The organism is Streptomyces sp. NPDC004610 (assembly GCF_040609715.1).
In the GTDB taxonomy this organism is placed as follows: Bacteria; Actinomycetota; Actinomycetes; order Streptomycetales; family Streptomycetaceae; genus Streptomyces.
Genome location: NZ_JBEXLA010000021.1, coordinates 54,040 through 111,710, shown reverse-complemented (window position 1 = coordinate 111,710; position 57,671 = coordinate 54,040). Strand labels below are relative to the sequence as shown.

Here is a 57,671-nt window from a genome sequence, read left to right as displayed (position 1 = left end):
CCGCCGGTAGGGGCCGGGCGCGGTGTGTCGCGGGGGTCGGCCGCGGGGCCGGTCGCGGGACCGGCCCCGGGGCCTGAGGTCGGCGGCGATCAGGGTGTCGGCGGTGACGGCGGGGGCGACGCCCGCTCGGGCGGGCGGCCGGTGACGTGCGTACGGGGGCTGCGGCATGGGGCCACGGTCGCCCGTGCGTGATCGTCCGGTCCAACACCTTCTGACCCTCTATTCACGCACCTGGGTTGTGAATCATGCGGTACGTTGCCGGGATGCCGGCCGACCTCGATCCCCGACTGCTCCGCTCCTTCGTCGCCGTGGCGGAGGAACTGCACTTCACCCGGGCCGCCGCCCGGCGCTATGTCTCCCAGCAGGCGCTCAGCCGGGACGTCCGGCGGCTGGAGCGGGAACTGGGGGCGGAGCTGTTCCTGCGCACCACCCGCCAGGTGACGCTCACCGCGGACGGGGAGCGGCTGCTGCCGTACGCGCGGCGGGTGCTGCGGGCGCAGGACGAACTGCTCGCGGAGTTCGGCCCGGCCCGCCCGCTGCTGGTCGATGTCAACTCACCGGGACTCGGCACCGCCCGCCGGGTCCTGCTGCGGGCCCGTGAACTCGCCCCCGACCTGGAGCTGATGGCCCGCTACGAGAGCGGGCTGACCTGGGCGGCGGGGGAGTTGCTGGCCGGGCGGCTGGACGCCTCCTTCGGCCGGTTCGCCGGACTGGACCCGGCACTGCGGGCCGGTCTCGAACAGCAGCCCGTACGTTTCGAGCCAATGGCGGTGCTGCTGCCGCTGGCCCATCCACTGGCCGAAACCGATACGGTGCCGCTCGCCGCCCTGGCGGGGGAGTCGGTGTACGCCGGGGACGGCAATCCACGGACGCCGGAGTGGACCGACCTGGCACGTCACCTGTTCGAGGGACGTGGCATCAAGGTCGCGTCACCCCATCCGCTGGCGATCGGCGAGGAGGAGTTCCAGCGGGTGATGGCGAAGACGGGCGCCCCGATCCTGGTCGTGCAGGAGTTTCCGGCCATGCCCGGGACCGTGCACCGGCCGCTGGTCGATCCGGTGCCGCTGTCGCCGGTGTCCCTGGTCTGGCGAAAAGGGCTGGTGCATCCCGGTCTCACCGCGCTCCGCCGGGCGGCGGCCCAGCTCGGAGCGGCCGAGGGATGGCTGCGGCGATCCCCGGGGGGATGGATTCCGGCCATCGACGCTCAGGTGATGAACGTCCACGATTGACACACGGCGAACACGATTCCCGCGCGTACGCTACATTCGTCGCGCGAGCACGGTGTGGTAATGGGGGCGCTGGAACCGGGAGGGGAACCGGTTCGGTCGACGAGTGCTCGGTGTCGTCCGCGCTTCCGGAACTGTCCCGTGGGGGGAAGTGCGTACGTGAACAAGTGGCGAGAAGACGCCCAACCGGAATGGCCCGCGCCCGCAACCGCGAGAGGTGATCTTTCGGCCACCGGGGGAGCGACCAGGGAGTCCGGGGGCCGCTACCAGGACCGGGACGGCGACGAGAGCGGCGATGCGGAGGCGGACTCAGGCCCCTCCACCGCCTCCCCTGCCCCCGACGGCCCCGGGAAGCCTACGGAGCCGTTCCGGGCGTTCGAGCCACGGCGCCCTAAGGGGGGACCGGGGGGCCGGGCGTTCGGCGAGCTGTCCGCCGAGGGCGGTGCCGGGGCTTTCGCCGGGGAGGGCGAGGGGCTGCCGCCCGTGGATGCCGCGCCGGAGTCTGCCTCTGCCGCCGGTCGGGCCGACGGGCCCTCTGTCGGTTCCTGGGGTGTGCCGCTTGCCGGGGAGACCGAGGTGCTGCCGATGGTGGATGCCGTCCCCGAGTCCGGGTCCGTTGCCGGTCGGGCTGACGGGCCGTCTGTTGGTTCCTGGGGTGTGCCGCTTGCCGGGGAGACCGAGATGCTGCCGACGATCGATGCCGCGCCGGAGCTCGCCTCCGCCGCCGGTCGGGCCGGTGTGACCGAGCCAGCCCCCGCGTCCGCCGCCCGTCCGGCAGAAGCGCCCGCCCCCACCCCCGGCCGGACCGGCGCACCCCCCGTCGGTTCCTGGGGCGTCCCCCTCACCGGTGCGACCGAGGTGCTGCCGCCCACCGCGGTGCGGCGGCCCGGCGTCGGGGACGGTACCGCCGTGCTCCCGCTGCGGGACCCCTGGGGGCAGCCGGATGAGGGGGAGGTCTCCGGAGCCGGTCGGGCCGCGCATGCCCATGATCCGCACGAGGTGACCGTCCAAATGGACGCGGTGCAGGTCGGGGAGAGCGGCGTGGTGCGCGCGGCGCCCGGGGACGGGCCCGACGGCGGCGGCGACGGACCCGTGTTCGTCGACGCGACCGGGCGGCGCAGCAGGCGGTACCGGCGGATCGGTATGGCGGTGGCGCTGGCCTGCGCGGTCTACGCGGTCGTCATCGTCGCCACCCTGATGTCCGGGAACTCCCACGCGCCCTGGCTGCCGGTGCCGGGACAGCAGGACGGGCAGCCCGCCGGACAGGTGGACACCACCCCCGAACCGCGGACCTCCGCCGAGTCCGCCGACCCGAGCGCGACCGCCACCGACCCGTCGCCGTCGGCGACCGAGGACACCACCCCCTCGCCCGGCGCGGACCCCACCGCGACCGACGAGGCCACCGCCTCCGCCGACCCCGGTACCTCCGAGGAACCCGAGCCCCCCGCCGGGACCGGCGGTACGGCCACCAAGCCCGGCACCGGCCCGACCGACCCCGGCACGGAGCCGTCGCCCCCGGTCACCACCTCGCCCGACCCGGGCACCCCCACCGACACGCCGTCCAGCCCGCAGAACCCCGACCCCTCCTCGACGCCTCCCGGCGAGGCGGGCGGCATCCAGGGGGACGGGGCGGCCGAGGTGCAGGGCGGTGCGGCCGACCCCGTGTCCCTGACCGCGCCCGGCACCGGGACCCGCGCGGCCCCCTCCCCGCTCCTCTCCCTCTCCCTCCCCCTTCCCCTCCCTCTCCCCGCATCCTCCCCGTCCCCGGAGTACCTCCTCTGATGGCAACCCGCTCCCGCCGCAGGGGCTCCGCCCCCTCCGGCCCACGGCGCCGCCGCGTGCCCATGCGGCTGCTGCTCCCCTCGCTCGTCCTGGTCGCCCTGATGGCGATGTTGATGCTGCGGGGATATGTGCACAGCGAGATCCTGGCCGATCACCGGGTCCAGGACCCGGTCTCCAAGAGCGAGGTCCCGCAGGACGTCCTCAAGGGCGGTCCGGTGATCGACTCCCGGGACGGCGGGCGCAGCAGTCTGCGCCTGCCCGACCATGAACTGGTCCTGACCTTCGACGACGGCCCGGACCCGGTCTGGACCCCGAGAGTGCTGGACGTCCTGAAGGAGCACGACGCGCATGCCGTCTTCTTCATCACCGGGACCATGGCCTCCCGCTATCCGAAGCTGGTGCAGCGGATCGTGGACGAGGGTCATGAGATCGGGCTGCACACCTTCAACCACCCCGATCTCTCCCTCCAGTCCAAGGGGCGCATCGACTGGGAGCTGTCCCAGAACCAGCTGGCGCTGGCGGGCGCGGCGGGGATCCGCACCTCGCTGTTCCGGCCGCCGTACTCGTCCTTCGCCTGGGCCATGGACAACGAGACCTGGCCGGTGACCGAGTACATCGGCAGCCGGGGTTACATCACCGTCGTCAACGACGCGGACAGCGAGGACTGGAAGCGGCCCGGCGTCGAGGAGATCATCCGGCGGGCGATGCCGAAGGAGGAGGACCGGGGCGCGATCGTGCTGATGCACGACTCGGGAGGCGATCGTTCGCAGACCGTGGCCGCGCTCGACCGGTACATACCGCGTCTCCAGGACAAGGGCTACCGCTTCAGCACCCTGACCAAGGCGCTGGACGCGCCCAGCGCGCACACCCGGGTCACCGGTCTGGAGGCGGCGAAGGGCGACGCCTGGGTGTTCCTGGTGCAGGCGTCCGAGCGGATCACGGATGTGCTGGTGGTCGGGCTCGCGGTGATCGGCGTCCTGGTGTTCGGGCGCTTCGGGATGATGCTGATCCTCTCCGTGGCGCATGCGCGCAAGGTCCGGCGCCACGACTTCCGCTGGGGACCGCCGATCACCGAACCGGTGACGGTGCTGGTACCGGCGTACAACGAGGCGAAGTGCATCGAACAGACTGTTCGTTCGCTGGCCGCAAGTGATCATCCGATCGAAGTGATCGTCGTGGACGATGGTTCGACCGATGGAACAGCGCGGATCGTCGAGGATCTGCGGCTGCCGGGTGTGCGGGTGGTGCGCCAGCTCAACGGCGGCAAGCCCGCCGCCCTGAACCGGGGCATCGCCAACGCGAGCCACGATCTGATCGTGATGATGGACGGCGACACGGTCTTCGAACCGGCCACCGTCCGCGAACTGGTCCAGCCGTTCGGCGACCCGCGCGTGGGCGCGGTCGCCGGCAACGCCAAGGTCGGCAACCGCGACTCGCTGATCGGCGCCTGGCAGCACATCGAGTATGTGATGGGCTTCAACCTGGACCGCCGGATGTACGACATCCTGCGCTGCATGCCGACCATCCCCGGCGCGGTCGGCGCGTTCCGCCGCTCGGCGCTGGAACGCGTCGGCGGGATGAGTGACGACACGCTCGCCGAGGACACCGACATCACCATGGCCCTGCACCGCGACGGCTGGCGGGTCGTCTACGCGGAGAACGCCCGCGCCTGGACCGAGGCCCCCGAGTCCGTCCAGCAGCTCTGGTCGCAGCGCTACCGGTGGTCGTACGGCACCATGCAGGCGATCTGGAAGCACCGCAGGGCGCTGGTGGACCGGGGCCCCTCCGGCCGTTTCGGGCGGGTCGGCCTTCCCCTGGTCTCGCTCTTCATGGTCCTCGCCCCGCTCCTCGCCCCCCTCATCGACGTCTTCCTCCTCTACGGCCTGGTGTTCGGCCCGACGGAGAAGACGGTCGGCGCGTGGGCGGGCGTCCTGCTCATCCAGGCGGTCTGCGCCGCGTACGCCTTCCGGCTGGACCGGGAGCGCATGACCCATCTGATCTCGCTGCCCCTCCAGCAGATCCTCTACCGCCAGCTCATGTACGTCGTACTGCTCCAGTCCTGGATCACGGCGCTGACCGGGGGGCGGCTGCGGTGGCAGAAGCTGCGGCGGACGGGGGCACTGGGGGCACCCGGCGGAACGGTTCCCGGGCAGCGCCCGGCGGGCAGTGGCGACCGGAGGCCGGTGTCATGACCGACCCGTATCCCTCGCCGTCCCCGTATCCCTCCTCGTCCCCGTATCCCTCCTCGTCCCCGTACTCCTCCCCGTCCCCATCTCCCGCCGTCCCGGGGGCGACGGTCCCGTCGCAGGGCGTTCCGGAGCGGCGGGACGCCGGGCCGGGACCGGCTGACGCGGCTGACGCGGTGGGCGCGCGGCCGGGCGGCCGGGACCGGTATCTGGATCTGCTGCGCTCGATCGCGCTGGTCCGGGTGGTCGTGTACCACCTCTTCGGCTGGGCCTGGCTGACCGTGCTGTTCCCGTCGATGGGCGTGATGTTCGCGCTGGCGGGCTCGCTGATGGCCCGGTCGCTGAAGCGTCCGGCCCGGGGTGTGATCCAGGGCCGGATCCGCAGGCTGCTGCCCCCGCTGTGGGCGTTCGCGGCGGTGGTGCTGGTGCTGATGTTCGCCGGTGGCTGGGATCCGGGGCGGGACGGGGACGGGGCGGTCTGGGGCTGGCTGAAGGTCCTGAACTATCTCTTCCCGTTCGGTGCGCCGCCCTTCCCCTGGCAGATCGGTTCCAAGTCCGGGCTGCTGGAGGACACCTGGGCGGTGCAGGCGGCGGGACCCCTGTGGTACCTGCGCGCCTACCTCTGGTTCGTGATCGCCTCGCCGCTGCTGCTGTGGGCCTTCCGCCGGGCGCCCTGGGCGACGCTGCTCGCCCCGCTCGCCCTCACGGCGATCCTCGGTACGGGCCTGGTGACCATCCCCGGCGAGACCGGCAACGCGGTGACCGACTTCACGGTCTACGGCGGCTGCTGGGTGCTGGGCTTCGCCCATCACGAGGGCCTGCTCAAGCGCGTCCCGCGCTACGCGGCCGTCTCCTGCGCCGCGCTGGTGATGGCGTTCGGACTGTGGTGGGCCTCGGGGCATCTCGGCCCGGACGGCTGGGACCTGAACGACATCCCCCTGGCCCAGGCCACCTGGTCCTTCGGTTTCGTGGTGCTCCTGCTCCTCTACTCGCCCTCCTGGCGGGAACTGCCGGGCCGACTGGCCCGATGGGACAAACTGGTCACCCTCTCCAACAACCGCGCGGTCACGATCTATCTGTGGCACAACATGCTGATCATGGCCACGGTCCCGCTCATCGACCTCGCCTACGACGTGCCCTTCATGCAGAACGAGGGCGCGGTCGCCGCGCTCGACTCCACCTACACGCTCTGGATGTTCGTACTGGTCTGGCCCCTGATCGGACTGGCGATCCTGGCCGTCGGCTGGGTCGAGGACATCGCCGCGAAGCGCCGGCCCCGGCTGTGGCCGAACGGGGCGCCGGGCGGGAAGCGGGGGCGGGGCGGGGGTGGTGGCGGGAGCCGAGGGGGCGGCCGAGGGGGCAGCCGGGGCGGGAGCCGGAAGCGGCTGAGGTGACCGCCGATCACGCTGATCACGTCGATCAGGACGGTTTGGTTGATCACGCCGATCACGTCGATCACGCCGGTTTGGTCGATCACGCCGATTACGCCAATCACTCCGATCACACTCCGATCGCGTTGATATCGTTGAAAGTTGACGTACATCGCCAGCCGAGGTCGGGGGAGGCCCGCGGATGCGCAAGCGCCTGGTCAGGAAGATGTTCCGGGGTATGGCCGAGGGCGGGCCCGTCCGGCTCACCGTGCGGTTCGCCGGGCTGAGGACGATGGCCCGGCTCGCCCTCCTCGCCGAGCAGTTCGGGTATCGGTACGTGGACGCCTCACAGGGGCGGGAGGAGATGTTCCTGTTCCTCCAGCCCGACCCCAGCCCGGAGGGCCTGGCGCGGGCCGCCGAGAACCGGGCGCGGTATCCGGACGCGGCCACCGGCGGTCCCCGGCCTCCGCTGGTCGACAAGGACGTGGCGCTGTTCCGGATGAGGATCGAATGGGACCTCCAGACGGGGCTGAGCGACAGGGTGCGGCTGCTGCTCTGGTGTCTGTTGATCGTCCCGACCTCCGCCGCGATCATGTTCCGGTTCCAGGACCACCCCACCGTCGTCGCCGTCACCGGGATCTCCTGCGGGGTGCTGTTCGTCGTCCCGGTGCTGTTCGGGGTGTATGTCCTGCCGGGGATGCGGGCCCGGCAGGAGGCGCGGATGGTGGCCGCCGGGTTTGTCCGGGTCACCGATCCGGACGGTCGGCCGCGGTACGTCCCGGCCGACCCGCATCTCCAGGCGCCCGGCAACCCCTTCGCCGTCGGCCGCTAGGAGGCCGCCGCCCCATCTCTCACCCACCTCCCCCCCCCCGCGTGAGAGCAACGTTCCTCCCCGGTCACCCGCCGCCACAGGGCCGAAACGACGCCTCTCTACCTTCGGATCAGCCGCTCGCAGAACCCCGAGCAGAGCCCAGGAAGAGCCAGGCAGACCCCGAGCCCCGGAGCACCGTGGAGGCGTCATGACAGCCCCGAGTACGGCAGACACCGAGCCCTCGTCCCCCACCGCCCCCGGGCGCGGCAGCCGCTGGATCCAGCGCTGGGACCCCGAGGACGAGACCTTCTGGCGGGAGGGCGGGGAGAAGGTCGCCCGGCGGAATCTGCTCTTCTCGATCCTCTCCGAGCACATCGGGTTCTCCATCTGGACCGTGTGGTCGGTGCTCGTGCTGTTCATGGGCCCCGAGTACGGGCTCACCCCCGCCGACAAGTTCTTCCTCGTCTCCATGGCCACCCTCGTCGGCGCCGTCGTCCGCGTCCCCTACACCTTCGCCGTCGCCCTCTTCGGCGGCCGGAACTGGACCATCGTCTCGGCCGCCGCGCTGCTCGTGCCGACCGTCGTCGCCTTCGCGGTGATGGAGCCGGGGACCTCGTACACCACCTTCCTGCTCTGCGCGATGCTCGCCGGGGTCGGGGGCGGGAACTTCGCCTCCTCCATGACCAACATCAACGCCTTCTTCCCGCTGCGGAGGAAGGGGTGGGCGCTCGGGCTGAACGCCGGGGGCGGGAACATCGGCGTGCCGGTGATGCAGTTGGTCGGGCTCGCCGTGATCGGGGCGGGGGGCGGGCCGCGCGTCCTGCTCGGGATCTACATCCCCTTCATCGTGCTGGCCGCCGTCCTCGCCGCGCTCCGCATGGACAATCTCGCCAGTCTGCGCAACGACACCGGCGCCGCGCGGGACGCCGTACGCGAACCGCACACCTGGATCATGTCCGTCCTCTACATCGGGACGTTCGGGTCGTTCATCGGGTACAGCTTCGCGTTCGGGCTGGTGCTCCAGACCCAGTTCGGCCGGACGCCGCTCCAGGCCGCCTACGTCACCTTCATCGGGCCGCTGCTCGGGTCCCTCATCCGGCCCCTGGGCGGGGCCCTCGCCGACAAGTACGGCGGCGCCCGGATCACCCTGTGGAACTACGTCGGCATGGCCGCCGCCACCGGGTTCGTGATCCTCGCCAGCGTCCAGGAGTCGCTGCCGCTGTTCACCGTCGCCTTCATCCTGCTGTTCGTGCTCAGCGGGCTCGGCAACGGGTCCACGTACAAGATGATCCCGGGGATCTTCCAGCGCCAGGCGCTGGGCAGGGGGCTCACCGGGGAGGCCGCCGCCGCGTACGGGCGGCGGCTGTCCGGGGCGTCCATGGGGCTCATCGGAGCCGTCGGCGCGCTCGGCGGACTCGGGATCAACCTCGCCTTCCGGCAGTCCTTCCAGAGCACCGGCACCGGCACCGGGGCGTTCGTCGCCTTCCTCGCCGTCTACGGTCTCTGCTCCGTCCTGACCTGGGCCGTATACCTTCGCCGCCCCGCCGAACGGACCGCGGACCGGACCACCGCCGAGCCGAGGACCGCGCCCCGGTACGCCGAGGTCTGACACCCCCGGTGCACCCGTAACACCGGTGACATCACCCCGATCCGAGCCTGTCACGCGCCGTTGACAGGCTCGATCGGCATGTGAACGACCGGCAGACACCACCGCGTCCCACCGAGGAGACGAGAGCAGGCCCCCCACCCGCGCCCCCGCCGGCCTTTCCCGAACAGCCCCGAGCAGCCGCTAGCCGTTCTGAGCCGTTCTGAGACGCCACGAGCCGCCCCGAGACGAACGAGAGTCGACGAGAGCCATGGACGACGACGCCCAGCGACCATCCGCAGCCCCCGGCCCCCTGTCGGGGTTCACCGTCGGCGTCACCGCCGCCCGGCGTGCCGACGAACTGGGCGCGCTGCTGCGCCGCCGCGGGGCCGCCGTCCTGCACGCCCCCGCCCTGCGGATCGTGCCGCTCGCCGACGACGGTGAACTCCTCGTCGCCACCGGGGAACTGATCCGGCGTGCCCCGGACGTCGTCGTCGCCACCACCGCCATCGGCTTCCGGGGCTGGGTCGAGGCCGCCGACGGCTGGGGGCTCGGCGAGGCGCTGCTCGACCGGCTGCGCGGGGTGGAACTCCTCGCCCGCGGCCCCAAGGTCAAGGGCGCGATCCGGGCCGCCGGGCTCACCGAGAAGTGGTCGCCGTCCAGCGAGTCCATGGCCGAGGTGCTCGACCGGCTCCTGGAGGAGGGCGTCGAGGGGCGGCTCGTCGCCGTCCAGTTGCACGGCGAGCCGCTGCCCGGGTTCGTCGAGGCGCTGCGCGCGAGCGGCGCCGAGGTCATCGGCGTCCCCGTCTACCGGTGGATGCCGCCGGAGGACATCGGACCCGTCGACCGGCTCCTGGACGCCACCCTCACCCGCGGCGTCGACGCCCTCACCTTCACCAGCGCGCCCGCCGCCGCCTCCCTGCTGTCCCGCGCCGGGGAGCGCGGCCAGCTGCCGGAGCTGCTCGCCGCCTTTCACCACGATGTCCTGCCGGTCTGCGTCGGACCGGTCACCGCGCTGCCGCTCCAGGCCCATGGCGTCGGCACCCTCCAGCCCGAACGGTTCCGGCTCGGCCCCCTCGTCCAACTGCTGTGCCAGGAACTGCCCGGCCGGGCCCGCACCCTGCCGCTGGCCGGGCACCGGGTCGAGATCCGGGGCCACGCCGTCCTGGTCGACGGCGCCCTCAAACCCGTACCGCCCGCCGGGATGTCCCTGCTGCGGGCACTGTCCCGGCGGCCCGGGTGGGTGGTCGCCCGCGCCGAACTGCTGCGCGCGCTGCCCGGCTCCGGCCGCGACGAGCACGCCGTCGAGACCGCCATGGCCCGGCTCCGCACCGCCCTCGGCGCCCCCAGGCTGATCCAGACCGTCGTCAAGCGCGGCTACCGGCTGGCCCTGGACCCGGCCGCGGACAGCAAGTACGCGGAGGCGCCGACTGCGGGGTCCTAGGGTCTGCCCTCCGGTGTTCCTGGGTTCCGTCTGCCGGTGTTCCCCGGGCTCCGCCCTCCGGTGTTCCTGGGTTCCCGTCTGCGGGTGTTCCGGGGCTCCGTCCGGTGTTCCCGGGCTCCGCCCTCCGCTGTTCCTAGGCCCCGCCCTCCGCCCTCGGGTGTTCCCGGGCCTCGCCCTCCCGTTCCCGGGTTCCAGGCGGGCGCCGTCGGTTCCCAGGACTTCCGGTCGCCGGAGCGGGCAGGCACTGTAAGAGGAACGGTTCCCCCTCTCCCGCGGCCTCCTCGCGCCGCGCTCCCCAGGGCAACCCTTAGGCGGTGACAGGCACATGGCACTCGGCACGGCCACGGCCCCGTACGAGCCGCGGTTCGACACTGGACGTCTCTCCCTCGACCTGCTCGCGACCACCCACCCCGCCGAACGGCTCGGCTCCCTCGCCGACCTGCGCGCCTGGATCACCGGCTCCGGACTGGTCCCGTCCGGCACCCCCCTCACCCATGCCGACGCCGCCTGGCCGGCGGCCTTCCGTGAACTCCGCGCCCATCTCGACGCGCTGATCCGCTCCCGCCTCACCCCCGGACCCCGGACCGCCGCCGCCTCCCTGATCAGGGTCAACGCCCTCGCCCGCGCCGCCGCGCCCCCGGCCCCGCGCGCCGTACGCGCCGCCGACGGGGATCTCGTACGGGAGCTGGCCGGGCCGCCCGAGTGCGCGGAACTGCTCGCGGCGCTGGCCCGGGACGCGGTGGAGCTGCTCACCGACCCGGTGGCGTGCGCCGGGCTGCGGCAGTGCGCGGGGGACAACTGCCCCGTCGTCTATCTGGACACCTCCCGGGGCCGCCGGCGCCGCTGGTGCTCCAGCGAGGTGTGCGGGAACCGGGAGCGGGTGGCCCGGCACCGGCGCCGGGTCGCGGCGCTGGCTCGGGCGTGAGGGTGAGGGTGAGGGTGCGGTTCTGGGACCGCCACCGGCACCGGTACCGGCACCGGCATCGGCACCGCCATGGGCACCGCCATGGGCACCGGCATTGGCACCGGGACCGGCACACCGGGGCTGAGGCGCGCGCAGGGCACCCCAACACCCCACCCACCCCTGTGAGATACGCAACACCCCGTTTCCCCACCGGAGTTCACGGGTAGTGGTGCCCCTCTTGTCACTGTGGGGGAAATGTAAAGGTCACGCGGTGAGAATGTGCGGTCATGTCCCGGTCGTCACAGCGGCGTGCGGAAACCGTGACCCCCCTTTGAACACCGGGCCCCCGGTGTCCGTACCCGGTGTCGAGCGACCGACTCGGGGGAACCCCCGGACACCGGAGGTGGGCGTGCGCAAGGATGCGGCCGTGGCCAATGAACGTGGATCGAGGGCCCGACATCGCATGTCCCAGCCCTCGGAACCGGACGAGGAGCTGATGCGCGCGCTGTACCGCGAGCACGCCGGACCGCTGCTCGCCTATGTGCTGCGGCTGGTCGCGGGCGACCGGCAGCGTGCCGAGGACGTGGTGCAGGAGACGCTCATCCGTGCCTGGAAGAACGCCGGTCAGCTCAACCGAGCGACCGGATCGGTACGCCCCTGGCTGGTGACGGTCGCGCGCCGCATCGTCATCGACGGCCACCGCAGCCGGCAGGCCCGGCCGCAGGAGGTCGATCCGTCGCCGCTGGAGGTCATCCCCGCGGAGGACGAGATCGACAAGGCGCTGTGGCTGATGACGCTGTCCGACGCCCTCGACGACCTGACCCCGGCCCACCGGGAGGTGCTTGTCGAGACGTACTTCAAGGGGCGTACCGTCAATGAGGCGGCCGAGACCCTGGGGATACCCAGCGGCACGGTGCGGTCCAGGGTGTTCTACGCCCTGCGCTCGATGAAGCTGGCACTGGAGGAGCGGGGGGTGACGGCGTGATGAACACTTACGGGGGATACGGATCAGGGGGCCCGGGTATGTCTGGCTCCATGCAGCAGGGAACAGCGGGCCCGAACGAGCACGAGACCGTCGGCGCCTACGCCCTCGGCATCCTCGACGACGCGGAGGCGACCGCGTTCGAGGCGCACCTGGCCGGCTGCGAATGGTGTGCGCAGCAACTGGACGAGCTGGCCGGGATGGAGCCCATGCTGGCCGCCCTCGCCGATCTGCCCGGCACCGGCACCCCCGCGATCGGCGAGTCGCTGTCCGCCAGGCCCTCCCCGAGGCTCGCGGAGAAGCTGGTCGACGAGGTCGCCGAACGCCGGGCGCAGAAGCGGCGCCGCTCCTTCTACATGGTGGCCGCCGCCGCCGCGCTGATCGTGGGCGGACCTTTCGTGGCCGTGGCCACCAACGGCGGGAGCGAGGGCGGCGGCTCCCCGAGCCCCACCGTCGAGGCGGCGGCGAGCCCCGCGAAGACCGCGTTCGACGCCATGCCCGACCGGGCCTCCGCGACCGACCCCACCACCGAGGTCAGCGCCACGGTCGCGATGCAGGAGAAGGCGTGGGGCACCGACGGCGTCCTGGAGCTGAAGAACGTCAAGGGCCCGCTCAAGTGCTCCCTCATCGCCGTCGGCGAGAACGGCGAGCGCGAGTCGATGAGCACCTGGTCCGTCCCCGAGTGGGGCTACGGCATCGAGGGCGCTCAGACCGAGCAGGCCAGGAATCCGCTCTACATCCAGAGCGGCGCCGCCTTCAAGCCGGGCGAGATCGACCGCTTCGAGGTCGTCACCATCGACGGCGAGAAGCTGGTGGAGATCGACGTCTGAGCAGGGGCGCTTTGAGCTGGGGCGCCCTGAGCCGGGGCACCCGGTGCGGCGCCCTGACCGGCGACCGAACCGACGTTCGAACAGACGTCCGGGCCGGTGTCCGGGCGGCGCCCGAACAGGTGCCCGGCCATCCCCTCGGAGCGCCCCTCGGAACGCCCCACGGTCCGGCCTCCGGACCGGCGCCCGCACCGCCCTCCCAACCGCCCCCGACCCGCCCCCGCCCCGCCCCCGACCCGCCCTCCGAACAGGTGACGTGGCCCCCTCCGGCCCGTCCGGTGTGATCACCCGGGCGGGCCCGTAGCCTTTCCCCGCTCGCGTCGCGTACGGTTAACGGCTGCCCAGCACGTCAGAAGGGGGCCCGGTGGCCGCTCAGGCGCAACAGGATTCCGCGCTCGACTCCCTCAGGGACCGGGAGATCGGTGTCGAACAGATCCACCTGGACCGGGTGTACCGGCGTCTGGAGGAGAAGATCCACGAGGCCGAGCTGCTGATGCGGGACGCGGGCCGCGGCGGCCAGGTCGGCACCCCCGGCGCGCTCGCCGAGCGGGACGCCCAGGTCTACCGCGCCGGAGTGCATCTGAGCAGGCTGAACAACGAGTTCGAGGACTTCCTCTTCGGCCGGATCGACCTGCTGTCCGGCAAGGACGGCAAGAAGGGCCCGGACGGTGCCTACACCGCCGTCGAGCCCGCCGAGGGCGCCATCCGCGAGGACCGCACCGCCGATATCGCCGAGACCCTGCACATCGGCCGGATCGGGGTGCTCGACGAGGACTACGCCCCGCTGGTCATCGACTGGCGGGCGCCCGCCGCCGCGCCCTTCTACCGCTCCACGCCGGTCGACCCCGGCCGGGTGGTCCGGCGCCGGGTGATCCGCTCCAAGGGCCGCAAGGTGATCGGCGTCGAGGACGATCTGATGCGCCCCGAGCTGACCGCCTTCCTGGACGGCCGGGAACTCGCGGTGATCGGCGACGGCGCCCTGATGGCCGCCCTCGGCCAGGCCCGCGGCCACACCATGCGGGACATCGTCGCCTCCATCCAGGCCGAGCAGGACCTGGTCATCCGGGCCCCCGCCGCCTCCGTGACCTATGTCGAGGGCGGCCCCGGCACCGGCAAGACCGCCGTCGCCCTGCACCGCGCGGCCTACCTCCTCTACCAGGACCGGCGCCGGTACGCGGGCGGCATCCTGATCGTCTCCCCGACCCCGCTGCTGGTGGCGTACACCGAAGGCGTGCTGCCCTCCCTCGGCGAGGAGGGCCAGGTCGCCGTCCGCGCCATCGGCTCCCTGGTCGACGGCGCCGAGGCCACCCTCTACGACTCCCCGGCCGTCGCCCGCGCCAAGGGCTCGTACCGGATGCTGAAGGTGCTGCGGAAGGCGGCCCGGGGCGCCCTGGAACAGGGCCGCGCCACAGGTCCCGCCGCCCCCGCCGAACAGCTCGCCTTCGGCGCCGACGACGACACCCCCGCCCCCTCCCGCCCCTCCGCGCCCCCCACCCGCCTGCGCGTCGTCGCCTTCGGGCGCCGGCTGGAGCTGGAGGCGGCGGCGCTGGAGCGCATCCGCCACACCGCTCTCAGCGGCACCGCCCCCGTGAACCTCCTCCGCCCCCGCGCCCGCAAACTGCTGCTGGACGCCCTCTGGGAGCGCTCCGGCGCCGGAACCCGGCACTCCGACCCGGAACTGGCCGCCGAGCTGCGCGCCTCCTTCGACGAGGACCTCCTCTCCGAGGACGCCTTCATCGCCTTCCTGGACGCCTGGTGGCCGGAGCTGACCCCGCGCGGGGTGCTCACCGCGATGGCCGACGAGCGGCGGCTCGGCCGCTGGGCCCGGCGGATCCTCAACCCCGGCGAGGTCCGCCGGGTCGCCCGCTCGCTCCAGCGCGACGGCCTGACCGTGCACGACATCGCCCTGCTGGACGAGCTCCAGGCCATCCTGGGCGCCCCGGCCCGCCCCCGGAAGCAGCGCGAGCTGGATCCGCTGGACCAGCTCACCGGCCTGGAGGAGCTGATGCCGGTGCGCGAGGAGTCCCGGCGCGAGCGCGCCGAGCGGCTCGCCCAGGAACGCACCGAGTACGCGCATGTCATCGTGGACGAGGCCCAGGACGTCACCCCGATGCAGTGGCGGATGCTGGGCCGCCGCGGCCGTACCGCCACCTGGACCGTGGTCGGCGATCCGGCCCAGTCCTCCTGGTCCGACCCGGACGAGGCCGCGCACGCCCGGGACGAGGCACTTCCCTCCACCGGCGGCACCGGCCGCTTCTCCCGGGGCCGCCGTTTCCAGCTCACCGTGAACTACCGCAACCCGGCCGAGATCGCCGAGCTGGCCGCCCGGATCCTGGCCCTGGCGATGCCCGGCGCCGAGTCCCCGACCGCGGTCCGCTCCACCGGTGTCGTCCCCCGCTTCACCGTCGTCCGCGACGGACTGGGCCGTACGGTCCGGGCGGCGGCCGAGTCGCTGCTGGAGCAGGTCGACGGCACGGTCGGGGTGGTCGTCGCGATGAACCGGCGCGAGGAGGCCCGCCGCTGGCTCGCCGGTCTCGGCGACCGGGTGGTCGCCCTCGGCAGCCTGGAGGCCAAGGGCCTGGAGTACGACGCCACGGTGGTGGTCTCCCCGGCCGAGATCGCCGACGAGTCCCCGGCCGGGCTCCGGGTGCTCTACGTGGCTCTGACCCGGGCGACCCAGCAGCTCACGATCGTTTCCCAGGACCGCGACGAGCCCGACGCCTCGGGCGTCCCGGATCTGCTGCGGGACTGACCGCGCGGCCTGCCGGTGCCGGCCTGCCCGTGCCCGACGGCCCGAGCCGGACTGCCTGTGCCGGACGGCCCGCGCCGCCCCGATCGGGACCGGCCGCCGCGCGGCCGATCGGGGCGGCGCGCGAAGGAACGCGCGGTGCGGGAATGGCCGTACGGGATCGGTTTGTTAGCCTGGACGTGACACCGGCCCGATCCAAGCCCCCGGGCCCAACCTTCGTCGCTACGAGCGACCACTTGCCGCGAGGCGAGCATGGCGGGTCGGTGTCACTGACTTGACAGAGAGGTCCACGTCCTGATGTGACGTGGACCTCCTTTGTTGTGACCGGCTCATCGGGTCACGTAGGCTTTCCCCTCTCTTCTCGTATTGTGGAAAGCATTTTCCGTTCCACTCTTCGAGGGCCCTTAGAATCGGGTCTGTCGTTCGGCCGTCCGGGTCTGATCCGGGTCTGCTGTGAACTCAATGAGCGCAACCCGGGGCGGCTGGCACGTACTCGGCGGTAGGTGCGACGATCGGACGGCACGAATCGGCGAGACCGTGAAAGCAGAGGAAGTCGGCCATGGCTACGGCGCCCAGCGTCTCCTACTCGATGACCATCCGGCTGGAGGTGCCCGCGAGCGGAACGGCCGTCTCGCAGCTCACCACCGCCGTGGAGTCCTCCGGAGGCTCGGTCACCGGCCTCGACGTCACCGCCTCCGGGCACGAGAAGCTGCGGATCGACGTCACGATCGCGGCCACCTCCACCGCGCACGCCGACCAGATCGTCCAGCAGCTGCGCGGTATCGAGGGCGTCACGCTGGGCAAGGTCTCCGACCGTACGTTCCTGATGCACCTCGGCGGCAAGATCGAGATGCAGTCCAAGCACCCCATCCGCAACCGTGACGATCTGTCGATGATCTACACCCCGGGTGTGGCCCGGGTGTGCATGGCCATCGCCGAGAACCCCGAGGACGCCCGCCGCCTCACCATCAAGCGCAACTCCGTTGCGGTCGTGACGGACGGTTCGGCGGTGCTGGGCCTCGGCAACATCGGCCCCAAGGCCGCGCTGCCGGTGATGGAGGGCAAGGCGGCCCTGTTCAAGCGGTTCGCCGGGATCGACGCCTGGCCGCTGTGCCTGGACACCCAGGACACCGACGCCATCGTGGAGATCGTCAAGGCCATCGCCCCGGGCTTCGCCGGCATCAATCTGGAGGACATCTCCGCGCCGCGCTGCTTCGAGATCGAGGCCCGGCTGCGCGAGGCCCTCGACATCCCCGTCTTCCACGACGACCAGCACGGCACCGCCATCGTCGTCCTCGCCGCGCTCACCAACGCGCTGCGCGTGGTCGGCAAGGGGATCGAGAACGTACGGGTCGTCATGTCCGGCGCGGGCGCGGCCGGTACGGCCATCCTGAAGCTGCTGCTGGCCGCCGGGGTGAAGAACGCGGTGGTCGCCGACATCCACGGCGTGGTGCACGCCGACCGCGAGGACCTGGCCGGGGCCGCCTCCGACTCCACGCTCCGCTGGATCGCCGAGAACACCAACCCCGAGCACCTCTCCGGCACCCTCAAGGAGGCCGTGCGGGGCGCGGACGTCTTCATCGGCGTCTCCGCCCCCAACGTGCTGGACGGGGACGACGTGGCGGCCATGGCGGACAACGCGATCGTGTTCGCGCTCGCGAACCCGGACCCCGAGATCGAGCCCTCGGTGGCCCGTGAGACGGCCGCGGTGGTGGCCACCGGGCGCTCGGACTTCCCCAACCAGATCAACAATGTGCTGGTCTTCCCGGGTGTCTTCCGCGGACTGCTGGACGCGCAGTCCCGGACGGTGAACACCGACATGATGCTCGCGGCGGCGAAGGCCCTCGCGGATGTCGTCACCGAGGACGAGCTGAATCCGAACTACATCGTCCCCAGCGTCTTCAACGACAAGGTCGCCTCGTCGGTGGCCGGTGCCGTACGGGAGGCCGCGAAGGCGGCTGCCGGAGCGGCGTCGTAGGCTGGCGGTGCGGAGCGGGGGCCGCGGGTGGTGCCGGACGGGCTGTGAAGGGCCTGTGCGCATCGCCGTGCGGGCCCCGGCCCCGGCGCGTCGCGGAACCGACCGGCGTCGAGGGGCATCTAGGGTGTCGCCAGGCTCAGGCCCTCTTTTCGTGTGACTCCCCAGGGTGTTCTCACGACGCGAGCGGGTGCCGGATTGGCATTCCCGCCGCAGGTAGGGGCAGGATGCGTCTCTAGGCGCGAGCGTCTGAGGGCGGACCCCGGGTCCGGGGATCGTCCGAGGGACCTGGCAGCATCGGCTTCGCTGTGCCCAATATGCGGCTCCGCCGTATGGCACGCCTCAACGGCAAGATGAACACGGGAGTAACAACATGAACCGCAGTGAGCTGGTGGCCGCCCTGGCCGACCGCGCCGAGGTGACCCGCAAGGACGCCGACGCCGTGCTGGCCGCGTTCGCCGAGGTGGTGGGCGACATCGTCTCCAAGGGCGACGAAAAGGTCACCATTCCCGGCTTCCTGACCTTCGAGCGCACCCACCGTGCGGCTCGTACCGCCCGCAACCCGCAGACCGGTGACCCGATCCAGATCCCGGCCGGGTACAGCGTGAAGGTTTCGGCGGGCTCCAAGCTCAAGGAAGCGGCCAAGGGCAAGTAGGGGCGCGCATCGCTGTGGGGGCTCGGTGCCGCTGGCGTCCGCCGACCCGTTGTGGCCGGTCGCGCCCACGCGGCGGAGCCGCCGCACATTGATACAGCCCCGCGCCCCTTCGTAGGGACGTCGCAGTAGCCGCCGATGGGCGGTCACCCCCAGCCGGGTGACCGCCCATCGGCGTACCGGGGGTCAGCCGAGTGGCTTGCCTGGGAGTTCCACTTTCGCGCCGAGTTCCATGAGCTGCTGTGTCTGCCCGGGGGATGACCCCCGGACCCCCGGCCGGGGGGTGTTGGGTCCGGCCGGGGTGCCGCGGCCGGGGGTCAGCCGAGTGGCTTGCCCGGGAGTTCCACCTTCGCGCCGAGTTCCATCAGCTTCTCCATGCTGTGTCTGCCCGGGGGATGACCCCCGGACCCCCAGCCGGGGGGGTGTTGGGTCCGGCCGGGGTGCGGCGGCCGGGGGTCAGCCGAGTGGCTTGCCCGGGAGTTCCACCTTCGCGCCGAGTTCCATCAGCTTCTCCATGAAGTTCTCGTAGCCGCGGTTGATGAGGTCGATGCCGTGGACGCGGGACGTGCCCTGGGCGGCCAGCGCGGCGATGAGATATGAGAAGCCGCCGCGCAGGTCGGGGATGACCAGGTCGCCGCCCTGGAGGGCGGTGGGGCCGGAGACGACCGCCGAGTGGAGGAAGTTGCGCTGGCCGAAGCGGCAGTCGGAGCCGCCGAGGCACTCGCGGTAGAGCTGGATGTGCGCGCCCATCTGGTTCAGCGCGGAGGTGAAGCCGAGCCGGGACTCGTAGACCGTCTCGTGGATGATGGACAGGCCGGTCGCCTGGGTCAGCGCGACCACCAGCGGCTGCTGCCAGTCGGTCTGGAAGCCGGGGTGGACATCGGTCTCCAGCGCGATGGACTTCAGCCGGCCGCCGGGGTGCCAGAAGCGGATGCCCTCGTCGTCGATCTCGAAGGCGCCGCCCACCTTCCGATAGGTGTTCAGGAACGTCATCATCGAACGCTGCTGCGCGCCGCGGACATAGATGTCGCCCTCGGTGGCCAGCGCCGCCGACGCCCAGGACGCGGCCTCCAGGCGGTCCGGGAGGGCCCGGTGGGTGTAGCCGCCGAGCTTGTCGACACCGGTGATGCGGATCGTGCGGTCGGTGTCGACGCCGATGATGGCGCCCATCTTCTGGAGGACGCAGATCAGGTCCTCGATCTCCGGTTCCACGGCCGCGTTGGAGAGTTCGGTCACGCCCTCCGCCAGCACGGCGGTGAGCAGCACCTGTTCGGTCGTGCCGACGGACGGGTACGGCAGCCGGATCTTCGTACCGCGCAGGCCCTTGGGGGCCTCCAGGTACTGGCCGTCCGCCCGCTTCTCGATCGTCGCGCCGAACTGCCGCAGCACGTCGAAGTGGAAGTCGATGGGCCGGCCGCCGATGTCGCAGCCGCCGAGGCCCGGGATGAAGGCGTGGCCGAGGCGGTGCAGCAGCGGACCGCAGAACAGGATCGGGATGCGCGAGGAACCGGCGTGGGCGTCGATGTCGGCGACATTCGCGCTCTCGACGTACGTCGGGTCGAGGACCAGCTCACCGGGCTCCTCGCCGGGCCGGACCGTCACCCCGTGCAGCTGCAACAGGCCCCGGACGACCCGGACATCACGGATGTCCGGGACATTGCGCAGCCGGCTCGGCTCACCGCCCAGCAGCGCGGCCACCATGGCCTTCGGCACGAGGTTCTTCGCACCGCGGACCCGGATCTCGCCCTGCAGCGGGGTTCCGCCGTGGACCAGCAGGACATCGTCGTTGACGGTCATGAATCTCGCGTTCCGTGGAGTGCGGGTGGGGCCGGAGACACAGACTAATCGCCGTCGGCCCCCCTGCCGTAAGCCATGGGAGGGCGCAGCCCTGTCATAGCTGTGTCACAACACGAACCGCGCCCGGCCGGGCACATGGGGTCACCACGCGGCCGGGGCGGACCCTCGGTGCCCGGCCGGGTCCGTGCGCCGGGGGCGCTTCCTTCCGCCCCGGGCCTGCTCTCTTCCGGGCGCGGCCATTGCCTCCCCACGTGACAGGAAGATGCGGGATCATGGCAGGCATGACCGAGGTGTCCTCGCTCACAGGGCGGCTGCTCGTGGCCACTCCCGCCCTGGCGGACCCGAACTTCGACCGCGCGGTCGTGCTGCTCCTCGACCACGACGAGGAGGGCTCGCTCGGTGTCGTCCTCAACCGGCCCACCCCGGTGGGGGTCGGCGACATCCTGGCGAACTGGGCGGACCTCGCGGGCGAGCCCGGTGTCGTCTTCCAGGGCGGCCCCGTCTCGCTGGACTCGGCGCTCGGGGTCGCCGTGATCCCGGGCGGCGGTTCGGCCGAACGGGCGCCGCTGGGCTGGCGCCGGGTGCACGGCGCGATCGGCCTGATCGATCTGGAGGCCCCGCCGGAGCTGCTGGCCTCCGCCCTCGGCTCGCTCCGGATCTTCGCCGGATACGCCGGCTGGGGCCCCGGCCAGCTGGAGGACGAGCTGGCCGAGGGCGCCTGGTACGTCGTCGAGTCCGAGCCCGGGGACGTCTCCTCGCCGGAGCCGGAGCGGCTGTGGCGCGAGGTGCTGCGCCGCCAGCGTAACGAGCTGGCGATGGTGGCGACGTACCCGGACGATCCGTCGCTGAACTGAGCGCGCGGCCGGTGGGTGCCCTGGGGGACGTCACCGGACCGAACGGTGTGAGCTTCAGTACTCTTGGTCTTTATGAGCACTCTTGAGCCCGAGCGCGGGACTGGTACGGGGACCCTCGTAGAGCCGACGCCGCAGACCTCCCACGGTGACGGTGACCACGAGCGCTTCGCCCACTACGTCCAGAAGGACAAGATCATGGCGAGCGCCCTCGACGGCACCCCCGTCGTGGCGCTGTGCGGCAAGGTCTGGGTGCCGGGCCGCGACCCCAAGAAGTATCCCGTCTGTCCCATGTGCAAGGAGATCTACGAGTCCATGGGCGCCGGCGGGGATGACGGCAAGGGTGGTAAGGGCGGCAAGGGCGGCGGCAAGAAGTAGCCCCCGGCCCGCCGGGCCGTACGCGGACGAACAGAGGCCCCTGAGGTGTGTTCCGGCACACTTCGGGGGCTTTTGCGCGTTCTGTCCGAGGGGCGCCCGTTGCAGGGAATGCGTCGCCCGGTCACAGAGTGGTTGAGACCTCTTGTAAGTCCGTTCATCGACTCCTTAACCTCCGGGGTGTTGTGCACAGCGAAACAGGCATTGCGCATGTTGCAACGATGCAACGCACTCCCGGAGGAGCAACTCCATGAAGCTGTCCGTCCGTATGGCCTCTCTGCTGGTCGTCCCCGCCCTGCTGGCGGGCGCCGCCTGCGCCCCCTCGACCTCCGACAACTCCGCCTCCAGCGAGGACGAGAAGACCGGCACCCTGCGGGTCTGGCTCTTCCAGGAGGTGAACAACCAGCCCAAGGAACAGGTCGTCGAATCCGTCGTCCAGGAGTTCGAGAAGACCCACGAGGGCGCGGAGGTCTCCATCGAGTACATCCCCGTCGAGACCCGCGCCCAGCGCATCAAGGCCGCCTTCAACGACCCGAAGAGCGCCCCCGATCTCATCGAGTACGGCAACACCGACACCGCCGGTTATGTGAAGGACGGCGGACTCGCCGACATCACCGAGGAGTTCGACGCCTGGGACGAGGCCAAGGACGCCGACCCGACCGCCCGCCAGTCCGTCACCGTGGACGGCAAGGTCTACGGCGCCCCCTTCTTCGTCGGCGTCCGCGCCCTCTACTACCGCACCGATGTCTTCGAGGAACTCGGCCTTGAGGCGCCGAAGACCCAGGCCGAGCTGATCACCACCGCCAAGAAGATCCGCGAGGAGAAGCCGGACCTGTACGGTCTCGCCGTCGGCGGCGCCTACACCTATGGCGCGATGCCCTTCATCTGGGCCAACGGCGGTGAGATCGCCACAGGCAAGGACGGCTCCTTCGCCTCCGCGATCGACAGCGCCGCCGCCCAGAAGGGCATCGAGGCGTACACCTCGCTGTTCGGCGACGACAACTGTCCCGCCGCCAAGTGCGCCGGCTTCGGCGGCAACGACACCGTCACCGCCTTCGCCTCCGGCAAGGCCGGCATGGCCATCGGCGGCGACTTCAGCCACCAGGCGGTGGAGGCGGGCGCGGTCAAGGGCAAGTACGCGGTGGTGCCGCTGCCCGGCGTCGAGGCCGGTTCGATCGCCCCGGCGTTCGCGGGCGGCAACAACATCGGTGTCCTGAAGAGCACCTCCAAGCGCAGCCTTGCCGTCGACCTGATGCAGGAACTGGCCTCCAAGCAGACCCAGGGCCAGCTCTTCGACGCCATGGGCTTCCTGCCGACCTACGCCGACGTCCGGGACGAGGCCGCCACCAAGGACTCCTTCATCGAGCCCTTCGTGCAGACCCTCGCCGCCGAGCCCAAGTTCGTCCCGGCCTCCCCGGCCTGGGCCGAGATCGACGCCTCCCAGGTCCTGCCGACCATGTTCCAGGAGATCGTCAGCGGCAAGAACGACGTCAAGGGCGCCGCGGCGGACGCGGCCGACAAGATGGACGCGTCGTTCGCGTCCGCGGGGTGACGTCCAGTGAGCGCACCCAGTAAGACAGGGGGCGAGCACCGCGGCCGGGTGCGGGACACCGAGAGCGTCCCGCGCCCCCGCGGCGGCCGGATCACCGGCCGTGCCCCGGGCCCCTCCGGGCGGCCGGGCGCACGCCGGACCGGCTGGACCCCCTGGCTCTATCTCGCCCCCGCCCTCGTCGTCCTCGGCGGGCTGCTCGTCTACCCGATCTACCAGCTCGGCCTGATCTCGTTCCTGGAGTACACCCAGGCCCAGGTCAGCGGCGGCGAACCGACCACCTTCAAGGGCCTCGGCAACTACTCCGAACTCTTCGGCGACGAGCAGTTCTGGACGGTGCTGGTCTCCACCCTGGTCTTCGCCGCCGCCTGTGTGGTCTCCACCCTCGCGGTCGGCTGCGCGCTGGCCGTGCTGCTCACCCGGGTACGGGCGCTGCCCCGGCTGGCGCTGATGATGGCCGCGCTCGGCGCCTGGGCGACCCCGGCGGTCACCGGCTCCACCGTCTGGCTGCTGCTGTTCGACCCGGACTTCGGCCCGGTCAACCGCATCCTCGGCCTCGGCGACCACTCCTGGACCTACGGCCGCTACAGCGCCTTCTTCCTGGTGCTCCTCGAAGTCGTCTGGTGCTCCTTCCCGTTCGTGATGGTCACCGTCTACGCCGGGATCCGCGCCATCCCCACCGAGGTGCTGGAGGCGGCCTCCCTGGACGGCGCCTCGCAGTGGCGGATCTGGCGCTCGGTGATGGCCCCGATGCTCCGCCCGATCCTGGTGATCGTCACCATCCAGTCGGTGATCTGGGACTTCAAGGTCTTCACCCAGATCTATGTCATGACCAACGGCGGCGGTATCGCGGGCCAGAACATGGTCCTGAACGTCTACGCCTACCAGCAGGCGTTCGCGTCCTCGCAGTACAGCCTCGGCTCGGCGATCGGCGTCGTGATGCTGCTGATCCTGCTGGCCGTGACCCTGGTCTATCTGCGGCTGCTGCGCCGCCAGGGGGAGGAACTGTGAGTGTCGTGCGTTCTCTGGTACGGCGGCCCCGGCGCCCCTGGCGCCTCGCCGCCGAGGCGTCCGCGCTGCTGATCGCCGTCGCCGTCGCCTTCCCGCTGTACTGGATGGTGCTGAGCGCCTTCAAACCTGCCGGTGAGATCGAGTCGACCGAGCCGCGGCCCTGGACGCTGTCCCCGTCGCTGGATTCCTTCCGGCGGGTGTTCGGGCAGCAGGAATTCGGCCGGTATTTCCTCAACAGCCTGCTCGTCGCGAGCTGTGTCGTCATCGCCTCGGCGCTCATCGCCTTTCTCGCGGCGACCGCCGTCACCCGATTCAAGTTCCGTTTCCGGACCACCGTGCTGATCATGTTCCTGGTGGCCCAGATGGTGCCGATCGAGGCGCTCACCATCCCGCTGTTCTTCCTCATGCGGGACTTCGGCCAGCTGAACACCCTGGGCGCGCTGATCCTGCCCCACATCGCCTTCTCCCTGCCCTTCGCGGTGTGGATGCTGCGGGGATTCGTGAAAGCGGTGCCGGAAGCGCTGGAGGAGGCCGCGTATCTGGACGGGGCGAGCCGCTCGCGATTCATGTGGCAGATCCTTTTCCCCCTGGTCTTCCCGGGCCTCGTGGCCACGAGTGTGTTCTCCTTCATCTCGACCTGGAACGACTTCCTGTTCGCCCGCTCCTTCATCATCAGCGACACCTCCCAGTCCACCCTTCCGATGGCCCTGCTGGTCTTCTACAAACCCGACGACCCCGACTGGGGAGGCGTGATGGCCGCGTCCACCGTGATGACGATTCCGGTGCTGGTCTTCTTCGTCCTGGTCCAGCGGCGACTGGTCTCCGGACTGGGCGGAGCGGTCAAGGACTGATCCCCTTGCTCGAACCCACCGGTACCGACGAGCCTCTCGGAGATGACTTCTGACGTGCCTTCCGACGCGATTCCCGCCGAAAATCCATCCGCGACCTTGACTTCCGCGACTTCCGCCACCCCGACTTCCATGACTTCGGCTTCCGTGACCTCGACTCCCGCGACTTCGGCTTCCGTGACTTCAACTCCAGGGACCCCGACTCCAGGGACCCCGACTCCAGGGACCCCGACTCCCGGGACCTCGGCTTCCGTGGCCTCGGCTTCCACGACCTCGACTTCTACGGAGGGGACTTCCGTGTCTGTTACTTCGCCTACGGAACTGATTCCGGCGCCCCTGCGGGTGACGGCCGACGGGGACGGCTCCCTCTCGCTGGGACCGGAGACCGCCCTGGTCGCGGGCGCGGGGACGGAGACGACGGCCCGCTGGCTGCGCGCCGAACTGGGCGCCGCGACCGGACTGCCCTTCGCCCCCGCCACCGCGGACACGGACCGCGCCACCCCCGCCGTACGGCTCTCCCTGGACCCGGAGATCGGCGGCGGACTCGGCGCCGAGGGGTACCGCCTGGACATCACCGCGGACGGCGTGGACCTGACCGGCGCCGACCCCGCCGGGCTTTTCCGCGGGGCGCAGACCCTGCGGCAACTGCTCGGCCCGGACGCCTTCCGGCGGGCCCCGCTGCCCGGCCGCGAGTGGCGGCTCCCGCTGGCCCGGATCGAGGACGCGCCGCGATTCCGCTGGCGCGGCATGATGCTGGACGTGGCCCGACACTTCATGCCCAAGGAAGGCGTGCTGCGCTATCTCGACCTGCTGGCCGCGCACAAACTCAACGTCTTCCACTTCCATCTGACGGACGACCAGGGCTGGCGCGTCGAGATCAAGCGCCATCCGAGGCTGACCGAGGTGGCCTCCTGGCGCTCACGCACCAAATGGGGGCACCGCGCCTCACCGCTGTGGGAGGACCGGCCGCACGGCGGCTTCTACACCCAGGACGACATCCGCGAGATCGTCGCCTACGCCGCCGAGCGGCATATCACCGTCGTCCCCGAAATCGACATCCCGGGGCACTCGCAGGCCGCCATCTCGGCGTATCCGGAACTCGGCAACACGGATGTCACCGACACCACCTCCCTCTCCGTCTGGGACACCTGGGGCGTCTCCAAAAACGTACTCGCCCCCACTGACAACGTCCTCCGCTTCTACGAAGGGGTGTTCGAGGAACTCCTGGAACTCTTCCCCGGCGAGTTCATCCATGTCGGCGGCGACGAATGCCCGAAGGACCAGTGGCGCGACTCCCCGCTGGCCCAGGCCCGGATCCAGGAACTCGGGGTGAAGGACGAGGACGGGCTCCAGTCCTGGTTCATCCGGCACTTCGACGGCTGGCTCGCCACGCGGGGCCGCCGCCTCGTCGGCTGGGACGAGATCCTGGAGGGCGGCCTCGCCGAGGGCGCCACGGTCTCCTCCTGGCGCGGCTACGAGGGCGGGATCGCCGCCGCGCGGGCCGGCCACGATGTCGTCATGTGCCCCGAGCAGCAGGTGTATCTGGACCACCGTCAGGACGGCGGCCCCGATGAGCCGGTGCCGATCGGATTCGTGCGCACCCTGGAGAACGTCTACCGGTTCGAGCCGGTTCCCGAGGAACTGACGGAGGACGAGGCCCGCCATGTCCTCGGCACCCAGGCCAATGTCTGGTCCGAGGTGATGGAGAACTCCGCCCGCGTCGACTACCAGGTCTTCCCCCGGCTGGCCGCCTTCGCCGAGGTGGCCTGGAGCGCCCTGCCCGCCCCGGCGGAGCGGGACTTCGCGGACTTCGAGCGCCGGATGACCGCGCACTACGGGCGGCTCGACGCGCTCGGTGTCGCCTACCGGCCGCCGACCGGCCCGAAGCCCTGGCAGCTGCGGCCCGGGGTGCTCGGGCGGCCGATCGACGGGGAGCCGCCGCGGCGATGAGACCGCGACGCGGTGACGCCGTGACGCGGGGGCACCGTGAGCCGGCGGGGCGGGGGAGGGGCGTGGCGCCGCCCCCGCCCCGCCCGTACGGCTCCTACAGGGCTCCCATAGGGCGCCTACAGGGCTCCTGGGGCGGGCTCCCGGACCCGCTCCAGCCCTTCACCCGGGCTTCCCGAACAGATAATGGAAAAAGCTCCCAAGGGTCATCGAAGAGTGCCAATTGCCGCGCGTGGGTGATGCCCTGCGAAAACCGGTCATCTCCGCGATGAGGTGGGTGAATGCCTCCTAGCGGACCCCCGCGTCCGTGCCCTGCGAAGATGTGCCAGAGTTGCCACGTCCGCCCGGTCAGCACGTACCGTACGGCGCACAGGTGGGAACAGTGGGGGCAGCGGGAAGGGGCAGCCGGTTTGACCACGCACGCACCGCAGGCGGCGCAGCCCGTCACGCTGCCCACGACGCTCGACGAGGCCGTGGCGGCCCTCACCGCGCTGCCCGCCGCCGTGCCCGTCGCGGGCGGCACCGACCTCATGACCTCGGTCAACTCCGGCCAGCTCCGCCCGGCCGCGCTGGTCGGCCTCGGCCGGATCAGCGAGATCCGTGGCTGGCAGTACCAGGACGGCCACGCGCTGCTGGGCGCCGGACTCACCCACGCGCGTATGGGCCGCCCCGACTTCGCCGCCCTCATCCCCGCGCTCGCCGCCGCCGCCCGCGCGGCCGGCCCCCCGCACATCCGCAACGCCGGCACCCTCGGCGGCAACATCGCCTCCGCCTCGCCCACCGGTGACGCGCTGCCGGTGCTCGCCGCCCTGGAGGCCACCCTCGTCATCGCCGGGCCGGACGGCGCCCGCCGCGAGATCCCGGTCTCCCATCTGCTGGCCGGGGTGGAGATGCTCCGCGCGGGCGAGCTGATCGGCTTCGTGCGCGTGCCCCTGCTGCACGCGCCCCAGGTCTTCCTCAAGGCCACCGCCCGTACCGGCCCCGGCCGGGCGGTCGCCTCCGTCGCCCTCGTCCTCGACCCCGCCCGGCGCGGGGTGCGGTGCGCCGTCGGTGCCATAGCGCCGATGCCGCTGCGCCCCCTGGACGCCGAGCAGTGGGTCGCCCGGCTCATCGACTGGGACAACGACCGCGCGCTCGTCCCCGAGGCGCTCAGCGCCTTCGGCGAGTACGTGGCCGCCGCCTGCATCCCCGACCCGGCCCCGGCCGAGGACGGCTCCGTACCGCTGCTTCCGCCCGCCGTACTGCATCTGCGGCGGTCCGTCGCCGCGCTGGCCCGACGAGCACTGGGGAGGGCGCTGTCGTGACCGACGACCAGCACGGAGAGGGCACCCCCCAGGGCGGGGGCCGCTGGGACCCGCTGCCCCAGGGCGAGTACGACGACGGCGCCACCGCCTTCGTCAAGCTCCCCGAGGGCGGTATCGACGCCCTGATGGCGTCCGCCGACAGCCCGCTCGCCGCGCCCGGCCACGGCTATGTGCCGCCCGCCATCACGGTCACCCCTGCCGCGCCCGCCGCCACCGACCCGTCCGCCACCGGCACCTGGACCACCCTCCCGGCCGCCCCCGCCGACGCCACCCAGTGGCAGAGCGCCGGGGACGACACCGGGACCGGCCACCAGGGACCCGGACAGGGACCCGGGCAGGCGCAGGCGCAGTACGGGGCCGCGCCCGGCGACGGGTTCGCGTACCACCCGGGTGCCACCGGGCAGTGGAACTTCGGGGAGGCGGTGTCGGCTCAGGCGTCGGCCGCGGCGCCGGGCCACGATGTGACCGGCCAGTGGTCGATCCCGGTGGCGGGCGGCGATCTCCCGGACGAGTCGGGCGAGTTCAGCACGTCCGCGCTGGTCGAGCAGTGGGGCGGCACCCCGCCGCCGACGCTCCCCGGAGGCGCCGCCGCGCCCTGGGCGACCGAGGGCGGCGCGGGCCAGGCGTGGGCCCCCGAGAGCGACGTACCGCCGGAGACGCCGGAGCGGCACTACGGGGAGCCCGTCCCGCACGGTGAGCCGGTGACGTCCAGTGTGTCGCGCCCGCGTCCCGCCGGGGCCGCCGGACCGGTGGAGGCACCGGAGGCGGCCGGGCAGACCGAGGTGGCCGATGCGCCCGAGGTGGCCGATGTGCCCGAGGTCTCCGGGGCGTCGGTGACCGCCGGGGCCGTCGCGGTGCCCGGGGTCGCCGAGCGGGCCGTGGAGCCCTCGGCGGAGCCCGACGCGGACTCCGGGCCGGACAGCACCTCCGAGGCGCCCGAAGAGGCCGCTGAGCCCGCCGCCGGGGCTGTCCCGGACGGCGAGGAGGCCCCCGCCGCCGCCAACCCCGCCGAACCCGAGGGCGATCCGGACACTCCGGACGCTCCGGACACCTCCGCCGACCCCGCCGACCCGCCCCCGGCCCCGCACGACGACCACCCCGTCGCCTCCTACGTGCTCCGGGTGAACGGCACCGACCGGCCCGTCACCGGCGCCTGGATCGGCGAGTCGCTGCTCTATGTGCTGCGTGAGCGGCTCGGGCTCGCGGGCGCCAAGGACGGCTGCTCGCAGGGCGAGTGCGGCGCCTGCAACGTCCAGGTCGACGGCCGTCTCGTCGCCTCCTGCCTGGTGCCCGCGGTCACCGCGGCCGGCAGCGAGGTGCGCACCGTCGAGGGCCTGGCGTCCGACGGACAGCCCTCCGACGTCCAGCGCGCGCTGGCCCGGTGTGGCGCCGTGCAGTGCGGCTTCTGCGTGCCCGGCATGGCGATGACCGTCCACGATCTGCTGGAGGGCAACCCGGCGCCCACCGCGCTGGAGACCCGCCAGGCACTGTGCGGCAACCTGTGCCGCTGTTCCGGCTACCGCGCGGTGGTCGACGCCGTGCAGGAGGTCGTCGCGGAGCGCTCCGCGGGCAGCGGTGCCGAGTCCGCCGAACACGACGGCTCCGAGCCGCGTATCCCTCATCAGGCGGGCCCCGGATCCGGCGGGGTCAACCCGTCGGCGTTCGACCCGCCCAGGAACCAGGGCCGGGCGCGTGACCAGGGCCACGGCAACGGAACCGGAACCGGACCGGGACAGGACGGAGGCCAGGCGTGAGCAACGAAGCCGCCACCGCGACCACGGCGGAGGCCGTTCCCACCGCCGAGCCGATCCCGCACGGCCTCGGCGCGTCCCTGCCCGCCGCCGACGCGCGCGCCAAGACCGAGGGCACCTTCCCCTACGCCGCCGACCTGTGGGCCGAGGGCCTGCTGTGGGCCGCCGTACTGCGCTCCCCGCACCCGCACGCGCGCATCGTGTCCATCGACACCTCCCACGCGCGCGAGATGCCCGGAGTGCGGGCCGTGGTCACCCATGAGGACGTGCCCGGCGCCGCCCTGCACGGCCGGGGCACGGCCGACCGCCCCGTCTTCGCCTCCGAGGTGGTCCGCCACCACGGCGAGCCCATCGCCGCCGTCGCCGCCGACCACCCCGACACCGCCCGGATGGCCGCCGCCGCCGTCATCGTCGAGTACGAGGTCCTCGACCCGGTCACCGACCCCGAGCGGGCGTTCGAGGCCGAGCCGCTGCACCCCGACGGCAACCTCATCCGCCACATCCCGCTGCGCCACGGCGACCCGGACGCCGACGGCGAGATCGTCGTCGAGGGCCTGTACCGGATCGGCCGCCAGGACCCCGCCCCCATCGGCGCCGAGGCGGGCCTCGCCGTCCCCCGGCCCGACGGCGGCGTGGAGCTGTACCTCGCCTCCACCGACCCCCACAACGACCGCGACACGGCCGCCGCCTGCTACGGCCTCGAACCCGACCGCGTCAAGATCGTCGTCACCGGGGTGCCCGGGGCCACCGCCGACCGCGAGGACCAGGGCTTCCAGCTCCCCCTGGGACTGCTCGCGCTCAAGACCGGCTGCCCGGTCAAACTCACCGCCACGCGCGAGGAGTCCTTCCTCGGCCACGTCCACCGCCATCCCACCCTGCTGCGCTACCGGCACCACGCCGACGCCGACGGCAGGCTGGTCAAGGTCGAGGCGCAGATCCTGCTGGACGCGGGCGCCTACGCGGACACCTCGGCGGAGGCGCTGGCCGCCGCCGTGTCCTTCGCGTGCGGCCCCTATGTGGTGCCCCACGCCTTCATCGAGGGCTGGGCGGTCCGCACCAACAACCCGCCCTCCGGCCATGTCCGGGGCGAGGGCGCCATGCAGGTGTGCGCCGCCTATGAGGCGCAGATGGACAAGCTCGCCAAGAAGCTCGGCGTCGAACCCGCCGAACTGCGGCTGCGCAATGTCCTCGCCACCGGTGACGTCCTGCCCATCGGCCAGACCGTGACCTGCCCGGCGCCGGTCGCCGAACTCCTCCAGGCGGTCCGCGACTTCCCGCTGCCCGCGCTGCCCAAGGACACGCCCGAGGACGAGTGGCTGCTGCCCGGCGGCCCCGAGGGCGCGGGCGAGCCGGGCGCGGTGCGCCGGGGCGTCGGTTACGGACTGGGCATGGTGCACATGCTGGGCGCCGAGGGCGCCGACGAGGTCTCCACGGCCACCGTCAAGGTCCAGGACGGGGTCGCCACGGTCCTGTGCGCGGCCGTCGAGTCCGGCCAGGGCTTCACCACCCTCGCCCGCCAGATCGTCCAGGAGACCCTGGGTGTCGACGAGGTCCATGTGGCCCCCGTCGACACCGACCAGCCGCCCGCGGGCGCGGGTTGCCGGGGCCGTCACACCTGGGTCTCCGGCGGCGCGGTGGAACGGGCCGCGAAGATGGTCCGCACCCAGCTCCTCCAGCCCCTGGCCCACAAGTTCGGCATGTCCACCGAACTGCTCCAGATCGCCGACGGCAAGATCACCTCGTACGACGGTGTCCTGTCCACGACGGTCAGCGAGGCGCTGGACGGCAAGGAGCTGTGGGCCACCGCGCAGTGCCGCCCGCACCCGACCGAACCGCTCGGCGAGCACGGCCAGGGCGACGCCTTCGTGGGGCTCGCCTTCTGCGCCATCCGCGCGGTGGTCGACGTGGACATCGAACTGGGCTCGGTCCGGGTGGTGGAGCTGGCGGTCGCCCAGGACGTCGGCCGGATCCTCAACCCGGCGCAGCTCGCGGCGCGGATCGAGGCCGGGGTCACCCAGGGCGTGGGCATCGCCCTCACCGAGAACCTGCGCACCCCGCGCGGCACGATCCGCCACCCCGACCTCACCGGCTACGCCCTGCCGACGGCGCTGGACGCCCCGGACATCCGGATCGTGAAGCTGGTCGAGGAGCGGGACGTGGTGGCACCGTTCGGCGCGAAGGCGGTCAGCGCGGTGCCGGTCGTCGCCTCCCCGGCGGCCATCGCCTCCGCGGTCCGCGCGGCGACCGGCCGCCCGGTGAACCGCCTCCCCATCCGCCCACAGGCCGCGGTGGTCACGTCGGGGTGAGGGGGCCGGGCGGTCGGTCTGAGCTACCGGGGCTAGTCGCCGGGGCAACCGTACGGACCGTCAGTGGGACGGCTCTCGGATCAACCGTCGTGACCATCGGCGTACGGCCCTCGGGGCAACCCGTTCGGACCGTCGGTGGGACGGCCCGTGCGGCAGCCCTCCGGACCGTCAGTGGGACGATCCCCGGGACAACCGTCGTGACCATCGGCGGGACGACTCTCGGGACAAGCGTCCGGACCGTCGACCGGACGACTCGTGCGGCAGCCGTCCGGACCGTCAGTGGGACGGCCCCGGGACAACCAACCGGGTGCTTTCGACGTCTGACCGAGTGGCCGGGTGCTGCGGGCGTCGTCGGCCGGGCGGCGCGTCCGTCGGCCGAGCGGGTGGGCCGGAGCCGGACCCGACGGCCGGAAGCGGCGGTCCACGCCCTGGCCGGGTGGGTGAACATCCGCCCCGCGAACCGCGTTTGTGCAGGTCGGAGCCCATTGTCAGTGGCAGCCCGTAGTGTTGCGGGCAGTGGGGACGGCCGCGGGATCGGGCGGACGGACCGACCCCTGACAACCATGCACGGGGGAGCTATGAGCACGACCGGCGCCGTCACAGCGGCCATCACCCTGACCGATTTCGAGCTGGATCCCTACATCACGCACGCGCCCACCCGGCACTGGCTGACGGGCCCCGGGCTGCCCCGCGTGAGCGACCTGCTGACCTTCGAGCAGCTGCGGACGAACGGGCTGCGCACGGTCGCCGACACCACCGGCGACCCCGGCTTCCTCGCGGCGGAGCTGCGCGACCGCCTGGTGATAGGCGGGCTGCTCACCCCCGGCGGCATCGCGGGCGAGTCGCTCCTGCTCGACGGCGCGACGGGCGCGATCACCACGGCGTACTTCTCCTTCGACCTCCCCGCCGGCTCGGCCACCTCGGCCGTCCCGGCACCGGCCGCCCCCGCCCCGCGCCCGCTGGCCCCTTCCCTGCGCGCACTGGTCACCTTCGCCGCGGCGACGGAGGAACTGGCCGAGCTGCGCGGCCGGTTCGCCGCCTTCGCCGGACGCCATGGCGCCAAGGCCGCGCAGGAGGCGTCCCGGCAGCTCCTGGCGGTGTTCGAGGACGGCGCGGACGGCGCGGTGGCGCCCTACTGGAAGATGGCCGCCCTGATCCGCCCGCTGGCCCTGGTCGCCGGTCCCGGCACCCGCTCCGGGCTCACCCTCGACCTCCCCGCGCGGCTGCTGGAGGGCGAGTTCGGCCCCGGCCGCCTCGCCCACTTCGAGGACGTCGACTGCCCGGCCCCGCTCACCCATGAGCCGACCCGCCGCTTCCTGCGCGAGACCGGCCTCCCGGAGGACGGCACCCTGCTCACGCTGGACACCGACGTACGGCTGCCGACCCTCGCCGAGTACTACGCCGACGAGTACGAGGGCGGGCTCCCCGCCGACGCCCTCCCGCTGCGGGCGGACTGCCTGATCCGCCTGGGCCGCCTGGTGGACGACCACGCCCTGCTGATCGACGGCGCGACCGGCGAGGTGCTGGCCTGGAGCGAGCGGGAGGCGACCCTGAGCCCGCTCAACACGGATGTGTCCACCCTCGCCTTCACCCTCTGGCTGCTGCACCGCGAGCGCGCCATCGACCGCGCGCTCTCCCACGAGCTGACCACGGACGCCTACGACCAACTCGCGGCCACCATGATCCGGGTCCTCAGATCCGTCGACCCGGCGGGCTCCCCCCACCACCCGGTGGACTGGGAGTACTGGACCCGGCTGTTCCAGGACGAGTCGGCCGGAGTCCTCTGAGGCCCGCCGGGCCGCCCCCTCAGAGCGGCACGCCGATCGCGCGGTAGGTGGTCTCTGGCGTGGGCGGTGTGTCGAAGCGGGCGTTGACCACATAGAGACGGTCGCCGTGGCGGGCGGCCGTGGTGGGCACGTCGAAGCGCGGGTCGGTGATCGTGCGGCGGAGCACGGCGGTGCGGGCCCCGGCGTCGAGATCGAGGACGCTGACCTGGTTGAGCCGGTTCTGGACGACATAGAGGGTGCGGCCGATCCGCAGCAGGCCGTCGCCGTAGGTGAGGGAGGGGGTACCGCTCAGGGCGATCTCGACCGCGGTGCCGGTGTCCAGAGGGACGCGGTAGAGCCGGCCGCCGTTGACGACGATCAGGGCCCTGCCGTCGGCCGTGCCGACCAGGCCGTTGGCGCCGATGCCGGTGGCGGGCTGCACCCAGTCGCCGCCGAGCGGCAGCGCGCGGACCGTACCGGTACGCCGCCCGCGCGGGACGCTGTGGAGGACGGCGCCGTAGGAGTCGGTGAACCAGGCCCGGTCGCCGAGGAGGGCGGCGTCGTTGATGAAGTGGCCGGTCGGGTCGGTGAGCCGGTAGTGGGCGATCAGTTCGCCGGTGCGGGAGTCCACGACCCGGGCGGCGCCTCCGGTGGACCCCGACGACAGATACAGCAGTCCGTCGCCGTCGATCTTCAGACCGTTGGTGACGGTGCCGGGTTCGCCCGCGTGGACCAGCGTGCCCCGGCCGGTGCGCAGATCCGCGCGGTACACGGCCCCGTCGGCGCGGGAGCCGAAGTAGGCGTAGGGGCCGGTGCCGATGGTGATGCCCTCGGGCAGAAAGCCGTCGGGGAGGGGGATCTCGGTGGGCTGGGTGGGGGACGGCGTCGCCGTCGAGGAGGGCGCGGCGGTGGCGGAACCGGTGCCGAGGGCAGCGGTGAGGGCGGTGAGCGCGGTACCGCCGAGAACGGCACGGCGAGAAGGAAGGGGGTGGTTCCGGGACAAGGCTCGGCCTCCGGGGCGAGTGAGGTGGGGGGCTCATCGGAGCTCCGAGACAACCACCGCACGCTGTGAGCGCTATGAGCGCTATGAGAGGAGGCAGAGGAGAAGCGGGAGGAGGGCCGCCGCTCCCCGCCGTGCTCCGCCTCTCCCGCTCGCCCCGTCGGACGACTTGGAGACCGTGGCGGGAATCGAACCCGCGTAACTGGATTTGCAGTCCAGCCCCTGAGCCTCTCGGGCACACGGTCGTGGTGAGAACGACGGTAGGGGGAGGGACACAGGGGACTCAAGGGGATCAGGGGTGCCGCAACGGGACTGCCATACGGCGTTCACATGGATCCATGGACGGGAGGTCCGGCAGATCGCGCTCTCCTCGGAGGGGTCGGCGCGGCGGTCGTAGGACAAAGGTCTCAGATCATGACGGTCCTCCGACAGGGGTAAAACTTGACTGCGGCCCTTACGCTGCTGGTCATGACGACCCCGATACCACGCGACACCGATGTCGCCCACACGACCGCACCCACACCAGGGCCGTCCGACGGGCCGAAGGAGGGTGTGCTGAGCAGGCCCTACCGGGCGCTCAGTATCGGGATCACCTCGGTGGTGCTGCTGATCGCCTTCGAGGCGACAGCGGTAGGGACGGCAATGCCGGTGGCGGCGCGGGAACTGGACGGGGTGCCGCTGTACGCGTTCGCGTTCTCGGGGTACTTCACCACGAGCCTGTTCGGGATGGTGCTCGCGGGGCAGTGGTCGGACCGGCGCGGGCCGCTGGGCCCGGTGACGGCCGGGATCGTCTCGTTCGCGGTCGGGCTGCTGCTGTCGGGGACGGCCCAGGCGATGTGGCCCTTCATCCTGGGGCGCGCGGTGCAGGGGCTGGGCGGCGGCCTGGTGATCGTGTCGCTGTACGTGGTGGTCGGCCGGGCCTACCCGGAGCATCTGCGGCCCGCGATCATGGCGGCGTTCGCGGCGAGCTGGGTGGTGCCGTCGATCGTCGGGCCGCTGGCGGCGGGCGCGGTCACCGAGCACATCGGCTGGCGCTGGGTGTTCCTCGGCATCCCCGCCCTGGTGGTGCTGCCGCTGGCCCTCGCGCTGCCCCAGATCCGGCGGCTCGCGGGCCCGGCGGACGGCGCGGGGAGCGGACAGGGCGAGGGGGCAGGGGGAGCCGGGGAAACCGGGCGGGCCGGGCGAGTCGGGGGCGGCAAGGGCGGGAAGTCCTTCGACCGGCGGCGGATCCGGCTGGCGTTCGGGATCTCGCTGGGCGCCGGGCTCCTCCAGTACGCGGCCCAGGATCTGCGCTGGCTGTCGCTGGTGCCGGGCGTTCTGGGCGCCGCGCTGCTGGTGCCGGCCGTGCTGGGGCTGCTGCCGCGCGGCACCTACCGGGCGGCGCGCGGGCTGCCGTCGGTGGTGCTGCTGCGGGGCATGGCCGCCGGGTCGTTCATCGCGGCGGAGTCGTTCGTGCCGCTGATGCTGGTGACCCAGCGGGGGCTGAGCCCGACGCTGGCCGGGTTCTCCCTGGCGGCGGGCGGGGTGACCTGGGCGCTGGGGTCGTGGGTGCAGTCCCGGCAGCGGCTGGAGCCGTACCGGGAGCGGCTGATGACGCTGGGGATGGTGCTGGTCGCGGCGGCCATCGCGGCGGCGCCGAGTGTGCTGATCGAGTCGGTGCCGGTCTGGACCCTGGCCGTGGCCTGGGCGTTCGGGTGCTTCGGGATGGGTCTGGTGATCGCCTCCAGCAGTGTGCTGCTGCTCCAGCTGTCCGCGCCCAGCGAGGCGGGCTCCAACTCGGCCGCCCTGCAGATCTCCGACGGTCTGTCCAACGTCATGCTGCTGGCCCTCGGCGGCGCCGCCTTCGCCGCCCTCGGCGGGGGCACGGTCACCCATGCCGCCACGGAGGCCTCCGGCGGTTCACCGGCCGCCTTCGCGGTGGTGTTCCTGCCGATGGCGGTGATCGCGCTGGTCGGGGCCTGGGTGACCCGCAGACTGCGGGTGCCCGACCCGGCGTAGGGGGTGCCCGCCGGATGTGACCTGGGTCCCACCCAGGGGTGACCCGGCATCGTCCGCGCGTTGACCGGGGCGGGGCGCCGGTAGGGTGGCCCGGTTGTCATACGTAGCCCAGGACAGCGCCGTACCCGCTACCGCGCCGGACGGCCGCCGCCCGACCACACACCGGAGACCGTGACTACCGCCCGCCCGTCACCCACCCCTTTGCCGATGCCTACTTCTGCTTCCGCTTCCGCCGGTCACTCCCATCACCTCTCACCCGCCTTCCCCGGCCGGGCCCCCTGGGGTACCGCGAGCAAGCTGCGGGCCTGGCAGCAGGGGGCGATGGAGAGGTATCTCCAGGAGCAGCCGCGTGACTTCCTCGCGGTCGCCACACCGGGCGCCGGGAAGACCACCTTCGCGCTGACCCTGGCGTCCTGGCTGCTGCACCACCATGTCGTGCAGCAGGTGACCGTGGTCGCGCCCACCGAGCATCTGAAGAAGCAGTGGGCGGAGGCGGCGGCCCGGATAGGGGTCCGGCTGGACCCGGAGTACAGCGCGGGCCCGCTGAGCAAGGACTACCACGGTGTCGCGGTGACCTACGCGGGCGTCGGCGTACGCCCCATGCTGCACCGCAACCGCGTGGAGCAGCGCAAGACGCTCGTCATCCTGGACGAGATCCACCACGCCGGTGACTCCAAGTCCTGGGGCGAGGCGTGCCTGGAGGCGTTCGAGCCGGCCACCCGCCGCCTCACCCTCACCGGTACACCGTTCCGCTCCGACACCAACCCGATCCCGTTCGTGACGTACGAGGAGGGCGCGGACGGCATCCGCCGCTCCTCCGCCGACTACACCTACGGCTATGGCTCGGCGCTCGCGGACGGCGTCGTGCGGCCCGTCATCTTCCTCTCCTACAGCGGCAATATGCGCTGGCGCACCAAGGCGGGCGACGAGATCGAGGCCCGGCTCGGCGAGCCGATGACCAAAGACGCGATCAGCCAGGCATGGCGTACGGCGCTGGACGCGCGCGGTGAGTGGATGCCGTCCGTGCTGCGCGCCGCCGACCAGCGGCTGACCGAGGTCCGCAAGGCGATCCCGGACGCCGGGGCGCTGGTCATCGCCACCGACCAGGACTCGGCGCGGTCCTACGCCAAGCTCATCCGGGACATCACCGGGCACAGCGCGACGGTCGTGCTGTCGGACGACTCCGGTGCCTCCGACCGGATCGACGAGTTCAGCGGCGGCACGGACCGCTGGATGGTCGCGGTGCGGATGGTGTCCGAGGGCGTCGACGTGCCCCGGCTCGCGGTCGGCGTGTACGCGACGACGATCTCGACGCCGTTGTTCTTCGCCCAGGCGGTCGGGCGTTTCGTGCGCTCGCGCAGGCGCGGTGAGACGGCGTCCGTCTTCCTGCCGACCGTGCCCGATCTGCTCGGGTTCGCCAATGAGATGGAACGCGAACGCGACCACGTCCTCGACAAGCCCAAGAAGGACGGCGAGGAGGACCCGTACGCCGAGGAGGACAAGCTCCTCGCGGAGGCCGAGCGGCAGCAGGACGAGGACACCGGCGACCAGGACATGCTGCCCTTCGAGGCGCTGGAGTCCGACGCCGTCTTCGACCGGGTGATGTACAACGGCGCCGAGTTCGGGATGCAGGCCCACCCCGGCAGCGAGGAGGAGCAGGACTACCTCGGCATCCCGGGGCTGCTGGAGCCGGACCAGGTGCAGATGCTGCTCCAGAAGCGGCAGGCCCGCCAGATCGCGCACAGCCGCAAGAAGCCCGACGACGAGGCCGACCTCCTCGAACTCCCCGCCGACCGCCGCCCGGTCGTCAGCCACAAGGAGCTGATGGAACTGCGCCGCCAGCTCAACAACATGGTCGGCGCGTACGTCCACCAGAGCGGCAAGCCGCACGGTGTCATCCACACCGAACTGCGGCGGGTCTGCGGCGGCCCGCCCAGCGCGGAGGCCACCGCCGGGCAGTTGCGGCAGCGGATCGCCAAGGTGCAGGAGTGGGCCACCCGGATGCGGTGAGGTGGGGTGCGGTCGGTGGGGTGCCGGGTGCGGTGGGCTGAGGTGCGGTGGTTGGGGTGCCGGGTGCCGGGTGCATTGGGCTGAGGTGCGGTGGTCGGGGTGCCGGGTGCCGTGCGGTGCGACTCGGCGGCGGGGTGCGGGGGTGCCTTCAGGGGCTCTTGGCGGCCCTCTGAGCGAATGCTCAACAGAGCGATAAAAGAGAGCGATGGTGCAAATGATCGCTGTTGCTCTGTGCGAACGTACGCCCTCGGACAGTCCCGCGCGTATCCGGTCAATGTGAGCAAGTCCATACCGGCCATTGACCGGATTCTGGACGGAGCCTTCCGCTGAGCGAACCGGCTCGCTACTGTCCCGCTACGCACACGCCCCGTGGCAGCGTCGCCGCGGAGCGCAGCCGTGAAGCGACTCGGGCCCGGACGCCGTCGGGCCGTCAGCCGATCGGCAGCCTCTGATGCGCGTCGCCGACCGGGACTCGGCGCCGCCCCGCCGCCCAGGAGGCCGCCGACCTCACCACTAAGGAGTGGGCGTCGTGACCGCGGAGACCTCTCAGACGCTCGACCGGGGCCTGCGGGTCCTCAAACTGCTGGCCGATACGGACCACGGGCTGACCGTCACCGAACTCTCCAACAAACTGGGCGTCAACCGGACCGTCGTCTACCGCTTGCTGGCGACGCTGGAACAGCACGCACTCGTCCGGCGCGACCTGGGCGGACGCGCCCGGGTCGGCCTCGGGGTGCTGGGCCTGGGCCGCCAGGTGCACCCACTGGTACGGGAGGCGGCGTTGCCCGCCCTGCGCTCGCTCGCCGAGGACATCGGGGCGACCGCGCATCTGACCCTGGTGGACGGCTCCGACGCGCTCGCCGTCGCCGTGGTCGAACCGACCTGGACCGACTACCACGTGGCCTACCGCGCCGGTTTCCGGCATCCGCTGGACCGGGGCGCCGCCGGGAAGGCCATCCTCGCCGCCCGGCACCAGCCGCTGGACGACCCCGGGTACACCCTCGCGCACGGGGAGCTGGAGGCCGGTGCGAGCAGCGCCGCGGCGCCGCTGCTCGGGGTCAGCGGGGTCGAGGGGAGTGTCGGGGTGGTCATGCTGTCGGACGCGGTACCGGAGCGGGTGGGGCTGCGGGTGGTGGACGCGGCCCGGGAGGTGGCGGAGGCGCTCCGCTGAGGCGGGGGTCTGTGCGGTGTCGGGGGGAGTGCCGGGGGCACCCGCGTCCCGTGCCGGGGGGAGTGCCGGGGGCACCCGCGTCCCGTGCCGGGGGAGTGCCGGGGTCGTCCGCGTCCCGTGCCGGGGGGAGGGTCGGGGCATCCGGGTCCCGTGCCAGGGGGAGTGCCGAGGTTTCCGGGTCCCGTACCGGGGGGGGAGTGTCGGGGTACCCGCGACCCGTGCTGCCGGGAGTGCCGAGGTATCCGCGTCCCCTGCCGGGGGCGGGCCCGGCGATGAGGGGTTGTCTCCCGCGCCATTAGATTGATCCCGTGCTCTCTCGCCTCACACGCCCCCAGGCCCTCGCCGTCTGTGCCGTGCCCGTCGTGGCGCTGTTCGCCACGGCCGTGCTCGCGCCGCTGCCGTTCTCGGTGGCGCAGCCCGGTCTGACCGCGAATGTGCTCGGTGAGAACCAGGGCGACCCCGTGATCACCATTTCCGGCGCCCCGACCCGTGAGACCTCCGGCCAGCTCCGGATGACCACGATCGAGGCGACCAGCCCGGACGCGAACGTCGGACTGGGCGATGTGATCGACAGCTGGTTCCGTACCGACCGGGCGGTCATGCCCCGGGCCGCGGTCTACCCGAGCGGGGACAGCGTCCGGGAGATCGAGGAGTACAACGCCGAGCAGATGGAGGAGTCCCAGGATGTCGCCACCCAGGCGGCGCTCTCGCATCTCGACCTGAGCGGCAGCGAGGTGAAGGTCACCCTGAGGCTGGCCGATGTCGGCGGCCCCAGCGCGGGTCTGCTCTTCTCTCTCGGCATCATCGACAAGCTCGACGGCGACGGCCGCGGCGGCGATCTCACCGGTGGCCGGACGATCGCCGGAACAGGAACGATCAGTGCCGACGGCAAGGTCGGCGCGGTCGGGGGTGTGGCCCTGAAGACGCAGGCCGCGCGGCGCGACGGGGCCACCGTGTTCCTGGTCCCGGAGGCGGAGTGCGGGGACGCCCAGGCGGAGCTGCCGGCGGGCCTGCGGCTGATCCCGGTGACGACCCTGGACGGGGCCGTGGACTCCCTGGTGGCGCTGGAAACGGGCTCGGGGTCCGTACCGAGCTGCTGAGGTGGTGGCCGGGGTTCGTATCAGCTGATGCGGCGGGTCCGGCGCTCGTGCCGAGCTCCTGAGGCGGGGCCCTGCGCTCCTACCGAGCCCCTGATGCCGTGGCCGGGGCTCAGTTCGGGAGTGGCGCCGGGCGGCGCGGCGGGTTCACCAGCCGCAGTCCCACCTCCACCAGGGTCCAGCCGACCCGGGTGCGCAGATCCCGTGGCCGACGGGCCGCGCGGGCGAGCCGGTGGGCGTCGGCCTCCGCGCGGAGCTCGGCGGCGCGCAGACGGTGCAGCTCTGAGTACGTCTCGGCGTGCGTCATGGTGCGGGCCTCTCGGACTCGGTGGCGATCGGGAAGGTGTGCGTGTGGACGCGCACCGCGGGGGCTCCGGGGGTCTCATGGGCCCGGTAGCGCTCCAGCAGCCGGTGCATGTCCCGGACGAGTTCGGCGGACTGCGCCGCGGTCAGCCGGAGCGTCCAGTCGCTGAGGTCGGTGCCCTCGGACCAGTCCGGCGCCCAGTCGTCGCGGGTGCCGACCCAGGTGGACACCTCACGGGCGTGCATGCTCGCGACCTCGTGCAGAAACGCCTCGGCGGCGCCGCGGGTGGCCGGATCGGCGTCCCGGAGCTGGGCGGTGTCGAGGCTGACGCCCTGAGCGACCGCACGCCACCAGCGTTCGCGCCCCCGGCCGTGCTCGGGCGCGTCCTCCACGAAGCCATGGGCGGCGAGCTGGCGCAGGTGGTAGCTGGTGGCGCCGCTGGACTCGTCGAGCCGTTCGGCGAGCATCGACGCGGTCGCGGGACCGTTCAGCCGCAGCTCCCGCAGCAGCTGCATGCGCAAGGGATGGGCCAGCCCGCGCAGCGAGCGGGCGTCCAGGGGGCGGACGTGGAAGTCCTGCGTGTCGTCGTCGGCCATCGCGTCGTCGTCCATGCGTACAAAGGTAGCGTTGCAAAGAACTCGTTGCAAGACTTTCTTTGCAACGAGTTCTTTGCAAGGGATTCTTTGTAGGGGCCCTCCTGTGGAGACCTCTTGTGGAGGGCTCTTGTAGGGGTTCCTGGCAGGGGGCTCTTTGTCAGGCCCCCGCTCCCGGCGGAGCCCCCGTCACCCCTCCTTGATGAACCCCTCCGCCTTGAGCCAGTCCAGGGCCACGTCGTGCGGGTCGTCGCCGTTCACATCCACCCGGGCGTTGAGCGTCTGCGCGACCTCGTCGGTCAGTTTCCTGGTGATCGGATCGAGTACGTCCGCGATGGCCGGCCACTTCTCCAGCGCCTTGGTGTTGATCTCGGGCGCCGCGTTGTAGATCGGGAAGAACTTCCGGTCGTCCCGCATCACCACCAGGTTCATGGACTTGATCCGCCCGTCGGTGGTGAACACCTCGCCGTAGGTGCAGGCACCCTTCGCGGTCTGGGTGTAGATGATCCCGGTGTCCATCTGGGTGATGTTCGCGACGGGGACGCGCATGCCGTACGCCTTCTGAAGGCCCGGCAGTCCGTCCGCGCGGTTGGCGAACTCGCCCTCCACGCACAGCGTCACCGCGCCCGGGTCGGACCGGGACAACTCGGCGACCTCGGAGAGCGTCCGGGTGCCGTACTTCTTGAAGTTGGCCTGGTTCATGGCGAGCGCGTAGGTGTTGTTGAGGGGGGCCGCAGGCAGCCAGGTCAGGCCGTTGTCCGCGTCCGCCGCCCGGACCGCCGCCCACTGCTTCGCCCCGTCGGGGATCGGCTCGCTGTTGCCGAGGTAGGTGATCCAGGCCGTGCCGGTGTACTCGTACATCCCGTCGGCCTCGCCGCTCCGGACGGCCTCGCGGGCGCCGATCGATCCCTGGATGCCGGTGCGGTCGAGCACCTCCGCTCCGGCCGCCTCCCAGGCGATCCCCATGATCGCGCCCAGGATGAGCTGCTCGGTGAACTCTTTCGAGGTCACGGTCAGTTGTGCGCCTTTGAGTGGTTCACCCTGTCCGATCGATCCCGGGCGAACATCGTCCACCATGGGTGAGCCGCTCGTCAGCCCGCAGCCCGGGGCCACCAGCAGCACCGCCCCGGCCAGCGCCAGACCGAGCCCGTGTCGCCGTACGGTCGTCCTCATGTGCCCGCCTCCAGCCCCTTGGGCCGCAGCAGCAGCTCAGCCAGCGAGGCCAGCCAGTCCACCAGCAGGGCGAGCGAGATGGTCAGGATCGAACCGAGCATCAGCACCGGCATCCGCTGTGTGGTGATGCCGGTGGTGATCAGCACGCCCAGGCCGCCGCCCCCGCCGAAGGTCGCCAGGGTGGCGGTGCCGACATTGAGCACCAGGGCCGTGCGCACCCCGGCCAGGATCAGCGGCACCGCGAGCGGCAGCTCCACCCGCGAGAGCACGCCCGTGGCCGACATGCCGATCCCGCGGGCCGCCTCCAGCAGCGTCGGATCGTTCGCGCGCAGACCGGCGATCGTATTGGCCAGCACCGGCAGCAGCGCGTAGATGATGATCCCGATCAGGGCCGCCCTGGTGCCGATGCCCAGCCAGATCACCAGCAGCGCGAGCAGCCCGATCGCCGGGGTGGCCTGACCGATGTTGGCGATCGTCATGGCCACCGGCTGGGCCCTGCGGAACGCCCGCCGGGTGAGCACGATGCCGCCCGGGATCGCGATGATCAGCACGAAGAACGTGGAGATCACGGTCAGCTGCACGTGCTGCCACAGTGCCTTGGAGACCGCCCCGTGCGCGAGCGCGTTCTCGGAGATCGTGTCCAGGTCCGCCTGTTCGAACCACAGCCAGGTCCCCAGCAGCAGCGCCACCAGGAACGCCGGCAGGAAGGTCAGCTTCTGCCAGGTGATCGGATGGGGCGGGGGGCGCCGCGGGGGAGGCGGCTCCTTGTCGGCGGTGACCTCGCCCTCGTCCCGGAAGGGGTGGCCCTTGACGTCGTGCTCGCCCGGCGGGCGGTTCTGGTCGGACGAGGTGGTCACGCCTTCGCCTCCGCCTCGGTGCCGCCCTCCTGCTCGGCCTGCGTCCGGTGCGCGCGGGCCTCGGCGAGGTCGTGCTGGTGCTCCATGGCGTCGAGCCGGTCGGCCTCCAGCAGTTCGTGCACGGAGTTCATGAGCGTCTCCATGTCGACCACGCCCGTGTACTCGCCGCGCCGCCCGGTCACCGCGACCCGCCCGGCGTTGTCGGTGAGCACCGCCTCCAGCGCGTCCCGCAGAGTGGCGTCCCGGGTGACCGTGTCGTGCACCAGGGTGCCCGCCCGCGCGAGTGAGCCCTTGGCCCGCATCAGATCGCCGCGCCGCAGCCATTTGTAGGGCCGGCCGCGCTTGTCGAGCAGCAGGATCTCGTTGGTCCCGCTGGAGCGCACCATGCTGAAGATGTCCTGGAGCGGGTCGTCCACGGTCACCGTCGGATAGTCGGTGATCTCCACGTCCCGCACCCGGGTCAGGTTCAGCCGCTTCAGGGCCGCGCCCGCGCCGACGAAACCGGACACGAAGTCGTCCGCCGGGTTGGTCAGGATCGCCTCGGGCGTGTCGAACTGCGCGATGTGCGAACGCTCACGCAGAACCGCGATCCGATCACCCAGCTTGATCGCTTCATCGAAGTCATGCGTGACGAACACGATGGTCTTGTGGAGTTCGTGCTGGAGCCTGATCAGCTCGTCCTGCAAGTGATCACGGGTGATCGGATCGACCGCGCCGAACGGCTCGTCCATCAGCAGCACCGGCGGATCCGCCGCCAGCGCCCGCGCCACCCCCACCCGCTGCTGCTGCCCGCCGGAGAGCTGCCGGGGATAGCGGCCGTGGAACTCGCCCGGATCGAGCCCCACCAGATCGAGCATCTCCTCGATCCGCCCCTTGATCCGCGCCTTCGACCAGCCGATCATCCGCGGCACGAGCGCGATGTTCTGCGCGACCGTCATATGGGGGAACAGCCCCGACGACTGGATCGCGTACCCGACCTTGCGGCGCAGCCTGACCGGATCGATGTCGGTCACGTCCTCACCGTTGATCCGGATACGGCCACCGGTCGGTTCGATCAACCGGTTGATCATCTTGAGCGTGGTGGATTTCCCGCAGCCCGAGGGCCCGACGAAGATGACGATCTCGCCCGCCTTGATCTCCATGGTGACGTTCTCGACGGCGGGCTGGGGAGTGCCCGGATAGCGCTTGCTGAGGTTCTCCAGCTCGATCGTGGCCCCGGTGGTGGCGTCAGGCACGGATCCCCCTGGGAATGGTCAGCCGCCCGATCAGCACATACGCCGCATCGAACAGCAGGGCGAGGACGACGATCCCGAGGGTGCCCGCGAGGACCTGGTTGAGCGCGTTCTTGCTGCCCAGGGAGGCGATCCCCCGGAAGATCTCATTGCCGAGGCCGGGACCCGAGGCATAGGCGGCGATGGCGGCGATCCCCATCAGCATCTGGGTGGACACCCGGATACCGGTCAGGATCGGCGGCCAGGCCAGCGGCAGCTCGACCCGCGCCAGCCGGGCGAACCGGGACATCCCGATGCCCTTGGCGGCGTCCACCAGGGTGGGATCGACCCCGCGCAGCCCGACGATCGCGTTCCGCACGATCGGCAGCAGCCCGTACAGGGTCAGCGCGATCACCGTCGGCGGCACGCCCAGCCCCACGACCGGGATCAGCAGACCGATCATGGCCAGCGACGGAATGGTCAGCAGGGTGGAGGTGGCGGTGGTGGCGAGCCCGGCGGCCCACTCCGTGCGGTAGGTGACCACCCCGACGAGCACCCCGATCAGCGTCGCCACCACCATGCACTGGAACACCGCGCTGGCGTGCTGATAGGCGTCGACGAGCAGTTGCTTGTGCTGATTGCTCAGGTACTCCCAGAAGTTCACCCGCGCTCTCCCCGGTCGGCCGGCCCGACTGCGTCCTCGGCGCCGGACCCCGAGGGCGGGCGTCACTCCTGGAGCGCCGCCTGTTCCACCAGCGGGATGATCCGCAGCGGAACGGGGTTCTCCATGACGATCGCCGTGGAGGCCCGGACGATGCCATCAAAACCGACAACGCGATCGATCACCCGCTGAAGATCGGCGTTGGAGCGGGCGACCAGCCGGCACATCATGTCCCCGGTGCCGGTGGTGGTGAGCAGTTCGAGCACCTCCGGCACGGTCGCCAAGTGCGCCCGCACATCGGGCCCTTGCCCCTGCCGGATCTGGAGAGTGGCGAACGCGGTGACCGGATAGCCGAGGGCCGCGGGGTCGACCTGCGGGCCGAATCCCCGGATGACGCCATTCGACTGAAGCCGGTCCAGACGGGCCTGTACGGTGCCCCGCGCCACGCCGAGCCGCCGGGACATCTCCAGCACCCCGATCCGCGGCTCCCGCGCCAGCAGCACGATGATCCGCCCGTCCAGCTGATCGATCGCCACGCCACCCTCCGCCTCCGCCGACCCTCTGCACAAGAGCCCGCCTCATCCACCCCCGTGCCGGACAGAATGCCCAGCCCCGCCCCGGAACACCGCACATCCTGCCCGACACACCGCCCCTCGTCACCCCTCCCCGCCCAGCTCCTCCGGTACGTACCCCACCCCCGGCTCGCCCAGTTCCCGCAGCGCCTTCCGGGCCGCCGGGGCGTGGAGCGGGGAGAAGTACGGATTGATCTGGAGCGCCTCCGAAAGATGCCGCCGTGCCGGACCCGATCGCTCCAATGATCGTTCGATCATCCCTCGGTGATAAGCGAACAGCGCACTGCGCACCCCGCCCCCGTCGCGGGCCTCCGTCGCGCGGGTCGCCAGTGTGAGCGCCTCCTCGTCCTCCCCGGTGCGGTGCAGGGCCCAGGCCAGCGCGTCCGCCACCACCGTCGACGGCTGGCGCCCCCACTCCGCGCGCAGCAGCCGCACCGCCTCGCGCGGGTCCCCGTGATCGGCCTCGTACCGGCCGAGCACCAGATCCTCGTCCACACCGCCCGCCGCCGCGTTCCGCGCCTGGGTGAGCAGCAGGTCGTACTGCGCCCTCGCGGTCTGGCCCAGCCCCTGCGACTCGTACAGCTCGCCCAGTTCGAGCGCCCACTCCGGGGACGGCTGCGCGGTCAGCGCCGCCCGGTACGCGCTCACCGCCTCCGAGGTGCGCCCCAGCGCGGCCAGTGCCCGCGCCCGGCCCGCCTGCGCGGCCCGCAGGTCGGGATCGGTGCGCAGCGCCTCGGCGAAGTGCCTTAGCGCCGCCTCCCGCTCACCGCGCTCCCACGCCAGTTGCCCGGCCCGCTCCCGCCAGGCCGCCCGCTCGGCCGGCTGCTCGGCGGCGAACGCCGCGTCGGCCAGCACCGCCGCCGCGTCCTCCCGCCAGCCCAGATCCCGGTAGACCCCGGCGGCCCGCGCGCTCACGGCCGGTGCCGAGCGCAGCTCCATCAGCCGGTCCAACGCCTTCTTGACCGCCTTGTGCTCACCGAGCCCGCCATAGGCGTCGATGAGCAGCGGATACGTCGTCCAGCGCCGGGTGTCGTGGCGCTGCGCCTGCTCGGCCCACTCCCGGGCCGCCGGGAAGTCCCGGCGCGCGTTGGCCAGCGCGGCGAGCCCCTGGAGCGCCGGAACGTTCCCGCGCGGGCGCTCCCGCAGCGACGTCCGCAGCGCCTGCTCCGCCGTCGGATAGTAGGAGGCGTCCCCGGCCCGCCGCCCCTGCTCGACGTACGCCGTCCCGAGCACCGCCCACGCCTGCGCGTCCTTCGGCCGCTCCCGCACCCGGCGCTCCTGCTCGGCGATCAGCACCGCCAGACCGGGCAGCGCGGCCGGCACCCCACCCGTGACCGCGGCCCGCGCCAGCGCCCCCGGACCGGGCGGTGGCGGCGGCCCCTCCACCGGCCGCCACCACCGCCAGGCCCACATCCCACCGATCACCAGACACCCGGCGAGGAAGACGACCAGCAGCCCCCTGGCCACCCTCCGCCAGCCACGCCCACGCCGGGGCCGTCCGGCCGCCACCCGCTCCGACCCACCATCGGGGTCCCCCCATCGCGCCCCCCGCGGCTGCGTCCGCAGCGGCCCGCGCTGGTCGGTCTCCCTGGTCCCGCGCTGGTCGGTGCCCTCGGTCCCGCCCGGGTTCGTCGTCCCCCAGGTCCCTCCCGGACCGGTCCCCCGGGCTCCTTCCGGATCCGTCCCCTGCGGCCCGTCCGGCCCGTCCAGCCGGTCCAGTCCGTCCAACTCCACCCACCCGTGCCCACCGGGATCGATCCCGTGCGCCCTTGAGCGATCCACCCGCTCCGACCATCCCGAGTCCATCGCCTGTGGCCCGCCCGCGTCAGCCCATCGCGCCCCACCGGGGTCCGTCCATTGCGCCTGTCCCGGGTCCGCCGCCTGCGGCCCTCCCAGGTCCGCCCCTTGCGCCGTTCCCGGGTCCGCCCCCTGTGGCCCGCCCGGGTCAGCCCGTCGCGTCCCACCGGGGTCCGCCCATTGCGCCCGTCCCGGATCCGCCCCCTGTGCCCCTCCCAGGTCCGCCTCGTGCGCCCGTCCCGGGTCCGTCCATCGCGCCCCACCGGGGTCCGTCCACCGCGCCCGTCCCGGATCCGCCCCCTGTGCCCCTCCCAGGTCCGCCCCTTGCACCCCACCCGCGTCCACCCCCCGCACCCCACCCGCGTCCCCCCACCGCAGCCCTCCGTCATCCCCCCGCGTCGGCCCAACCGGGCCAACCCCCTCCACCCGACCCAAGTCGCCCCCCTCCGCCCAACCCGGGCCCATGCCCTCCACCCGCCCCGGGCCTACCCCCTCCACCCCACCCAGGCCGACCCCCTCCACCCCACCCGGGCCCATGCCCTCCACCCGCCCCGGGCCTACCCCCTCCACCCCACCCAGGCCGACCCCCTCCGCCCAACCCGGGCCCACCCCCTCCCGCCCTCGCCGCCCCGTCCCCCGCTGCCGCCCACCCCGCTGCCGCCCTCCCCGCCGCCCACCCCGATCCGCGCTCCACTCGAAGTCCATGCCGCTCACTGTGCGCCAGACCCGCGGCAGCGGCCCGTGGTCGAAGCGGGTGCCTGCGGGGGTTCACACCGATGGCCCTCGGGTGTCACGCTGTGATCATGAGCCGTATCGAAGCCGCACCCGACGCGGTCCAGGGCAACCTCACCGACCGGTTGCTGGCGGGCCTGCCGGCCGAGGCCGTCCTGACTGACCCCGACATCACCGCCTCCTACGCCAACGACATGGCGAGCTTCTGCCCCGCCGGCACCCCGGCCGTCGTGGTGCTGCCCCGGACGGTCGAGCAGGTCCAGCACGTACTGCGCACCGCGAGCGAGCTGGGCGTCCCGGTCGTCCCCCAGGGCGCCCGCACCGGGCTCTCCGGCGGCGCCAACGCCACCGAGGGCTGCGTCGTGCTGTCCCTGATCAAGATGGACCGCATCCTGGAGATCAACCCGGTCGACCGGATCGCCGTCGTCGAACCGGGCGTCGTCAACGCCACCCTCTCCCGCGCGGTCGGCGAGCACGGCCTGTACTACCCCCCGGACCCCTCCAGCTGGGAGACCTGCACCATCGGCGGCAACATCGGCACCGCCTCCGGCGGCCTGTGCTGCGTCAAGTACGGGGTGACGGCCGAGTACGTCCTCGGACTGGACGTCGTCCTCGCCGACGGCCGGCTGATGACCACCGGCCGCCGCACCGCGAAGGGCGTCGCCGGATACGACCTCACCCGCCTCTTCGTCGGCTCCGAGGGCTCTCTCGGTGTCGTGGTCCGCGCGGTGCTCGGCCTGCGCCCCAAGCCGCCCGAGCAGCTCGTCCTGGCCGCCGAGTTCTCCTCCGTCGCCGCGGCCTGCGACGCCGTGTGCCGGATCATGGAGCGTGGCCATGTCCCGTCCCTGCTGGAACTGATGGACGGGACGACCGTCAGAGCGGTCAACGAACTGGCCCGCATGGGGCTGCCGGAGACCACCGAGGCGCTGCTGCTCTGCGCCTTCGACACCCCCGACCCCGGCCCGGACCTCGCCGCGGTCGGCGCCCTGTGCGAGGCGGCGGGCGCCACCGAGGTCGTCCCCGCCGACGACGCCGCCGAGTCCGAACTCCTCCTCCAGGCCCGCCGCCTGTCCCTGACCGCCCTGGAGGCCGTCAAGGGCACCACGATGATCGACGATGTGTGCGTGCCCCGCTCCCGCCTCGGCGACATGCTCGAAGGCGTCGAGCGGATCGCCGACAAGTACGGCCTGACCATCGGGGTCTGCGCCCACGCGGGCGACGGCAACACCCATCCCACGGTCTGCTTCGACGCGCAGGACCCCGACGAGTCCCGCCGCGCCCGCGAGTCCTTCGACGAGATCATGGCCCTCGGGCTGGAGCTCGGCGGCACGATCACCGGCGAGCACGGCGTGGGCGTCCTGAAGAAGGAGTGGCTGGCGCGCGAGATCGGCCCGGTCGGGCTGGAGATGCAGCGGGCCGTCAAACAGGTCTTCGACCCCCAGGGCATCCTGAACCCGGGCAAGCTCTTCTGACCCCACCGCGCCCCACGCCCCCGCTCACTCCCCGTCCTGGGACTCGTCTGAGGGCCACGGGTCGCGCAGCCACAGATCGTCGGCCGGGGTCGGGGCCAGCAGCTCGGCGAGGCCGTCGTCGATGCCGAGCTGCTCGGCCTCAGAGCCCGGGGGAACCACCCTCAGCGTCCGCTCCAGCCAGGCCGACACCTGCGCCGCCGGCGCCTCCAGCAGCGCGTCGCCGTCCGGCGAACTCAACGCGATCAGCACCACACTGCGCCCCTCGACCTTCGTCGGCCACACCCGCACATCCCCGTGCCCGCACGGCCGGAACACCCCCTCCACGAGCAGTTCCCGCGCGAACGTCCAGTTGACCGGATGCTCCGAGTTGATGTGGAAGGAGATGTGCACGGCGTACGGATCATCGGTGCGGTAGCTCAGCCGGGCCGGCACCGGGACGCTCCGCTCGGGCGACAGGATGAGCTTCAGCTCCAGTTCACGTTCCACGACGGTATGCATGACACACGCTTCCTCTCTGGTCGGATCTGGTCCGATCTGGTCCGAACGGGCCACGTCCACGACGGACCCGCGAGGACAGAGAGAGGCCGAACCGCGCAGCATTACGCGACTTCACCAAGTTTTTTTGAACAGCTCCCGGAAGTGATGACGAACGGCGGCGTCAACCCCGTCGGCCGGGCACGGCAGCGGCACGGGAACCGCGCGACCGGCCACGACGAAACCCGTACACGCCCCCTGCACAACCCCCACTACCCACCCCACCCCCCGGCGGAGCGCCTAGCACATTCGTCCCCTCACCACCCCCGTCCGCCCGGACCGTTCATGCCCCTTGCGCCGGTCTGATAGATGTGGAGCCCCCCTTACCCACCTCCGAGCAGATACGGGACGACGGACATGAGCGCCCCAACCCCGGCACCAGGCGACGACAGGCCCCGTGAGGGGTACTACCCGGACCCCTCCATCCCCGGATACGTCCGTTACTGGAACGGCGCCGCGTGGGTGCCCGGCACCAGCCGCCCCGCCCCGGCCGCCGGGGAACCGCTCAGCACCCCGCCGGGCGTCCAGCCCGCGCCCCCCACCGCCGCTCAGGCCGTCCCGGCCGCCCCGGTCGCCCCGGTCGAGGAGACCGGCCCGCACTTCTTCGACGAGGACCCCGAGCCGCCCCCCGCCCCCGGAGAGCAGTACGGCAGCCGCCCCGAACCGGCCGCCTCGTGGGGCGCCGACCGCAACCGCCAGTCCGGCTTCGGCGGCGACCAGGACCGCCGCGTCTCCTGGGGCTCCCCCCAGCCCGACCCCGACCCCCACCCCGACCCCCGGACCGACCCCCGAGTCGCCCGCACCGAAGAACCGGCCCCCACCGGCACTCCCACCCCCAGTCCCACCCCCACCCCGGCCCAGCCCGACGGCCACGCCGCCCGCACCGACGGCACCGCGACCATCCCGCCGCCCTCCGACGCCGAAGCACCCGGCACGGGCACGGGCACGGGCACGGGCACGGGCGAGGCCCCCGGCTCCGGCAGCACCTTCGTCTTCCGCCGCCCGGAGACCCAGATCCCCGACGACGGCACCATGACCTTCCGCCCGGTGCCTCCCCGCACCTCGGGCCCCGGCTTCGGCGCGGGCCGAGCCGCGGCGGACCGCGCGAACACCCCCCATTCCCCAGCGCAGTCCCAAGCCCAGGCCCAGGCCCCCGCGGTCCCCCCACAAGCCACCCCCGCACCAGCACCCACACCGCCGCCCACCCCCACCCCCACCCGCACACCCCCTCGCCCCGTCCCCCCGCAATCCGGCACCCCCCTCACCACCGGCCCCGGCGGCGGACAGTCCTCCTGGGCGCAGCAGGTGCACCGGCTGGCCGGGGCGTCCGGCGGAGCCGCCGGTTCCGGGGACGAACCGGTGACGCCCTGGCGGCCCCCGGTGGACGACCCCTTCCAGGCCATGGCCCGCCGTCAGTCCGCCGCCCGCCCCGCCGGGCTCGGCAAGCGGCTCGCCGCACGCCTGGTCGACACGCTCGCCGTCGTCGCGGTCACCGCCGTCGCCGCCGTACCGCTCGGGACCAGGGCCCTGGACCACGTCAACGGGAAGATCGAGGAGGCCAAGCTCTCCGGACGGACCGTCACCGTCTGGCTGCTGGACGGCACGACCTCGGTCTATCTCGCGATCATCCTCGGCGTCCTGCTCCTCTTCGGCGTGCTCTACGAGGCCCTGCCCACCGCCAAGTGGGGCCGCACCCTGGGCAAGCGGCTGCTCGGCCTCCAGGTGCGGGACATCGAGGCGCACGAGGCCCCGACCTTCGGCGCTGCGCTGCGCCGCTGGCTGGTCTACAGCGTGCCGGGGCTGCTCTGCTTCGGGCTGATCGGCGTCCTGTGGTGCCTGTTCGACAAGCCGTGGCGCCAGTGCTGGCACGACAAGGCGGCCCGGACGTTCGTAGCGGGCTGACGAGCGGCCTGGCGAACGGGCTGACGAGCGGCCTGGCCACCGAGCGGACAACCGTGCTGACAAGCGAGCGGACAACCGTGCTGACAAGCGGTCAACTGACCACCCCAGGGTGATCGGGCCGTACCCCGGACGGCCCCTCGCCGGATGCGGAGCCGGGGCGTTCGCGGTCCACTCGGGCCATGAGCACCCCACCGCCCCCCGGTTCCGGTGAGCCGCCGGACGACGACCCGTTCAGGAAGCAGCCCCCGCCCGGGGAAGGCGCGGGCTCACCGTATGACGCCCCCCAGCCGCCCCCGCCGTCCTCCGAGGGCGGCGGCCCCCCGCCCCCCGGCGGGAACCAGCCACCCCCGTACGGCGAGAACCAACCGCCCCCCCACGGCGCCGGCCAGCCACCCCCCTACGGCGGTGGCCCCTACGGCGGTCAGTCCCCCTACGGCGCACCCCCCGGCGGCTACCCGGGGGACCCGCTCGCCGGGATGCCCCCGCTCGCCGACAGCGGCCGGCGGACGCTGGCCAGGATCATCGACATGATCCTGGTCGGCATCGTGGTCTTGCTGATCACCTGGGGATTCAATGTGGACGAGTACAACGTCAACGGTGACAACGTCCAGGTCGGCCGCTCGCTCGCGCAGTCCGCGATCGCCGCCGTCCTCTACATGGCGTACGACACCTTCCTGATCTCCCGGACCGGTCAGACGCTCGGCAAGAAGTGGCTGAACCTGCGGGTGGCCAATCTGGACAACGGCAACACCCCGTCGGTACAGAGTTCGCTGATCCGCTCGGCGATCCTGTGGATCCCGTTCGCCTTCTGCTGCGCCTGTATCTGGACGGCGATCTGCGGCGGCTGGAGCTTCTTCGACAAGCCCTACAAGCAGGGTCTGCACGACAAACCGGCCAAGACGGTGGTCGTCAGCACGGCCTGAACGCCCCACCCAGCACCCCCCTCGACCGCCCGATGCGAGCGAACCGCCCCGCACAACGGAACGGCGGACCCCTGGTCCCCGGAATCCGGGAACCACGGGCCCGCCGTACACGTATTCACTTGTGGAGCGGGTGAGTGCGCGAGCCTGTGAACCGAGCCCGACACCCACCCGTCACGCCCGTCACGTCAGGAAGCCGACGGCTCCCGGACGTGCGCGCGCGGGCCAGCGGACACCGTGACCGCCACCGGCTGCTGCGGCACGGGGGGCGCCACAGTGGTGGTGGAGGGGATCCGCTTGGGGGTCTTCTTCATCGGGGCCGTGAAGGCGACGACCAGTCCAAGAGTGAGCGCCGTCACGGTGACGACCGCGATCCCCACCGGGGAACTCGTCTGTGACAACAGCAGCATGGCGAGTGTCGACAGGATCACGGTGCACGAGCCGTAGGCGAGCTGTGCGGCAGTCGGACGAGGCATGGCAATCGTGTCCTCGGAAGTGGGGGTGAGACTAGGTTGTCGGCCTGGCTTTCCGCCGACTTCCGGGCGTTCCGCCACTCGACTCTAACGGCGTGGATGCCCTAGGGGAACAAACGGTAAGCGTGACCTGACCCACCGTGCCGGTGCACGGGGGGCGCACCGATTCATCCTGTCCGGCAATTGGACACTTCCGCGCGCCCGTTGACGGCGGGGTTCCGTATGTCCGCCCAGGTGCGGGGAGGTTTGAGGGGGGATGGGCGGCGCTGCGATGTTCGCTCAGCGGGGTGAACGTACCGCATAGTGCAGTTGACCTGTCCAAGTCAAGGTCTGTCTTTTCTTCGCAACGTCTAGTCGAATGACGTCACTTGACTACACGCGTTGATCAGGAGCGCGCGGGTTCCACACCAATCCCGGACCCCCCTTCCGCGCGCCCGGACGCGGAGGAGGAACTCAAGTGACCAGTAGACCCTGGACGTTCAGAGCGGCGGCGACCACCGTCGCGCTCGCCGCGGCCACCGCCACCCTCTCCGGTTTCACCGTGGCGCAGGCGGACCCCGCCGGCGCGTCCGGCGCCCCGGCCGTCGACCGCAGGGACCCGGCGTCGGCCCAGGCGAACGAGGAGCCCCACAACCTCAAGGGACCGCTCACCGACACCCAGACCGCGCAGCGCGAGGAAGCCCTCAACCAGGTCATCTCCGGGCAGACCGAGGTCCAGGAGCGCAATGGATCGAAGGTCGTCGAGCTGGAGTCCGGGAAGGGCGACAGCAAGTACGTCGAACTCGGCCGGGAGAAGACGGACAAGATCTTCACCATTCTGGTCGAATTCGGCGACCAGATAGACAGCCGCTACGGCGGCACCCCCGGACCCCTGCACAACCAGATCGCCGAGCCCGACCGCGCCAAGGACAACAGCACCGACTGGCGGGCGGACTACAACCAGCAGCACTACCAGGACCTGTACTTCGGCGAGGGCACCGCCTCGATGAAGACCTACTACGAGAAGCAGTCCTCGGGCCGCTACTCGATCGAGGGCGAGGTCGCCGACTGGGTCACGGTCCCCTACAACGAGGCCCGCTACGGCTCCAACAGCTGCGTCCCGGACAACTGCGCCTGGTACGCGGTGCAGGACGGCGTCAACGCCTGGGCGGCCGGTCAGCAGGCGGCCGGCAAGACCGACGCCGAGATCGCCGCGAAGCTCGCCGAGTACGACCAGTGGGACCGCTACGACCACGACGGCGACGGGAACTTCAACGAGCCCGACGGCTACATCGACCACTTCCAGATCGTGCACGCCGGTGAGGACGAGTCCGCGGGCGGCGGCGCCCAGGGCACGGACGCCATCTGGGCGCACCGCTGGTACGCCTTCGGCACGGACGCCGGCGCCACCGGCCCCGAGGGCAACAAGCTCGGCGGCACCCAGATCGGCACCTCCGGCATCTGGGTCGGCGACTACACCATCCAGCCGGAGAACGGCGGCCTCGGTGTCTTCGCCCACGAGTACGGCCACGACCTCGGTCTGCCGGACCACTACGACACCCAGGGCGGCGAGAACTCCACCGGGTTCTGGACCCTGATGTCCTCCGGCTCCTGGCTCGGCACCGGCAAGAACGCCATCGGCGACCTGCCCGGCGACATGACCGCCTGGGACAAGCTCCAGCTCGGCTGGCTGGACTACGACACGGCCCAGGCCGCGACCAAGTCCAGGCACACCCTGGGCCTCGCCGAGTACAACACCAAAAACCCCCAGGCCCTGGTGGTCGAGCTGCCCGACAAGGAGGTCACCACCGAGGTGGTCACCCCCGCCGAGGGCGCGACCCAGTGGTGGAGCGGCAGCGGTGACGATCTGCGCAACACCCTGACCCGCTCGGTCGACCTGACCGGAAAGACCTCCGCGGACCTGACCTTCGACGGCTGGTACCAGATCGAGGCCGACTACGACTACCTCTACACCGAGGTCTCCACCGACGGCGGCGCCAACTGGACGTCGATCGACGGCACGGTCGACGGCCAGCCCATTCCGCGCGACGGCAGCGACAAGCCGGCCCTGACCGGCACGGTCGACGCGTACAAGAGCCTGTCGTACTCGCTGGACGCCTACGCGGGCCAGCGGATCGACCTGCGCTTCCGCTACGCCACCGACGGCGGGGTCGCCCTCAAGGGCTTCGCCGCGGACCGGATCTCGGTCGTCGCCGACGGCACCGCGCTGTTCACCGACAACGCCGAGACCGCCGACGCAGCCTGGACCGCGAACGGCTTCTCCCGGATCGGCGCCTCGTTCACCAAGGACTACGCGCAGTACTACATCGCCGAGAACCGCCAGTACGTGTCGTACGACAAGACGCTCAAGGTCGGCCCGTACAACTTCGGCTTCTCGACCACCCGTCCGGACTGGGTGGAGCACTACCCGTACCAGAACGGTCTGTTGATCTGGAAGTGGGACACCTCGCAGGCGGACAACAACACCAGCGTCCACCCGGGCACCGGTCTGCTGCTGCCCATCGACGCCCACTCCACCCCGCTGAAGTGGTCCGACGGCACCCTGATGCGCAACCGCATCCAGTCCTACGACTCGACCTTCAGCCTCTCCCGCACCGACGGCATCACCCTGCACAAGGCCGGCGTGCCGACCCGGATCCCGTCGCAGAAGGGCGTGTCGGTCTTCAACGACCGCACCAGCACCTACTACGACCCGGCGACCCCCACCGCGGGCGTCAAGATCACTGACACCAACACCAAGATCAAGATCGTCAAGGAGGCCAGGAATGGCTCCACGATCACCCTCGAAGTGGGCCGTGCCGTGAGGTAAGCCGCATATCCCCAGGTCAGACGCGTATCGGCGGGAGCCCCTTGGCGGGCTGCCGCCGATCGTGTTTAGGTGCGTGCTGTGATGCTCTTATTGACACCGGTACCGACACAGGTGCCGACGCCGGCTCGCACGGGGATGTGACGGAATGGCCGCAGGAGGCTTCTGCAAGCTGCCGAACGGCATGGTGGTGGTGGCGCTGAATCTGCCCAGCCCCGCCCCCGACCGCCCGGCGGGCGTCCGGGTGCTCGTCCACGCCCAGAACCGGGCGCGCGCCCTGACCAGGCTGCGCAATCTCGGACTGCGCGCGGTCTATCTGCGCGGCAACGCCGCCCCGCCCACCCCGGACGAGATCACCGCCGTACTGCACCACCCCGACGGCCTGATATG

Annotated in this window: 45 protein-coding genes and 1 tRNA gene (2 of these 46 only partly in view); 32 read left to right on the top strand and 14 right to left on the bottom strand. The window is 72.1% G+C overall.

The annotated features are described in order from the left end of the window. A protein-coding gene (locus ABZX40_RS23435; protein WP_355738464.1) for an MFS transporter crosses the window boundary here: on the bottom strand, window positions 1-168 show its 5' portion. Its footprint begins 1,155 nt before the window's first position; 168 of the gene's 1,323 nt are visible here — the first part of the coding sequence; it begins with the start codon at window positions 166-168; its stop codon lies beyond the left edge, outside the window. 95 nt (window positions 169-263) lie between these two features. Between ABZX40_RS23435 and ABZX40_RS23430 the strand changes: the two genes are divergently transcribed. From ABZX40_RS23430 to ABZX40_RS23370, 13 genes are all read left to right on the top strand, one after another. Further along, complete coding sequence (locus ABZX40_RS23430) at window positions 264-1,229, top strand: LysR family transcriptional regulator (RefSeq protein ID WP_355738467.1); 966 nt, start codon at window positions 264-266, stop codon at window positions 1,227-1,229. A 678-nt stretch (window positions 1,230-1,907) separates the two neighbouring features. Continuing rightward, window positions 1,908-3,008, top strand: coding sequence for a hypothetical protein (locus ABZX40_RS23425; protein WP_355738469.1), 1,101 nt, complete (start codon window positions 1,908-1,910; stop codon window positions 3,006-3,008). Continuing rightward, the gene (locus tag ABZX40_RS23420) at window positions 3,008-5,200 is read left to right on the top strand and encodes a glycosyltransferase (RefSeq protein WP_355738472.1); all 2,193 of its coding nucleotides are present in this window, start codon (window positions 3,008-3,010) and stop codon (window positions 5,198-5,200) included. The genes ABZX40_RS23425 and ABZX40_RS23420 overlap by 1 nt, the downstream gene beginning before the upstream one ends. Continuing rightward, window positions 5,197-6,588: an acyltransferase gene (locus tag ABZX40_RS23415; protein WP_355738474.1), complete on the top strand. Its 1,392-nt coding sequence runs from the start codon at window positions 5,197-5,199 to the stop codon at window positions 6,586-6,588. The genes ABZX40_RS23420 and ABZX40_RS23415 overlap by 4 nt, the downstream gene beginning before the upstream one ends. A gap of 178 nt (window positions 6,589-6,766) precedes the next feature. Further along, entirely contained in the window at window positions 6,767-7,396 is a 630-nt protein-coding gene (locus ABZX40_RS23410; RefSeq protein WP_355738477.1) for a hypothetical protein, read from the top strand. 187 nt (window positions 7,397-7,583) lie between these two features. Next, window positions 7,584-8,984, top strand: coding sequence for a nitrate/nitrite transporter (locus ABZX40_RS23405; protein ID WP_355738480.1), 1,401 nt, complete (start codon window positions 7,584-7,586; stop codon window positions 8,982-8,984). Between the two features lie 247 nt (window positions 8,985-9,231). Beyond that, window positions 9,232-10,404, top strand: a complete 1,173-nt coding sequence (locus ABZX40_RS23400) for a uroporphyrinogen-III synthase (protein WP_355738483.1) — start codon at window positions 9,232-9,234, stop codon at window positions 10,402-10,404. Window positions 10,405-10,729: 325 nt separating this feature from the next. Next, window positions 10,730-11,329, top strand: a complete 600-nt coding sequence (locus ABZX40_RS23395) for a CGNR zinc finger domain-containing protein (RefSeq protein WP_355738485.1) — start codon at window positions 10,730-10,732, stop codon at window positions 11,327-11,329. Window positions 11,330-11,771: 442 nt separating this feature from the next. Beyond that, entirely contained in the window at window positions 11,772-12,293 is a 522-nt protein-coding gene (locus ABZX40_RS23390) for a sigma-70 family RNA polymerase sigma factor (protein ID WP_010039908.1), read from the top strand. A 50-nt stretch (window positions 12,294-12,343) separates the two neighbouring features. Beyond that, the gene (locus ABZX40_RS23385; protein ID WP_355738488.1) at window positions 12,344-13,120 is read left to right on the top strand and encodes a zf-HC2 domain-containing protein; all 777 of its coding nucleotides are present in this window, start codon (window positions 12,344-12,346) and stop codon (window positions 13,118-13,120) included. Between the two features lie 361 nt (window positions 13,121-13,481). Continuing rightward, window positions 13,482-15,869: a UvrD-helicase domain-containing protein gene (locus ABZX40_RS23380; protein ID WP_355738491.1), complete on the top strand. Its 2,388-nt coding sequence runs from the start codon at window positions 13,482-13,484 to the stop codon at window positions 15,867-15,869. Window positions 15,870-16,425: 556 nt separating this feature from the next. Then, window positions 16,426-17,844 carry an NAD-dependent malic enzyme gene (locus tag ABZX40_RS23375; RefSeq protein ID WP_355738494.1) on the top strand — a complete coding sequence of 473 codons (1,419 nt, stop codon included), beginning with the start codon at window positions 16,426-16,428 and terminating at the stop codon, window positions 17,842-17,844. A gap of 370 nt (window positions 17,845-18,214) precedes the next feature. Next, window positions 18,215-18,496 carry an HU family DNA-binding protein gene (locus ABZX40_RS23370; RefSeq protein WP_004000874.1) on the top strand — a complete coding sequence of 94 codons (282 nt, stop codon included), beginning with the start codon at window positions 18,215-18,217 and terminating at the stop codon, window positions 18,494-18,496. 453 nt (window positions 18,497-18,949) lie between these two features. Here the strand turns inward: ABZX40_RS23370 and murA are convergent, their stop codons facing one another. After that, entirely contained in the window at window positions 18,950-20,290 is a 1,341-nt protein-coding gene (gene murA / locus ABZX40_RS23365; protein ID WP_355738497.1) for a UDP-N-acetylglucosamine 1-carboxyvinyltransferase, read from the bottom strand. Between the two features lie 281 nt (window positions 20,291-20,571). Between murA and ABZX40_RS23360 the strand changes: the two genes are divergently transcribed. The 10 genes from ABZX40_RS23360 to ABZX40_RS23315 all read left to right on the top strand — a co-directional run bounded on the left by ABZX40_RS23360 (window position 20,572) and on the right by ABZX40_RS23315 (window position 34,019). After that, on the top strand, window positions 20,572-21,144 hold the full coding sequence (locus tag ABZX40_RS23360) for a YqgE/AlgH family protein (RefSeq protein ID WP_355738843.1): 573 nt from the start codon (window positions 20,572-20,574) through the stop codon (window positions 21,142-21,144). Between the two features lie 72 nt (window positions 21,145-21,216). Beyond that, window positions 21,217-21,519 carry a DUF3039 domain-containing protein gene (locus tag ABZX40_RS23355; protein ID WP_355738500.1) on the top strand — a complete coding sequence of 101 codons (303 nt, stop codon included), beginning with the start codon at window positions 21,217-21,219 and terminating at the stop codon, window positions 21,517-21,519. A gap of 247 nt (window positions 21,520-21,766) precedes the next feature. Next, entirely contained in the window at window positions 21,767-23,068 is a 1,302-nt protein-coding gene (locus tag ABZX40_RS23350) for an extracellular solute-binding protein (RefSeq protein ID WP_355738503.1), read from the top strand. 90 nt (window positions 23,069-23,158) lie between these two features. Next, complete coding sequence (locus tag ABZX40_RS23345; protein WP_355738846.1) at window positions 23,159-24,076, top strand: sugar ABC transporter permease; 918 nt, start codon at window positions 23,159-23,161, stop codon at window positions 24,074-24,076. Then, a complete protein-coding gene (locus ABZX40_RS23340; protein WP_355738506.1) occupies window positions 24,073-24,927 on the top strand; it encodes a carbohydrate ABC transporter permease in 855 nt (284 codons plus the stop codon). Before ABZX40_RS23345 ends, ABZX40_RS23340 begins: the two co-directional genes overlap by 4 nt. Before the next feature lie 321 nt (window positions 24,928-25,248). Next, window positions 25,249-26,874: a beta-N-acetylhexosaminidase gene (locus tag ABZX40_RS23335; protein WP_355738849.1), complete on the top strand. Its 1,626-nt coding sequence runs from the start codon at window positions 25,249-25,251 to the stop codon at window positions 26,872-26,874. 407 nt (window positions 26,875-27,281) lie between these two features. Continuing rightward, the gene (locus ABZX40_RS23330) at window positions 27,282-28,175 is read left to right on the top strand and encodes an FAD binding domain-containing protein (protein ID WP_355738509.1); all 894 of its coding nucleotides are present in this window, start codon (window positions 27,282-27,284) and stop codon (window positions 28,173-28,175) included. After that, complete coding sequence (locus tag ABZX40_RS23325) at window positions 28,172-29,929, top strand: 2Fe-2S iron-sulfur cluster-binding protein (protein WP_355738512.1); 1,758 nt, start codon at window positions 28,172-28,174, stop codon at window positions 29,927-29,929. Before ABZX40_RS23330 ends, ABZX40_RS23325 begins: the two co-directional genes overlap by 4 nt. Next, window positions 29,926-32,232 (top strand): molybdopterin cofactor-binding domain-containing protein, encoded by a 2,307-nt coding sequence (locus ABZX40_RS23320; RefSeq protein ID WP_355738515.1) that lies wholly within the window; start codon window positions 29,926-29,928, stop codon window positions 32,230-32,232. Before ABZX40_RS23325 ends, ABZX40_RS23320 begins: the two co-directional genes overlap by 4 nt. Window positions 32,233-32,810: 578 nt before the next feature. Next, on the top strand, window positions 32,811-34,019 hold the full coding sequence (locus ABZX40_RS23315; RefSeq protein WP_355738518.1) for an SUKH-4 family immunity protein: 1,209 nt from the start codon (window positions 32,811-32,813) through the stop codon (window positions 34,017-34,019). Between the two features lie 19 nt (window positions 34,020-34,038). Here ABZX40_RS23315 and ABZX40_RS23310 read toward each other — a convergent pair whose 3' ends face one another. Next, a complete protein-coding gene (locus ABZX40_RS23310) occupies window positions 34,039-35,001 on the bottom strand; it encodes a superoxide dismutase (protein WP_355738520.1) in 963 nt (320 codons plus the stop codon). Window positions 35,002-35,168: 167 nt separating this feature from the next. After that, window positions 35,169-35,243, bottom strand: a tRNA-Cys gene (locus tag ABZX40_RS23305). A gap of 223 nt (window positions 35,244-35,466) precedes the next feature. Here ABZX40_RS23305 and ABZX40_RS23300 point away from each other — a divergent pair. The 4 genes from ABZX40_RS23300 (at window position 35,467) to ABZX40_RS23285 (ending at window position 41,277) form a co-directional block, all read left to right on the top strand. Continuing rightward, window positions 35,467-36,996 (top strand): MFS transporter, encoded by a 1,530-nt coding sequence (locus ABZX40_RS23300; RefSeq protein WP_355738523.1) that lies wholly within the window; start codon window positions 35,467-35,469, stop codon window positions 36,994-36,996. Between the two features lie 207 nt (window positions 36,997-37,203). Beyond that, window positions 37,204-39,006, top strand: a complete 1,803-nt coding sequence (locus ABZX40_RS23295; protein WP_355738526.1) for a DEAD/DEAH box helicase — start codon at window positions 37,204-37,206, stop codon at window positions 39,004-39,006. A gap of 529 nt (window positions 39,007-39,535) precedes the next feature. Further along, window positions 39,536-40,177 carry a helix-turn-helix domain-containing protein gene (locus ABZX40_RS23290; protein ID WP_355738529.1) on the top strand — a complete coding sequence of 214 codons (642 nt, stop codon included), beginning with the start codon at window positions 39,536-39,538 and terminating at the stop codon, window positions 40,175-40,177. Window positions 40,178-40,485: 308 nt separating this feature from the next. After that, window positions 40,486-41,277 (top strand): S16 family serine protease, encoded by a 792-nt coding sequence (locus ABZX40_RS23285; RefSeq protein ID WP_355738532.1) that lies wholly within the window; start codon window positions 40,486-40,488, stop codon window positions 41,275-41,277. Between the two features lie 109 nt (window positions 41,278-41,386). Here ABZX40_RS23285 and ABZX40_RS23280 read toward each other — a convergent pair whose 3' ends face one another. The 8 genes from ABZX40_RS23280 to ABZX40_RS23245 form a co-directional block, all read right to left on the bottom strand. Then, window positions 41,387-41,581, bottom strand: a complete 195-nt coding sequence (locus tag ABZX40_RS23280) for a hypothetical protein (protein ID WP_355738535.1) — start codon at window positions 41,579-41,581, stop codon at window positions 41,387-41,389. Next, window positions 41,578-42,189 carry a helix-turn-helix domain-containing protein gene (locus tag ABZX40_RS23275; protein WP_355738538.1) on the bottom strand — a complete coding sequence of 204 codons (612 nt, stop codon included), beginning with the start codon at window positions 42,187-42,189 and terminating at the stop codon, window positions 41,578-41,580. The genes ABZX40_RS23280 and ABZX40_RS23275 overlap by 4 nt, the downstream gene beginning before the upstream one ends. Window positions 42,190-42,360: 171 nt before the next feature. Beyond that, window positions 42,361-43,344, bottom strand: a complete 984-nt coding sequence (locus ABZX40_RS23270) for a glycine betaine ABC transporter substrate-binding protein (RefSeq protein ID WP_355738541.1) — start codon at window positions 43,342-43,344, stop codon at window positions 42,361-42,363. Continuing rightward, window positions 43,341-44,201, bottom strand: a complete 861-nt coding sequence (locus ABZX40_RS23265) for an ABC transporter permease (RefSeq protein ID WP_355738545.1) — start codon at window positions 44,199-44,201, stop codon at window positions 43,341-43,343. Before ABZX40_RS23265 ends, ABZX40_RS23270 begins: the two co-directional genes overlap by 4 nt. Further along, a complete protein-coding gene (locus tag ABZX40_RS23260) occupies window positions 44,198-45,436 on the bottom strand; it encodes a betaine/proline/choline family ABC transporter ATP-binding protein (RefSeq protein WP_355738548.1) in 1,239 nt (412 codons plus the stop codon). The genes ABZX40_RS23265 and ABZX40_RS23260 overlap by 4 nt, the downstream gene beginning before the upstream one ends. Next, window positions 45,429-46,076 (bottom strand): ABC transporter permease, encoded by a 648-nt coding sequence (locus ABZX40_RS23255; RefSeq protein ID WP_355738551.1) that lies wholly within the window; start codon window positions 46,074-46,076, stop codon window positions 45,429-45,431. Before ABZX40_RS23255 ends, ABZX40_RS23260 begins: the two co-directional genes overlap by 8 nt. A gap of 62 nt (window positions 46,077-46,138) precedes the next feature. Then, complete coding sequence (locus tag ABZX40_RS23250; protein ID WP_355738554.1) at window positions 46,139-46,609, bottom strand: Lrp/AsnC family transcriptional regulator; 471 nt, start codon at window positions 46,607-46,609, stop codon at window positions 46,139-46,141. Between the two features lie 120 nt (window positions 46,610-46,729). Beyond that, entirely contained in the window at window positions 46,730-48,058 is a 1,329-nt protein-coding gene (locus tag ABZX40_RS23245; protein ID WP_355738852.1) for a tetratricopeptide repeat protein, read from the bottom strand. A gap of 1,181 nt (window positions 48,059-49,239) precedes the next feature. On the opposite strand from ABZX40_RS23245, the gene ABZX40_RS23240 reads away from it, so the two are divergent. Continuing rightward, window positions 49,240-50,646 (top strand): FAD-linked oxidase C-terminal domain-containing protein, encoded by a 1,407-nt coding sequence (locus ABZX40_RS23240; protein WP_355738557.1) that lies wholly within the window; start codon window positions 49,240-49,242, stop codon window positions 50,644-50,646. 24 nt (window positions 50,647-50,670) lie between these two features. Here ABZX40_RS23240 and ABZX40_RS23235 read toward each other — a convergent pair whose 3' ends face one another. Continuing rightward, window positions 50,671-51,144, bottom strand: coding sequence for an SsgA family sporulation/cell division regulator (locus tag ABZX40_RS23235; protein ID WP_355738560.1), 474 nt, complete (start codon window positions 51,142-51,144; stop codon window positions 50,671-50,673). Between the two features lie 393 nt (window positions 51,145-51,537). On the opposite strand from ABZX40_RS23235, the gene ABZX40_RS23230 reads away from it, so the two are divergent. Beyond that, window positions 51,538-53,082, top strand: a complete 1,545-nt coding sequence (locus ABZX40_RS23230; protein ID WP_355738563.1) for an RDD family protein — start codon at window positions 51,538-51,540, stop codon at window positions 53,080-53,082. Between the two features lie 179 nt (window positions 53,083-53,261). Further along, window positions 53,262-54,005: an RDD family protein gene (locus tag ABZX40_RS23225; RefSeq protein ID WP_355738565.1), complete on the top strand. Its 744-nt coding sequence runs from the start codon at window positions 53,262-53,264 to the stop codon at window positions 54,003-54,005. 185 nt (window positions 54,006-54,190) lie between these two features. Here the strand turns inward: ABZX40_RS23225 and ABZX40_RS23220 are convergent, their stop codons facing one another. Next, window positions 54,191-54,478, bottom strand: a complete 288-nt coding sequence (locus tag ABZX40_RS23220) for a hypothetical protein (RefSeq protein WP_355738567.1) — start codon at window positions 54,476-54,478, stop codon at window positions 54,191-54,193. Window positions 54,479-54,932: 454 nt separating this feature from the next. Between ABZX40_RS23220 and ABZX40_RS23215 the strand changes: the two genes are divergently transcribed. Then, window positions 54,933-57,284, top strand: a complete 2,352-nt coding sequence (locus tag ABZX40_RS23215; protein ID WP_355738570.1) for an immune inhibitor A domain-containing protein — start codon at window positions 54,933-54,935, stop codon at window positions 57,282-57,284. Between the two features lie 145 nt (window positions 57,285-57,429). Continuing rightward, window positions 57,430-57,671, top strand: the 5' portion of a protein-coding gene (locus tag ABZX40_RS23210; protein WP_355738573.1) for a hypothetical protein. The gene runs 88 nt beyond the window's last position; 242 of the gene's 330 nt are visible here — the first part of the coding sequence; its start codon is at window positions 57,430-57,432; the stop codon falls past the right edge of the window.

Coding starts and splice junctions, on each gene's coding strand:
- ABZX40_RS23430 (WP_355738467.1), top strand. CDS start 264: ATGCCGGCCGACCTCGATCCCCGACTGCTCCGCTCCTTCGTCGCCGTG.
- ABZX40_RS23425 (WP_355738469.1), top strand. CDS start 1,908: ATGCTGCCGACGATCGATGCCGCGCCGGAGCTCGCCTCCGCCGCCGGT.
- ABZX40_RS23420 (WP_355738472.1), top strand. CDS start 3,008: ATGGCAACCCGCTCCCGCCGCAGGGGCTCCGCCCCCTCCGGCCCACGG.
- ABZX40_RS23415 (WP_355738474.1), top strand. CDS start 5,197: ATGACCGACCCGTATCCCTCGCCGTCCCCGTATCCCTCCTCGTCCCCG.
- ABZX40_RS23410 (WP_355738477.1), top strand. CDS start 6,767: ATGCGCAAGCGCCTGGTCAGGAAGATGTTCCGGGGTATGGCCGAGGGC.
- ABZX40_RS23405 (WP_355738480.1), top strand. CDS start 7,584: ATGACAGCCCCGAGTACGGCAGACACCGAGCCCTCGTCCCCCACCGCC.
- ABZX40_RS23400 (WP_355738483.1), top strand. CDS start 9,232: ATGGACGACGACGCCCAGCGACCATCCGCAGCCCCCGGCCCCCTGTCG.
- ABZX40_RS23395 (WP_355738485.1), top strand. CDS start 10,730: ATGGCACTCGGCACGGCCACGGCCCCGTACGAGCCGCGGTTCGACACT.
- ABZX40_RS23390 (WP_010039908.1), top strand. CDS start 11,772: ATGTCCCAGCCCTCGGAACCGGACGAGGAGCTGATGCGCGCGCTGTAC.
- ABZX40_RS23385 (WP_355738488.1), top strand. CDS start 12,344: ATGCAGCAGGGAACAGCGGGCCCGAACGAGCACGAGACCGTCGGCGCC.
- ABZX40_RS23375 (WP_355738494.1), top strand. CDS start 16,426: ATGGCTACGGCGCCCAGCGTCTCCTACTCGATGACCATCCGGCTGGAG.
- ABZX40_RS23370 (WP_004000874.1), top strand. CDS start 18,215: ATGAACCGCAGTGAGCTGGTGGCCGCCCTGGCCGACCGCGCCGAGGTG.
- murA (WP_355738497.1), bottom strand. CDS start 20,290: ATGACCGTCAACGACGATGTCCTGCTGGTCCACGGCGGAACCCCGCTG.
- ABZX40_RS23360 (WP_355738843.1), top strand. CDS start 20,572: ATGACCGAGGTGTCCTCGCTCACAGGGCGGCTGCTCGTGGCCACTCCC.
- ABZX40_RS23355 (WP_355738500.1), top strand. CDS start 21,217: ATGAGCACTCTTGAGCCCGAGCGCGGGACTGGTACGGGGACCCTCGTA.
- ABZX40_RS23350 (WP_355738503.1), top strand. CDS start 21,767: ATGAAGCTGTCCGTCCGTATGGCCTCTCTGCTGGTCGTCCCCGCCCTG.
- ABZX40_RS23315 (WP_355738518.1), top strand. CDS start 32,811: ATGAGCACGACCGGCGCCGTCACAGCGGCCATCACCCTGACCGATTTC.
- ABZX40_RS23300 (WP_355738523.1), top strand. CDS start 35,467: ATGACGACCCCGATACCACGCGACACCGATGTCGCCCACACGACCGCA.
- ABZX40_RS23295 (WP_355738526.1), top strand. CDS start 37,204: ATGCCTACTTCTGCTTCCGCTTCCGCCGGTCACTCCCATCACCTCTCA.
- ABZX40_RS23280 (WP_355738535.1), bottom strand. CDS start 41,581: ATGACGCACGCCGAGACGTACTCAGAGCTGCACCGTCTGCGCGCCGCC.
- ABZX40_RS23275 (WP_355738538.1), bottom strand. CDS start 42,189: ATGGACGACGACGCGATGGCCGACGACGACACGCAGGACTTCCACGTC.
- ABZX40_RS23270 (WP_355738541.1), bottom strand. CDS start 43,344: ATGAGGACGACCGTACGGCGACACGGGCTCGGTCTGGCGCTGGCCGGG.
- ABZX40_RS23245 (WP_355738852.1), bottom strand. CDS start 48,058: ATGTGGGCCTGGCGGTGGTGGCGGCCGGTGGAGGGGCCGCCGCCACCG.
- ABZX40_RS23235 (WP_355738560.1), bottom strand. CDS start 51,144: ATGCATACCGTCGTGGAACGTGAACTGGAGCTGAAGCTCATCCTGTCG.
- ABZX40_RS23230 (WP_355738563.1), top strand. CDS start 51,538: ATGAGCGCCCCAACCCCGGCACCAGGCGACGACAGGCCCCGTGAGGGG.
- ABZX40_RS23225 (WP_355738565.1), top strand. CDS start 53,262: ATGAGCACCCCACCGCCCCCCGGTTCCGGTGAGCCGCCGGACGACGAC.
- ABZX40_RS23220 (WP_355738567.1), bottom strand. CDS start 54,478: ATGCCTCGTCCGACTGCCGCACAGCTCGCCTACGGCTCGTGCACCGTG.